This window comes from Rahnella bonaserana, assembly GCF_019049675.1.
GTDB classification, from domain to species: Bacteria; Pseudomonadota; Gammaproteobacteria; order Enterobacterales; family Enterobacteriaceae; genus Rahnella; species Rahnella bonaserana.
This window is the reverse complement of record NZ_JAFMOW010000068.1, coordinates 230686-288356: the sequence shown is the minus strand read 5'-3', so window position 1 is coordinate 288356 and position 57671 is coordinate 230686. Positions and strand designations below refer to the sequence as shown.

Genomic DNA, 57671 nt, shown 5'->3' with positions numbered 1-57671 from the left:
CATCGAGCCGATGGTTTCCGTACCCGGTGAAAGCAGATACACACCGGTGGAATATTCGCGCTCGAAAATCAGGAACATCAGCAGCCAGGAACCAATCAGACCGTAACGCGACAGCGGGATCGTAACGTGACGGGTGATCTGCCCGCGGGTCGCACCGGTACTGCGCGCCGCCTCTTCCAGCTCCGGCCCGACCTGCAACAACGTCGAGGATATCAGCCGCAGACCATACGCCATCCACACCACGGTATACGCCAGCCAGACGCTGAAAATCGTGCTGCGCAAGGAACGCAGCCAGACCACCAGGTTATCGCGCAGCCATTGCGACCAGGGCATGCCGGAAAGCCAGCCGGATTTGAGCGCGTTATCGAGCCACATCGGCAGGAAAAGGAATACCCACAGGAAGGCCAGACCGGCCAGCAGCCCCGGCACTGCGCGCGGCACCAGTACGCTGTAATCGAGGAATCGCGTCACGCCATCCGGTTTACGGTGCATCGCGATGCCGATAAACAGATAACAGGCCACCGCCAGTGCGCCGCCGATAACACCAATTGCCATGGAATTGACGATCGCGCGCAGCAGATTCGGCTGTTCCCAGATGGTGCGGAAGGTGTTGAGCGACAGCTCGTCCCAGATGGAGACACCGACGCCCCAGTTGGAGATAAATGCACGCAGCATCACGCCCACCAGCGGAACGCCGATAGTGACGGTCAGCCAGAATGCCACCACGGCCCCGGCCACCCAGCGCCATTTGCCGAGCGGTAAGGCACGTGCCTGTGACGCTTTACCTTTGACCGTCACGAAACGGTTGGCGGTACGCATCAGGCGGCGCTGCAACATGACCAGCGGAATAGTGATACAAATCAGCACCACAGCGACAGCGGCCATCAGATGATAAGACGGCGTGCCGAGTTTATTGGTCAGCTGATACAGATAGGTCGCCAGCACCATGTTGCCTTCCGGATCACCCAGCACCAGCATCAGGCCAAAGACTTCCAGTCCGAGGAAGAACAGCAAAACGGTGGCGTAAAGAATCGACGGACGCACCATCGGCAAACTGACCGCAGTCATCACCTGCAACGGTGAGGCACCGGCGGTTCGCGCGGCTTCTTCGACGTCCGACCCGACGCTGCGCAGCGCCGATGAGATATACAGATACGCGTGCGGAACATGTGTCAGACCGGCGATCACCACGATGCTCGACATGTCGTAGATATTCCACGGCACGAAACCAAGAATAGCCTGCGCCCACAGCGAGAAGAATCCGACCGGCCCGGCAGCCACCACATAGCCGAACCCTAATACCATCGGCGAGACGAAAATCGGCACCAGGATCAGCGGCTCAATCACGCGTCTGCCCGGTAAGTCCGTACGCACCATCAGGAACGCCAGGATCCCGCCGAGCGGAATAGCGATAACCACCAGCCCGAAGGCCAGAATAAAGCCGCTTCTCAGCGCCTTGTAGAAATCCGGATCTGTGAAGATGAATCCAAAGGATTCGAGGCTCCATTCTTTTGACGGGGAAAAGAACGGCGCGGAGAGGAAACTTTGTATCACGATGAACGACAATGGAATGTAGATAACCAGCGCCGTTATCAACACCACAATGCCGCGCGGCAGGCTCTGCCACTTTCTGCGCAATGCATTCATGTTACTTCCCTTTGGTTAGAAACAAGGAGAGCGAAATCAGGCAGGAAAAAGGAAGCGCGACGGAAAGTGACGCGCTTCGATATGTCACTACTTGGCAGCAGCGTTACGCCATTGTTTGATGTAATCCAGGCGTTTTTTCTGTTGCAGGTATTCCAGCAGGGTTTCATCGACCGGGATTGGCTTGAGCGCATTGCCTAACATTTTGGTCATGCCGTCGATGTCGTTTTTGCCTTCGATATCGTTGCGGATGGACGGAATGTCAGCCTGGTTGGCCAGAATGCTCTGCCCTTTCTCTGACAAGATGTAGTCCAGCCACAGTTTGGCGGCGTTGCTATTTTTCGATTCCTGACTGATGAAAGAAACGCGGGAAAGCACCAGGGTGTAATCCTTCGGATAGGAAATCCCCAGCGACGGATCCGTTTTGGCGCGGGCTTCGGCGTACGAACCGAGAATGTTGAAACCGATCAGGTTTTCGCCGGAAGAAACGCGTTCCATCATAGTGCCGGTGGAGGACTGCACCGCCAGGCCGCCTTTGGCGATGTCAGCCAGCGTTTTGAAATAATTCGGATCGGCTTTGAAATCTTGCACGGACAACATAAAGCCGAGCCCTGATTTCTCGATATCGTAAGTGGTGACTTTTTTATTGAATTTTTCGGTCTGGCTGGCGATCAGTTTTGCCAGTGCGACATGCGAATCCGGCACGTCACCGGCAGGGATCAGTCGCTTGTTGTAGATAAACACCACTGGCTCATAGGTCGTGCCGTAGGCTTTGTCTTTCCACACCGCCCATTTTGGTAACTGCCCCTGTTCAGGCGATTTATATTCCTGCGCGTAGTCGGTCGCCAGTTTCAGCGCGGTATCCATGGAGGAACTCCAGACCACGTCGCCGCTGGTTCCGCCCGCCGCCTGTTCGCTGATATAACGGTTGTACAGTTCGGTGCTGTTCATGTCGTTATATTCGACTTTGATACCGGGATAAGTCGCCTCGAAGCCCTGAATCAGCGGGCCTGCAGCTTTGGTGTCGGTGGTGGAATACACCACGACTTTGCCTTCTTTGGTCGCCGCATCAACGATTTTTTGATAGTCGGCCGGATAGCCCTGAGGTAATGCAGACATTGCAGAAGAAGACATCAGCACAGCAACAGCAATCAGAGAGATACGTAATTTATTCGACATTATTGTTAACCTCTAGTTACATTTGAGAAACTAAAAATCAACATAACGCATAACATCGGACAGGCAATAGGGTTACGTTTTTATCTTCCCGATTTGTGATTCGGGGCGTTTTTTAGGCAATTAACACCATTAAAACCACGGCGAAAAACGTAAAACAGGCCACCTGAATGACCTGTTTTAATCTCAGAAAAAAGAATTTATTTGAAATATCCGGCGGTATCAATGTCGGTCAGTAAATCCTGATGCACCGGTTTCCAGGCTAAAATATCGCGGGTGATCTGACTGGACGTCGGGTTATTCAGCGAGGCGAAATGCGTAAACCAGCCAAAATGTGCCGCCAGATCCTGTCCGTTTTTGCTCACCACCGGCAGGTTCAGGTGCCTGCCAATCAGCTCGGCAATTTTGCGAAATGGCACGCCTTCTTCTGCGTTTGCATGATATATCGCGTTCTTTGCGCCCTTTTCCAGCGCCAGCACAAATAGCCGCGCGGCATCAAAACGGTTCACTGCCGGCCAGAGGTTTTCGCCATCGCCCGGATAAGCCGATTCACCCTTTTCGCGTGCCAGTGCAATAATCATCGGCACAAATCCGTGATCATCTTCGCCGTGAACCGACGGCGGCAAACGCACCAAAGAAACACGCACGCCCTGCTCTGCCAGATTAGCGACGGCGAGTTCAGATGCCACGCGCGGATTCTGCCCCTGCGGATCAGGTAAATCATTTTCCGTCGCCAGACGTCCGGTGTTCACCAGCGCCGTGCCGGAGGTCACGATCAGTGGTTTTTTTGTGCCCTTCAGCGCAGCGCCTAAAGTACCAATCGCCAGCCGGTCTTTTTCACAATTTTCCAGAAACTTCGAAAAGTCATGAATAAACGCAGTATGGATCACGCCGTCGGCCTGCGCAGCGCCGGACGTCAGACTGTGCAGATCTTCAATACTGCCGCGATGCACGTCCGCACCGGCATCGGTCAGCGCCTGCGCCGAAGCATCAGAACGCGCTAAACCCAGCACCTGATGACCTGCGCGCAGTAATTCCTGCACCACCGCAGAACCGACAAAACCTGTTGCCCCTGTCACGAATACACGCATTGCGAATTCCTCTGTTGTTGGCTCAATCTGCTGCTTTCGTAACAGAATATAGGCGCTGGAGAAAAGACGATCTATGCGCTAATGTCCGTAATATCTTTGCAATCGTCCGGAGTTCCTGATGGATCCCCTTTCAGATGTGTTGTCACTGCTGAAGCCGCGCAGTTATATGTCCAAAGGTTTTGAAGCCGGCGGCGAATGGTCGGTGCAATTTCCTGACCACTATCAGTCGATTAAATGTAACGCGATCATTACCGGTGAATGCTGGCTGGCGGTTGATGGCGTGCCCGCCGCAGTCCATCTCAAAGCCGGTGATTGTTTTGTTTTACCGGCCGGACGCCCGTTCCGTCTCGCCAGTGACCTGAATCTTCCGCCTGTCGATGCCGGGCCGATTTTCCAGCAGGCGCAGGATGGCGGCACGGTTTCCTGCAATGGTGGCAAAGATTTTTTTCTCACCGGCAGCCGGTTTGTAGTCAGTGGCGTAAACGCCTCAACCTTGCTGGCGATGCTGCCGCCCGTGGTGCATATTTCGAAAGAATCCGACAGGCAAAGTTTGCGCTGGGCTGTGGAATGTATGATGCAGGAATTGCGCGATGAACGGCCTGGCGGATTACTGATCGCGCAACATATGGCGCACATGATGCTGGTGCAGGCGCTGCGGATGCACGTCGATAATTCGCCGGAAGGAGAAGATAGCGGCTGGTTTGCTGCGCTGGCGGATAAGCAACTTTCCAGAGCGCTGAATGCAATGCATGAAAACCCGGCATACCGCTGGACGGTGCAGGCGCTGGCTGAACGGGCGGGTATGTCGCGTTCGGTATTCTCGCAGAAGTTTAAGCAGGCCGTCGGCAGTGCACCGCTGGAATACCTGACGCGCTGGCGGATGTTGCTGGCCGGAGACCGGCTGGCGAACAGTAAAGAACCGGTATCGGCTGTGGCGTTGTCGCTCGGGTACGAATCAGAGAGCGCGTTCAGTACGGCGTTCAAGCGCACACTCGGGTGTTCGCCAAGGCAGTATGCCCGGCAGCGGGCGGGTTGAGAATATGCAGCCATTGGGAGAGAAGCGAATTTCAGGCACAAAAAAAGCCGCTAATTACTTAGCAGCTTTAATGTGTTGTTTATGGCGGAGGAGGAGAGATTCGAACTCTCGAATGGTTTCCCATCGCCGGTTTTCAAGACCGGTGCCTTCAGCCGCTCGGCCACCCCTCCGTAAACAACAAGCACTTCGCGACATCAGTCGTTCAGTACGGGGCGTAGTATACAAGACCGAAGAAAAGATGCAAACATTATTTTCAGTCTAGTTTGTTGATTTTATGAGCATTTAAATTGCATTCACAAAGTCGCGCATAAATGACAGATACAAAAAAAGCCGCTAATTGCTTAGCAGCTTTCTTGTGTTGTTTATGGCGGAGGAGGAGAGATTCGAACTCTCGAATGGTTTCCCATCGCCGGTTTTCAAGACCGGTGCCTTCAGCCGCTCGGCCACCCCTCCGCAACGAAGCGAACTATAAACAGTGCCGATCCTCTTGTAAAGTCTGATTCTGTTCGTTTGCCTGAAAAACAGGCATTCGGCTTGCAAGCGGCGATTTAAACATCATTTCGGCGATTTTGAAGCCAGGAAACCGCGCCCTGCCCGCCCTGAGCAGGTAAAGAAGGGTAAAACGTCTTTAATGACGCCCCGCAACTACTTACACTGCAACCTGTTTGTATTTTCACCGACTCCAATTAGATACCCAAAATAATTTGGGTCGCAGGAAGGCGGCAAGAGAGGGAGTCCGGATGAGCTTACACAGGTAAGTGATTCGGGTGACCGGGCGTAGCCAACGCATCTGCGACACAAAGTATGAAGGGCTTAAGTGAGAATTTTATTATGAACCGTATGGATCGTATCGTTGCCTCTTCTTCATCACGCGCTGGCTCGTTGCTAAGCACGCACCGGGTGCTGCGTAATACTTATTTCCTGCTGGCGCTGACTTTAGGCGTTTCCGCGATTACTGCGACGGCAAGTACGGTTCTGAGATTGCCGTCCCCCGGTTTTCTTCTGACCATCGTTGGCTTCTATGGCCTGATGTTCCTGACTTACCGCACGGCGAACAGCCCGGCGGGTATTTTGTCTGCCTTTGCGCTGACCGGCTTTATGGGTTACACGCTCGGGCCATTATTGAGCTCACTGCTTTCCGTTGGTGCCGGTGACATTATTATGCTGGCACTGGGCGGTACCGCACTGGTGTTCTTCTGCTGTTCAGCCTACGTGCTGACCACGCGCAAAGACATGTCGTTCCTTTCCGGCATGATGATGGCAGGTTTTGTGGTGCTGCTGGTGGCGGTGATCGCTAACCTGTTCCTGCAAATTCCGGCGCTGTCACTGGCGATCAGTTGCCTGTTTATTCTGTTCTCTGCAGGCGCAATTATGTGGGAAACCAGCAACATCATTCATGGCGGCGAAACCAATTATATTCGCGCGACCGTGAGCCTTTATGTCTCGCTGTACAACATCTTTGTCAGCCTGCTGAGCATTCTGGGTATGTCATCACGTAACTGATGATGCCTGATGACCCTCTAAGCCCCGCCTACGCGCGGGGCTTTTTATTTTGTCTGACCGGCGTTTTTGATAAACTGACCACCGCATTTTTACGGGTTTGAGGTTATATGCTGCAGTTTGAAGGTCAGATTATTGAAACCGACGCTCAGGGTTACCTGAAAAACAGTCAGGACTGGCAGGAAGGTATGGTGCCTCTGCTGGCTGAAGAAGAAGGGATTGAGCTTACCGACGCCCACTGGGAAGTCGTGCGTTTCGTGCGCGAGTTTTATCTCGAATTCAATACGTCGCCTGCCGTACGCATGCTGGTAAAAGCGATGGCGCAGAAATATGGCGAAGAGAAAGGCAACAGCCGCTATTTGTTCCGGCTGTTCCCGAAAGGCCCGGCCAAACAGGCAACCAAAATTGCCGGTTTGCCAAAGCCGGTGAAGTGCCTCTGAAAGACTTCAGTATTTGATTTTAAAATCGCTGTAATGGCCGGGTGCGGTCGGCTCACTGAGCACACGATCCACCCGTGCATGCTTTGGCCCTCCCTGCTTTAACCAGGCCAGCAGTTGATCCACCTTTTCCTGCTCGCCACACGCCACCACTTCGACGCTGCCATCCTCAAGATTTCTTGCGTACCCGGTCAGACCTAAACCGGTAGCCTGATGTTGGGTCGCAAAACGAAAACCGACGCCCTGCACCATGCCGTACACATAGGCGGCTATACTGACTGTTGCCATGATTTTCTCTCCGTTAGCGGTATGGTTCGTTGCAATTTCACCTGCATGACCGGACAATGTCGCTCTTTTTTGTCTCCAAACCGACAGAACCTAATTTTATGACTGCACGTTTAATTCTGGCCAAAGGCCGTGAAAAATCACTTCTCCGCCGCCACCCGTGGGTATTTTCCGGCGCGGTACACCGTATCGAAGGCAAAGCCAATTCCGGCGAGACTATAGATATTGTAGACAGTCAGGGAAAATGGCTGGCACGCGGTGCCTATTCACCGTCTTCTCAGATCCGTGCGCGTGTCTGGACGTTTAAGCAAGACGAAGATATCGACATTGAATTCTTTATCCGTCGTCTGCAACAAGCACAAAACTGGCGCAATTATATCGCTAAGCGCGACGGGCTTGACGGTTACCGTCTGATTGCCGGTGAATCCGACTGTCTGCCGGGCATCACCATCGACCGCTTCCAGAATTTCCTGGTGCTGCAATTGCTTTCTGCCGGTGCCGAATATCAGCGTGCGCCGCTGATTGCTGCCCTGCAACATTGCTATCCGGAGTGCGCCATCTGGGACCGCTCCGACGTGGCTGTGCGTAAAAAAGAAGGCCTGGAACTGACTCAGGGACATGTGGTTGGCGATGAGCCGCCTGCACTGTTGCCGATTCAGGAACACGGCATGAGCCTGCTGGTGGATATCAAAGAAGGCCACAAAACCGGCTTCTATCTTGATCAGCGCGACAGCCGCCTTGCCGCACGTAATTATGCTGCCGGCCGCAACGTTCTGAACTGCTTCTCTTATACCGGCGCTTTCGCGGTATCTGCGCTGATGGGTGGCTGTACCAAAGTCACCAACGTCGATACTTCACAAGCCGCACTGGACGTGGCACGTCAAAACGTTGAACTGAACAAGCTGGATCTGACGAAAGCGGAATTCGTGCGTGAAGACGTTTTCCAGCTGCTGCGTAAATACCGCACCGAAGGCCAGCAGTTCGACATGATCGTAATGGATCCGCCGAAATTCGTTGAGAACAAAAATCAGCTGGCGAGCGCCTGCCGCGGCTATAAAGATATCAATATGCTGGCGCTGCAGCTACTGCGTCCGGGCGGTATCCTGCTGAGCTTCTCCTGTTCCGGCTTGCTGCCAACGGATCTGTTCCAGAAAATTCTGGCCGATGCCGCGCTGGATGCGGGTCGCGAAATCCAGTTCGTCGAGCAGTTCCGTCAGGCTGCTGATCATCCGGTGACCGGCGCATACCCGGAAGGTCTATACCTGAAAGGTTTCGCCTGCCTGGTGATGAACTGAAAAAGGGTCTGACAGATTAAGCACGGCGTGCTGTACTGACACACACCGCTGAATTTTTAGCAGGATGAGCGGTCAAAACTTGAAATAGCGCGTTTTATCTCCATATAGAGATCAATGAATTATTTTGGGAGGTGACTATGATTGCCAGTAAATTCGGTATCGGCCAGCAGGTTCGCCACAGACTGTTAGGTTACTTAGGTGTGGTGATTGATGTCGATGCAGAGTATTCGCTCGAAAAGCCCGGTGTCGACGATGTCGCCGCTGATGACTCCATGCGCACCGCTCCCTGGTATCACGTGGTGATGGAAGATGAAGAAGGCCAGCCGGTTCATACCTATCTGGCGGAGATTCAGATTGATCATGAAGCCGCGCGTTCTCATCCGGAGCAAACGTCTCTGGATGACCTGGCTGAATCAGTTCGCAGACAGCTGATGGCGCCACGCCTGCGTAACTGAGTCTACTCCTGCGGCACGCTTTTAAAATTAAAAACCGGCTTCGATGGCCGGTTTTTTTATTGCTAAATTTCTATGCTGATTAGAGATGGCGGTTACTTTTCCATCCCCAGACGCGGGATTTCGATTTTCGGACAACGGTCCATCACCACTTTTAATCCAGCCTCTTTCGCCAGCACGGCAGCCTGTTCATTGATAATGTCTAACTGCAGCCACAACACTTTGGCTCTTATGGCAATCGCCTCCTGCGCCACGCCATACGCGGCATCGACATTACGAAATACATCGACCATATCTACCGGATGCGGAATTTCTGCCAGTGAGCCGTAAGCTTTCTGGCCCAGTAATTCCTTGCCTGCCAGTTTCGGGCTGACCGGGATCACCTCATAGCCCTGGGAAAGCAGATACGCCATAACCCCGTAGCTTGGACGCCCCGGATTGTCACTGGCACCTACCAGCGCGATAGTTTTCACTTCCTCAAGAATCTTGCGAATATCATTATCTTGCACGGGATTATCTCCTTTTACCTGTATTCGTTAAGTGTAACGCAGGCTGGCTATTCCGACAGCCTGTGGATCAAAAAGGAGACCTGTCTCACCCTGCTCGTGTTAATTAAAAACATTTTGTAAAACTTTGACACATTATCGTCATTGTTGAATAATAGACGATGAGCAATTTGGTATTTGGGGAGAGAAGAATGAAAGTCTGTCATGCGCTGGTCGCATTAGCGAGTCTCAGCCTGATGGCGTCAGCTTCGGCGACCTCACTCAAATTGTCCCCGGATGTTGACGTTCTGGTGATCGACGGCAAACAAATGTCCGGCGCAATACTTAAAGGCGCGGACAGTCTGGAACTCGACGGCGGTCAGCATCAGATCCTGTTTCAGGTCAGCAAAAATCTTCGCGCCGGCCTGATACCGATGTATCACTCCCCTGCGCTTATCGTGACGTTTAACGCCAAAAATAGTCGTTCCGTTTCCTTCGTGTTGCCAAAACTGAACAACGAAACTGAGGCGGCCCAATTTAACAAGCAAATGAACTATTTGCTGGTTGATGACCAGGGCCGGCAAATACCGACACAGCGTGATGTTCTGAATGTGTTTAATCCCGGCCACACCGCGGACGCTGAAAAATTGATGGTCACGTACAATTTGTCCGGCGCACGTGCGGCCGTTCCGTCGTTCGCCAAAGGATTAACGGATAAAAAAGCGGCACTGGCTCAGGAAACACCTTCTCAAATTTCAATCAGTTATCTGCATCCGTTCTGGACGAGACTGGCAGCTAACGTCAGCTTCGAACAATTTCTGCTCTTGTTTAAACTGCCAGGAAAACAGGAACGGACGTCGTAACTTAACCTGCATCACGCAATCTCTCTCTAAACACTGAATAATCGCCCCCGCCCTTTGCAGTAAAACGGACTTTCAGTATTCTGTGATCCACTGTTACTTTCGCGCTGAAGGGAATTTGATGGAATACACGACCCGTACGATCGCAAAACAAAAACATATTGCTCTGGTCGCGCATGACCACTGTAAAAACACCCTGATGAAATGGGTGGACAAAAACGTCGCCGAACTTTCCAGGCATGTTCTCTATGCCACCGGTACCACCGGTAATCTGGTACAGCGTAATACCGGCATCAATGTAAAAAGTATGCTGAGCGGCCCGATGGGTGGCGATCAACAGGTTGGCGCGATGATTGCCGAAGGCAAAATCGATTTGTTGATTTTTCTGTGGGACCCGCTGAATGCGGTTCCGCATGACCCCGATGTGAAAGCCCTGCTGCGTCTGGCAACCGTGTGGAATATTCCGGTAGCGACTAACGTGGCGACAGCGGATTTCCTGATCAACTCACCGCTGTTCCAGTCTGAAGTCGATATCGTCATTCCCGACTATCAGCGCTATTTATGGTCACGCCTGAAAGAGTGATTTAAAGGCTCTGCTGACAGAAATAAGACGTATAACAAAAAAACAAACCCGGCCATGGCCGGGTTTCTCATTTAGGGTTTGCGCTGAACCGGAACGCCGATGTCTTCCAGCTGTTCCACAAATACCGACGGACGCTCTTTATCCTGCATCAGCCAGACCTGATGTTTTGCCCGCGTCATGGCCACATACAATAAACGCCGCTCCTCGGCATCCATGAAATCCTCCGGCTCCGGAAGCAGAACTTCTTCCAGAAGAGACTCCCGCGCCGCAGCAGGGAAACCATCGTTCCCCTCATGCAGTCCGACGATAATCACATATTCTGCCTGTTGCCCTTTGCTGGCGTGAATGGTCATGAATTCAAGATTGAGTTTTGGCCAGCGTGTTGCGGCCTTCTCCAGAATTTGCGGACGCAGATGGTGATAACGCGCCAGTACCAGAATCCGCTCGTCGGCAGTGACATACCCGCTGAGCTTATCCAGCAATTTTTCCATCTGTTCGTCGGGCAGGATGACGACATTCTTTTTATTACCTTTAGTCAGACTGTTCAGCGGTTTTTTCAACTGATGCGGGTTTTGCTGGACAAATTTATTGGCAATTTCACCGATACGATCATTGAAGCGGTATGTCGTATCCAGCGCGCATTGTGCCCCTTCACCAAAGTTTGTGGCAAAGGCGGTCGTGAGCGAAAGTTCGGCACCACTGAAACGGTAAATCGCCTGCCAGTCATCCCCGACCGCAAATAAACTGGTGTGTTTGTTGAGCTTGCGTAATGCCGAAAGCAGCAACGCGCGCTGTGGCGAAATATCCTGAAATTCATCGACCAGAATATGTTTCCAGGGACTGACGAAACGGCCTTTTTCCAGAATGTTAACCGCCTGATGGATGAGCCCAGAGAAATCTACCGCGCCCTCATCTTTGAGCGCAGTTTTCCAGGCTTTCATCAGCGGCGCCATCAGACGAATGCGTTTCGTGAACAGGTCTTTCACTTCTTCCGGCGCGCTTTCAATCATTTCTGCCTGACTGCCACCGTGCATACGCATCAGACTAAGCCAGCGTTCGAGGCGGCTACCCAGTCGTTCTGCCAGCGATTTATTTTTCCAGTAATCACCGTCAGGAACCGTCCATTCCAGCTCGTCGGTCATCCACTGCCGCCAGCCGCTGGCCTGTACTTTTTTCTCAGCACACTGTTGCTGCCAGGTTTTAATCAGCAGTGAGCGACGTGCTTTAGCATCGGTTTCGAGTTTGCTTATCTTCGGCGCTTTTTTGCTCCCTTCCTGAATAATTTGTAACGCCAGCGCATGGAAGGTTTTGGCTTTGATTCCGTCAGTGTGCAGCCGTTCTTTGATACGGGTATTCATTTCATCCGCAGCCTGACGCCCGAAGGCCAGCAGGAGAATTTGTTCAGGAAGCGCCTCCTGGCGCCTTAACAACCAGCCAGCACGGGCCACCAGCACCGATGTTTTACCGCTACCGGCACCGGCCAGAACCAGAACGGAATCCTCACCATTGACCACGGCACGACACTGACTTTCGTTGAGCGGCGAAACCTCAACGGTATCGAAAAAATCGCGATTGTCCGCAATAACCCTTTCGGTCCAGGCCAGATTACGTTGCGTCACGCTGCGCTTCCCCTGCTCCAGCCAGCGCAGGCAGGTCTGGTAATCATCACGGCAATTGTCAAAATCATTAAGGCGTTCGACGGGCACCGGCACCGCAGAAAAGGCTTCCTGAATATCTTTTTGTACATCGGCTAAATCAGCCCGTTTGAACCATTTATCCTGCTGCTCAATCTGAGTGATTTTTTCGATTTGCCCGTGCAATACCCCCGCGCTAACCCCGCTCATTTCCTGACTCCAGGTCTGCCAGATATTGAGGAGGTACTGATAAAACCGCTGAGTTTCCTGCCATTCGGTGCCATGCAGGCGCACGACTTTTTGTTCTGGTAATTCAAACTCCAGCTCACCCCATACGATGCCGCGCTTACAGCGGATCTGGATAAGCTGATTAAAAGGGATCAGGTAGTGATGTTTATCGCCACTGACTTCAACGCCCGCATTAAGCAGACGCACCCGGTTGTATGGATGCTGCGCCAGATGTTTCCCGAATGAGGTCGATTTCAATTCCATATCATCACACCGTATCTTCTCTAAAATTCCTGACGGAAAGGTAATGTTTATAATTTTACATGCAAGAGTATTTAAGAGTTTACCTTTGATAAGCGCAGGCGATCCAGGTTCCAAAACAGGGTAGAATATGAAGTATGTTTCTTTTTGGGAAACATGATTTCTTCTAACTTTTAATATTTTCGGGAAGAGCAGACATGCGCACAGTTCTCAATATTCTTAACTTTGTTTTAGGTGGTTTCTTTACCACTCTCGCCTGGCTGTTTGCCACGCTGGTGAGCATCGTACTGATCTTTACCCTGCCCCTGACCCGCTCTTGCTGGGAGATCACCCGTCTGTCTTTGATGCCATTTGGCAACGAAGCCGTACATGTTGATGAATTGTATCCTGAAAAACGCAATGCACTGATGTCCGGCGGTGGTACTCTGTTGAATATATTCTGGTTTATTTTCTTCGGCTGGTGGTTATGCTTGTCCCACATCATGGCGGGCATCGCTCAATGTATCAGTATTATCGGCATTCCGGTGGGCATCGCGAATTTTAAAATCGCCGTCATCGCACTCTGGCCCGTCGGACGCCGGGTGGTTTCCGTTGAGCTCGCCAGACAAGTTCGTGAAGCAAATGCCAGCCGTCTGATGAAAGACGGACGCATTCGCTGATTTTCATCATTTTTGATTTTTAAGGTGGGGTTTTTTAGTGCTTTCGATTGCACCGGGCTTAAGGCGTTATGCCTATAACAGCAATGTTCTTTATCACATCAGAATTTTCATTGCTCTGACAGGTGCGGCCGCCGTCCCGTGGTGGCTGGGTGAGATTACAATGACCATACCCCTGACGCTCGGTGTCGTCGCTGCCGCACTGGCTGATCTGGATGATCGTCTGGCAGGCAGACTGCGTAATTTGCTGATTACGCTGGTGTGCTTTTTCATCGCTTCAGCGTCAATTGAATTACTTTTCCCCTACCCCTGGCTGTTTGCGCCAGGTCTGATGCTTTCAACCTGCGGCTTCATCCTGCTTGGCGCACTCGGTCAGCGTTATGCCACCATTGCTTTCGGCGCACTGCTGATCGCCATCTACACCATGCTCGGCACCAGCATGTATCACATCTGGTATCAGCAACCACTGATCCTGCTGGCCGGCGCCATCTGGTATAACCTGCTGACGCTGGCCGGGCATATTATCTTCCCCATCCGACCTTTGCAGGATCAAATTTCACGCTGCTTTACAGAACTCGCTGCGTATCTGGAAGCCAAAGCAACCTTATTCGACCCCGATCAGGAAGACAATAATCAGCAACTGGTCGAGCTGGCGATGGCCAACGGACAGCTGGTTTCCACGCTTAATCAGACTAAAAATACGCTGCAAACCCGTCTGAAAGGTGACCGCGGTCAGAAAGGAACGCGCAGAACTTTGCATTATTATTTCGTGGTGCAGGATATTCACGAACGCGCGAGTTCGTCGCATGTGAAGTACCTCAAGCTGAGTGAACAATTCCATCACAGCGACATCTTGTTCCGTTTCCAGCGGTTGATGAGTATGCAAGCCCGGGCCTGTTTGCAGCTGTCACAATGCATTCTGTATCGTCAGAAATATCAGCATAACAGCCAGTTTGAGCGTGCGTTTTCCCGGCTGGAAGAAGCACTCAAACGCCTGGAATCTCAGGGCGAGCATCGTGAAATGTTGCAGGCGTTGCGCCATCTTTTACGCAATCTGCACGCCATTGATGCGCAGCTGGCCAATCTCGAATCCGAGCAGTCGCTGCCTGAGAATAATGAAACCGGGAAAAACACGTTTGCCGAAGATCGCCTGACAGGGCTTGATGATATCTGGCTGCGTATATCGCGGCACTTTACGCCGCAATCAGTATTATTTCGGCATGCAGTGCGTATGTCAGTCGTTCTGTTTGTCGGCTACGTGTTTATTCAGGTCAGTGGTTTGAATCACGGTTACTGGATATTGCTTACCAGTTTGTTTGTCTGTCAGCCGAACTACAGCGCCACCCGCCGCAGGCTGGCGTTAAGGATTATTGGCACTCTTGCCGGTATCGCGCTGGGTATTCCGATACTGTACTTCGTGCCTTCGATTGACGGACAAATGATCCTGATCGTTATCAGCGGTTTATTATTCTTCGCCTTTCGCACGGTGCAATATGCACAAGCGACGATGTTTATCACGCTGCTGGTGCTGTTGTGTTTCAACTTGCTGGGAGAAGGTTTTGAAATCGCCATTCCCCGCATCATCGATACGCTGATTGGCTGCGGTATTGCCTGGGCGGCGGTGACCTTTATCTGGCCGGACTGGAAATTCAGACAAATTGACCGCGTTGTCAGCAAAACTTTCGATGCCAACTGCCGCTACCTTGACGCAATTTTGGTGCAATACCATCAGGGAAAAGACAACAGTCTCGATTATCGTCTGGCACGCCGTGATGCGCATAACTGTGATGCAGAGCTGGCGTCGGTTGTGTCGAATATGAGTTCGGAGAAGAATAACGATACAACGACCCTGGACGCCGCATTCCGTCTGCTGTGCCTCAACCATACGATGCTGAGTTATATTTCTGCACTGGGCGCACACCGTGAAAAGCTTGAAGATGCCGAAACCCTGAGCTTGCTGGATGATGCGGTGTGCTGCGTCGACGGGGCTTTGCACCATCTGCCCTCTGAATCCGGGCGTGTTCAGCAGGCTCTGGAGAATCTGACTGCCCGGATCCAGATGAGAACCACGGATTCGGACAGTAAAGAGCAACTGGTGTTGCAACAAATTGGATTACTGGTGGCTCATTTACCTGAACTCACCAGTCTTAACAGTAAAATCTTGCCTGCTCAGAATCCACTCTGATAATCCGCAGACGCCATGCCTTGCGGATTAGTGCTTCGTCACAGGATACTTTTCTTGCTGATGGTTGAACCATTGAGTTAAAAACTCTCTGGACGCCATCGGCAAGGCAGCTTCATGAAAACCTAAAATCGCGCCTTCCAGTGCCATCAGTAAATTAATGCCCAAATTCTTTTTTTTTATTGCACACAATTTCAGATATGCCTCGCACGCACCTTGCATCCGGAGGTCACCGGAATTTTCAATACCCACTTGCCACAGCATCCGCTCAAGAGCCAGCGAGAGATTGGGTAAGTCTTTCAAACGTGATGCTTCACTGTTTTTCTTTGCTTCGATTTCACGACGCATACCTTTGAGAGAAACTCTCGCCAGTCTCAGTAAAACATGGGGGTCACTCCACTGCTCATGACTGACTTTGAAATAGCGTAAATGCACATCCATCCCGCGCTTGCGGTAGATCAGACGTTCCATTTTTTTTCGGCAAAAGTGACCTTCCGTATCATCAGTCGCCCTGAGGAATAATTCCCCGTCAGACACCAGCCCAAACATGGCACGATCGGCCGATAAACTGAATCCGCCAAACTGCGTACGCGAGCGTATATTGCCCAGTGGGGCAAAGAGTTCCAGACATTCAAGCACCCTTTTTTTTGATTTATTTATCATCGCGTTATCCTTTTCATATTCATTCCTGACTACCAATTTGAATTACCAGAACCGCTAAATGCAAAATACGCAATGTCGTGAGTAGCAACAAACATAAAATGCAGTTGCAGGGTGTTGCCTTCAAAATTTGCGAGATGTCTTGGAAAAATTGGGTTGATCTTTGCTCATCGCCAGAGTACTGTACATTCATACAGTAACTCACTGGGGTACATCTCTATGCGAACTCAAAATCATACAAATCATCATTTTAGTCAGCTTGGTTTGCCGGTTTCCCGTGCACAGGTAAATACGTCTGCATCCTTGAATAATGGTCTGATCACTGAGTTCGTCTATAGTGCGAGCCAACCCGCTTTTGCCCAGTTACTGCTGCCTCTGCTGCAACATCTCGGCATGCAATCACGCTGGTTGTTGTGGCTAACACCACAACAAAAATTGAGCCGCCACTGGTTATCACAATCCGGTTTACCGGTGGATAAAATGGTTCAGGTGAATCAGATAACTGCGATGTCGACAGTCGATGCCATGGAAAAAGCATTGCAGACGGGTAACTACAGTGTAGTGCTCGGATGGTTGCCAGATTTGAATGATGCAGAGAGGGAAAGATTGCAAATTGCTGCCCGTCAGGGGGGAGCTTACGGCTTCATTATGAAGCCAACAAATGAACAGAATTCAGCTAGTGGACATCACTCAACAGTAAAAATTCACTCTTCTGTATACCATTAGTTCAAAATAGGAATGTTCCTACGAAAATAATGGGGAACTTAGTGATTTGTGCTGAGAAAGCTCCGGAACCCAGTAAAAATGGGCTTTCTGAATGTAGATTTGCTTCACAAGTTGTCAGGAAATAGTCAAAGTCGTGAAGAAATGTGTACGTTTTTCCCTTTTTTTCAACGGTGTTAACACATCAAGCTTGTAAGTTTCGCGCCACGTTGTAGACTTTACAACGCCAAGGTTGCTCAATAATGCCAACGTAAAGTGGCAAGTTCTGAAATGAAGCAATAATCTTGGCGTAAGGATTTTAACCAAGGGCTTAAAAAGCTTAAAGCTCAATTGCCTATTTGGATGATAACGAGGCGCAAAATGAAAAAGACAGCTATCGCATTAGCAGTGGCACTGGCAGGTTTCGCTACCGTAGCGCAAGCCGCCCCTAAAGATAACACCTGGTATACCGGTGGTAAATTGGGCTGGTCCCAATACCATGACACTGGTTTCGCAAATGCTTACGACGGTATCGGCAACGGCCCTACCCACGAGAGCCAACTGGGTGCAGGTGCGTTCTTGGGTTACCAAGCGAACCAATACCTGGGCTTTGAAATGGGATATGACTGGCTTGGCCGTATGCCTTACAAAGGCAGCGTAAACAATGGCGCATTCAAAGCACAAGGCGTTCAGCTGGCTGCTAAACTGAGCTACCCACTGGCTGACGATCTGGACATTTATACCCGTCTGGGTGGTATGGTCTGGCGTGCAGACGCTAAAGGTAACTTCGACAATGGCGCTGCTGGCCGCGTAAGCGATCACGACACCGGTGTTTCTCCACTGGCAGCCGTTGGTCTTGAATACGCTGTAACCAAAAACTGGGCTACCCGTCTGGATTACCAGTGGGTTAACAACATCGGTGACGCAGCTACTGTTGGCGCACGTCCTGATAACGCAATGCTGTCTGTAGGTGTTTCTTACCGTTTCGGTCAAGAAGAAGCTGCTCCAGTTGTTGCTCCAGCACCAGCTCCAGCTCCAGTTGTTGAGACTAAGAAATTCACTCTGAAATCTGACGTCCTCTTCAACTTCAACAAAGCTACTCTGAAACCAGAAGGCCAACAGGCTCTGGATCAGCTGTACAGCCAGTTGAGCTCAATCGATCCTAAAGACGGTTCTGTTATCGTTCTGGGTTACACCGACCGTATCGGTTCAGAACAATACAACCAGAAACTGTCTGAGCAACGTGCTCAGAGCGTAGTAGATTACCTGGTATCTAAAGGTATCCCTGCTAACAAGATCTCTGCACAAGGCCAGGGTAAATCTAACCCAGTTACTGGTTCTACCTGTGACTCCGTTAAAGGCCGTGCTGCTCTGATCGACTGCCTGGCACCAGACCGTCGTGTAGAAATCGAAGTTAAAGGCTACAAAGATACTGTTACTCAGCCACAGGCTTAATAACACTCTTTAGCTTTTGCTACAGATATCAAAAACCCCGCCTCGGCGGGGTTTTTTTATATCTTCTGATGAGAGAGTCAGTGAATAAGCCGGGTTAGGATTAGGAAGAAGAGAGATTCAGCTCTCTTTTTTGCCGAGGATTTGTTCAAGATCTTCTTTAAGTGAAGACATCTGAGTAGCGTACTTCTCTTTACGTTCCGCATCTTCAAGCAACTGAATGATCGTATCAGACAATGTTGCTCCGCGCCTTTGTGCCAGTCCAGCCAGTCGCTGCCAGACAAGAAATTCCAAATCGATAGACTTCTTACGCGTATGCTGATGTTCAGCGTTGAAGTGACGCTTACGACGGGCACGGATGGTTTGTTTTAGCCGATTTTCCAGCGACGGATTCATATTATTAACGATCCAATCCGTCACCTTAACAGGCTCATTTTCCAGCCTGAGAAGTTGATTCACGGACTCTTCAGCAGCGCTGTTTTCTAAATGGCGAGTGATCCGCTCACCTTCCCGGTGTTTTTTCACCAGATACTTCCATTTCCAACCGCTTTCAAGATTTTCCAGTTGCTGATATTTCATCGTGAACTCTTCGGTGACCACGTAACTTTACTAAGCATAACAGCTTTAATTCAATTTTCACCCCTAATAAACCCGCTTATTTTGCCTGTTTTTTAAGCACCCGTTCAGCAATGTGCACTAAGACCAATTGTGCTGCGACTCTGATTGTATGCAGCCGGATTTATTCTTGTATAATCGCTCTTTCCCTTTTTATAGAAAACAGCTAACACATTGACCAATAACCGACTTGACTGGCAGCTTTTACTGCCCGATACCGCGCCTTACGAGGCAATTTTTGCAACGGCTGCCCAGTTAGCCCCTGTCGATTTCGCAGGCACTCAGCCCCGGCTGGAAAATGGTTTAACGCTGTTTTGTCATCCCCGTTCCCGTGCGCGTTTTATGACGCTCAAAGCGCAGGAAAATCGCGAGTACTTGTCACGCATCGCTGATGTCGTCAGCAGCCTGCTGCCGGAACAGACAGAAGTCATTGGCAACCGCTACCATATTGACGGTAATAAGGTGACGCTGCTGGCTGCCAAGTCTGCCGAAGATGCCTTCGCTGCAAGCTTTACCTGCCAGTACCGTGAATGGATTGAGCCGGAACAATTGTTTGGCTGTGTTCGCCTGTTTAAAGATCAGATCCAACTCGAGCCGGGTCTGGTACATCAGGTCAATGGCGGTGTTTTAGTGCTGTCGATCCGCACACTCATTGCTCAGCCACTGATGTGGTTGCGACTTAAGCAGATGATCACTGAAGGCCAGTATCACTGGGTATCTCCGGATGAAACAAAACCGTTGCCGGTGACCGTTCCGCCGATGCCGCTTGATCTGCGGCTGATCCTGGTAGGCGATCGTTTGTCGCTGGGCGACCTCAGCGATATGGAACCGGAGCTGATGGATTCTGCCATCTATGGCGAATTTGAAGCCGACCTGCCACTGACCGAAGAAAGTGACATGGAAACCTGGTGTGGTTACGTTAACACGCTGGCTGATGAGCTTGAGATCCCGCGTCTGGCCGCCGATGCCTGGCCGGAGTTTCTGAAAATTGCCATCCGCCACAGCACCGATCAGGGAAGCCTGACTCTCGATCCAGTCTGGCTAAATACGCAGCTTAGCGAAGCCGCACTCTACAATGAAGATGAATTGCTCAGCGCAAAATCTCTTGAAGCTGCCGCGAATGCGCGTGCATGGCGCGAAAGCTACCTGCAGGAACGTATGCAGGATGAAATTGAGCTTGGGCAAATCCGTATTGAAACCGAAGGTGAAGTTGTTGGGCAGATTAACGGCCTTTCCGTTCTGGAATATCCGGGTCATCCGCGCGCTTTAGGTGAACCTTCGCGTATTAGTTGTGTCGTACACACCGGCGATGGTGAATTTACCGACGTTGAACGCAAAGCTGAATTAGGCGGTAATCTGCATGCCAAAGGCATGATGATTATGCAGGCCTTTTTGATTTCCGAGTTAGAACTCGACCAGCCTCTGCCCTTCTCCGCTTCGATTGTGTTTGAACAGTCTTACGGAGAAGTGGACGGCGACAGCGCATCTCTCGCTGAACTCTGCGCACTCATCAGTGCGTTGTCGATGCAGCCGATTAACCAGCAAATTGCGGTCACCGGCTCTGTCGATCAGTTTGGGAATGTGCAACCCATTGGTGGCGTGAATGAGAAAATCGAAGGTTTCTTCGAGGTTTGTCAGCGTCGCGGTTTGACCGGTAAGCAAGGGGTCATTCTGCCAACCAGCAACGTGCGTAATCTTTGCCTGCATCCGCAGGTTCTGGACGCCGTTCGCGAAGGCCAGTTTCACTTATGGGCAGTTGATAACGCAGCCGAAGCGCTGCCTATCCTGACCGGACTGATTTACACAAACGAAGAAGAAGCTGAAGAAGAGCGTCCGAGCCTGCTGGGATTAATTCAGCAGCGTATTGCGCTGGTCACATCGCAAGGTAGCCCGCGCTACCCGTGGCCTCTTCGCTGGCTGAACTGGTTCAGCCGCAGCTGATCGGAGTTGTTCAGCTTACAGCTGTAAGCTAAGCTTCGCCCTTCATTAAAATAAGGCTTACATAGAACATGGTAGATAAACGCGATTCCTATACGAAAGAAGACCTCGTAGCTTCTGGCCGCAGTGAACTGTTTGGCGCTGGCGGTCCTCCATTACCATCAGGCAATATGCTGATGATGGATCGCATCGTTAAGATGCAAGAAGATGGCGGCACCCATGGCAAAGGTTATGTTGAAGCTGAGTTAGATATCAATCCTGACCTGTGGTTCTTCGGCTGTCACTTCATTGGTGATCCGGTGATGCCTGGCTGTCTGGGCCTGGATGCAATGTGGCAGTTGGTCGGTTTTTATCTGGGCTGGCTCGGTGGCGAAGGCAAAGGCCGCGCACTGGGTGTGGGTGAAGTTAAATTCACTGGTCAGGTACTGCCAACCGCGAAACTGGTCACCTACCGCCTGAATTTCAAACGTGTTATCAACCGTAAACTGATCATGGGCGTAGCTGATGGTGAAGTGCTGGTTGATGGTGTGGTGATTTATACCGCAACTGACCTGAAAGTCGGTCTGTTCAAAGACGCCGCTGCTTTCTAAAAAATCACATTGCTAAGTCTGATAAAACGGTGAGTCTGATGGCTCGCCGTTTTTTATGCGTGTTTTTTGTGCAACATCATGATATTAGCCACAAACAAAAACCTCCGCGCGCAGCGGAGGTTATTCCTTATTCTGACAGGGGAGCCGCTTAAGCGGTAACGGCCCTGTCCTCCATGGCTTGTCGCCAACCCCCGAGCCAGTGTGATCGGGCATCTAATGATTGGTACGGACAAATCTCTTTTGAGCGTCCGCCAATACCTGCTTGATATCCACGTGATTGTGCCCGTTCCAGGCGATCGCGTTTTTGTCTCTTCATGCCTTATATCCCTCATTATTCAGGTCAGGTGGAAAGAAAACAGTGGCCCGCTTCTGCGTCCACACCTAACAAATAGCTGCAATCGGCAGAGAGGTCAATGCGCAAAATTCACGCCAATGTCATATTTGTGAGCTATATTATTAGATTGCGCGCGAGACAATCGTGCTAATAAAAGATTCATCTGGCTGATCGCCATAAAAAAATCCCGGCGTCTGAAAATTCAGAAACCGGGATTTTTTACGTTTTACTTAAAAAATATTAAGCTTAAAAAAACGTCATCTTATTTGCGAGGCGATCTGGCCCGCTTCTTGCTGCCAGCCGGCAGCCAGCGTTTTCACCAGCGCATCATAACCATCTTCGTTCTGTTTCAGGTTCAGCGTAAAGTCACGCTGGATCATCTGCCCGCTGCGGCTCAGCGTCCAGCTTCCGCTGATAACCACAGTGCCATCATAACGACCGTGGAATGCGGTCACATTCACGTTCAGCACGTCCTGCTCATCGGAACTGACAGCCTGTGTAGAAACCAGATAACCCGGCAAGTCACGGCGCAGATAGGTCACCAGTGATTGCTGAAGTTGCTGATCCAGCGGACTGGCCCAAAGATTATTCTGGGTCAGAGTGTACTGCACGTCATTGGTCTGATAAACCAGCCCGTTACCTGACAAGTAATCAGCCACACTGACCCTTTCAACCCACAGGTGACGTTGGGTAGCCATGCCTGATGACATTGCACTGCCCGTTGCCGGGGCGCTGTTGAGCACCGGCAACTGGTAGTAGGTTTTCTGATCACTGCTGCTACAGGCAGTCAGGAATAATGCTAAGACGACAGGTATCCATTTCATCATTATTTGGCCTTCTTCGGCTGAGGATCATCTTGCCCTGGGGCGGCGAAAATCAGTGCATTACTTTTCTGGTTCAGCGTTTTCAATACCGGTTGCAGTTCACGCAGGGTCTTATCCAGACTTTGCATGTCATTCACCATATGTCCGTACGCCGGAGAACCAGGCTGGAAGCCTTTCAGACTGCGGTTAAGCTGAATCAATGTCTGCTGCATATCTTGTGGCAGATTTTTCATTTCCTTGCTGCTGACAATTGCATTCAGGGACTCTATGGTCCTCTGCGTCGCTTTCATCGTCCTCTGACTTTCCGCCAGCGTGCTGGTGGCTTCACGCATCATCGGTTCGATCGGCAGATTGTTGATCTTATCGAGCGTAGTCATCAGTTTCTGTTGGATCTGCGCAAACCCGCCGCTCACTGTCGGCAACAGTTTTTGACCGTCTATTTCCAGCGGCCCTTTCCACGGTTTCTCATTCTGATAGAAATCCAGATCGATATACATCGCGCCCGTTAACAGGTTGGCAGATTTCATCGAAGCGCGCAGGCCATGAGCGATACCGTCACGGATATGCTCTTCAATGTTAAAGTTACTGCCCAGCAACTGCGCGAAGCGGTCAGGTTCAATGCGGATCAGGACCGGAATACGATAATCATCCGACATCTGCTGTTTCACCACATTCATCGGATAAGGCACTTCGGCCACAGTACCCAGACGGATACCACGGAATTCAACAGGCGCGCCAGGTTGCAGACCGCGAATAGAATCCGAGAAGAACATCACGTAATCCATGTGACGGGTATACAGCGACTCCTGAATGCTTTTCTGGTCGTCAAAGAGCTTATAACTGTCACCCTCTTTGGCTTCGTTGCCCTGCGTCCAGCCATTCGGAATATCAAAGCTGACACCACCGCTAAACAACGTGGTCAGTGAACCCATTTCCACACGCATACCGGCGGCAGACATATCGAAGTTCACGCCGCTGTCTTTCCAGAAACGCACGTTGTCAGTAACCAGCGTGTCGTAAGGTGCCCGGATAAACAGCTGATATTTGATGTTGCGCGCTTTCGGATCAAAGTGACTGGTTTCCACTGTGCCGACCTGGAAACCTCTGAACAGAACCGGATCCCCCGGATTCAGCTGGCCCGAACGTTCGCTATCCAGACTCACGCGGATACCTTTGGCATCTGGGGAAGCCAGCGGGGGTGAATCATCCAGTTTATATTCTGATTTTTCAGCGCCTTTATTGCCCGGCTGCAACTGAATATAGGCACCCGACAATAATGTGCCCAAACCGGAAATACCTTCACGTCCGATTTGCGGTTTTACCACCCAGAATACAGAGTCTTCACGGAGCATTTTTTCCATGCCGGTATTCAGGCGTGCTTTGATAATGACCTGTTGCAGATCTTCACTCAGTGTCACGCTTTCCACTTTACCGACATCAACGTTACGGCTTTTGATGGTGGTCTTGCCGCCCTCAATGCCTTCGGCCGTGGTGGTGATTAACGTCACCTCCGGGCCCTGATGGCTGTAGTGGTAAAATAGTATCCAGGCGCCGATCAGTGCCGTAACAATCGGCACAATCCACACCGGCGACCAGCGTTTAATCTTCTCTACTTTGGCAGTTCCGTCTTGCTCTGCCATATTATTTCCCGCCATCTTGTGGCTCCTTTGCAGACTTCATTACAGCGCGATCCCAAATGAGCCTTGGGTCAAACGTCATTGCAGCGAACATAGTGAGAATGACAACACTGGCAAAAAGCAGTGCGCCAATGTCCGGATAAATACTCATCAGTTGTCCCATCCTTACCAGAGCCGAAAGCACTGCAATAACGAACACGTCAATCATTGACCAGCGGCCAACAAATTCCACGACTTCATAAATCACGTGCAATCTTTCCCTGTCGATTTCCTTATTACTGTTTGCATCCCAGCATAACCAGCCAATCGCAATCATTTTCAGCGTCGGCACCATGATACTGGCAATCAAAATCACCATTGCCACAGGATAAGAACCTTCACTCCACAGCAACACCACGCCAGCCATAATGGTGGATGGCATCGGTGTGCCGAGCACCTGGGTTATCATGATCGGCAAAAGATTGGCGGGGATATACAAAAAAATAGACGTTATGAGAAGCGCCATCGTCCATTGCAAGCTATTTTTGCGGCGCGCATGGCCGGATGTTTCACAACGCCCGCACTTTTTCTGATCGACTGGCAAAATAGCCATACAACAATGGCATGAACGTAATCCCTGTGACAGTCCACTCTCGCCCACCCGAAGCGGCATTTCCAGCTTCGGTGCGGACGCAACCTGCTGCCAGATCCAGTAACGGTCAGTACACTGAAAGGCCCTGAGCTGCAAAATACAAAACAGCACAAAGGGATAGAAACTGGTGCCGACGCCGACATCACCATAAGCCATCAGCTTCACGAAGCTGACCAGGACACCCGCCAGGAAAATCTCAACCATGCACCAGGCCTTCAGGCGGAAATAGTTGCGGGCAATGCTGATCTGCCAGTGACTGGGGATCGATGTCCCCTGGCAAAGAATGATGATGAAAATCATGCCTAACGCAGGCATCAGTTGAACCAGAATCATAAACAGCGACGCCATGCTGGCGTAGTCGTCAGAAACTAAAACCTGAGGAATTTGAATCAGTGTAACTTCGCTTCCCAGACCGGCAACTTTCATGTTTACGAAAGGGAAAAGGTTAGACAACAGCAGCATGAATAATGCGCTGACAGCATAGGCAATAGGACGTCGACGCGGCTCTTTCCAGCGCGACGTCAGCGTCGTATGGCAACGCGGGCATTTAGCTTTTTGCCCGACAGCAATCTCAGGGATTGCCACCAGCAAATCGCATTGGGGGCATAAAATGTGCGGATCGTGGACATGAGAACACACAAGCCAACTCCTCAATTGCGGAACGTGCAATAGCATGTGCCGCTGGAACAATCCTTCATTCCGCGGCACATGACGGGGCAGTGTTAGCCGTTTTTCTGCGCTTCCAGCGCTTCCCAACGTTCAAACGCCTGCTCTAACTCCTGCTCTGCGGCGGCTAAAGCGGTGATAACCTGCTGAGTTTCTTCATGAGGAAGTGTGAAGAAATTCGCATCACTCATTTGCTGTTGCAGCGCTTCAATTCTTTCTTCCAGCGTGCTGATTTGCGCAGGCAATTGTTCCAGCTCGCGTTGTTGATTATAGCTGAGCTTATTGGCCGTGCGTTTTGCAGGTTCTGCTTTAGGTTGAGCAGCCGGTTTATTTTCGGTGACTACCGCCTGACGGATTGGCTTTTGGTTACGGCGCTGATGCTGTGCGTCATGGTAACCGCCGACATAGCTGTTGATCACGCCGTTGCCTTCATAAATCCAGCATTCGGTTGCTGAGTTATCAACAAATTCACGGTCATGGCTCACCAGCATTACGGTGCCCTGATAGCTATCGATCATCTCTTCCAGCAGTTCGAGGGTTTCCACATCCAGGTCGTTGGTCGGTTCATCGAGGATCAACAGGTTGCTTGGACGCAGGAACAGTTTTGCCAGCAGCAGACGATTACGTTCACCGCCTGACAGAGCTTTCACCGGTGTCATTGCACGTTTTGGATGGAACAGGAAGTCCTGCAGGTAACCCAGCACGTGACGGGCACGGCCATTAACCATCACTTCCTGCTTACCTTCTGCCAGGTTATCCATCACGGTACGTTCAGGATCCAGCTCAGCACGGTGCTGGTCGAAGTACGCGACTTCCAGCTTGGTACCACAGTGAACACGACCGCTGTCGGCCTTAATCTGACTTAACATCAGTTTCAGCAACGTCGTTTTACCGCAGCCGTTCGGGCCAATCAGTGCAATTTTGTCGCCACGCATAACCTGCGAAGAGAAATTACTGACCAGCTGTTTACCGGCGATGCTGTAGTTAACGTCTTCCATTTCAAAGACGATCTTGCCGGAGCTTGCCGCTTCAACCACCTGCATTTTGGCGGTGCCCATCACTTCACGGCGATCGGAACGTTCTTTACGCAGGGCTTTCAGGGCGCGTACGCGGCCTTCGTTACGGGTACGGCGGGCTTTGATACCCTGACGGATCCACACTTCTTCCTGCGCCAGTTTTTTATCGAACTCAGCGTTCTGCAGCTCTTCAACGCGCAACGCTTCTTCTTTCGCCAGCAGATACGCTTCGTAATTACCCGGATAGGAAACCAGTTTACCGCGATCAAGGTCGACAATACGGGTCGCCATATTGCGGATGAAAGAACGGTCATGGGAAATGAAGATAATGCTGCCCTGGAATTCTTTCAGGAAATCTTCCAGCCATGCGATACTTTCGATATCCAGATGGTTCGTCGGTTCGTCGAGCAGCAGAATGTGTGGCGCGCTGACCAGAGCACGACCCAGCGCCGCTTTACGCAGCCAGCCACCGGACAGGGATTTCAGCTCAGTATCGGCGTCCAGACCCAGTTTCAGCAACACTTCGTTGATGCGGCTGTCGAGCTGCCACAGGCCCTGATGATCGAGAATTTCCATCACCTGAGCCAGTTTATTCATGTTCTTTTCGCTAGGATCGGTTTCGACCAGATGCGAAATCGCGTGATACGCCTTCAGGTGTTCAGCCTGCTCGAACACGCCTTCGGAGACGAAATCAAACACAGTGCCTTCAACATTACGCGGCGGATCTTGTTGCAGACGCGCGACAATCAAATCCTGCTCATACACGATGCGGCCGTCATCAAGCGGCACTTCACGATTCAGGATTTTCATCAGCGTCGATTTACCGGCACCGTTACGGCCAACCAGACAGACGCGCTCATTCGGCTCGATGTGTAATTCGGTGTTATCCAACAGCGGCGAGTCACTGAATGACAGCCAGGCACCTGACATACTAATTAACGACATAAACTTTATTTTTCCTCGCCGGCATGAGAGAGCAGCCAGCAGTTATGAATCTGACGATTACGGGCGAAATCCTGTGACAGGGTTTGGCTGGTGATTTCTTTCGCGCTCAGCCCCAGCTTGCTCAATCCTTCGAGATCCATCTGGAAACCGCGCTTGTTGTTGGAGAACATAATGGTGCCGTTACGACGTAAAATGCGTTTCAGATCTTTCATCAGAGCCAGATGATCACGCTGTACGTCAAAACTTTCGGCCATACGTTTAGAGTTGGAGAACGTCGGCGGATCGATAAAGATCACATCGAACTGTTCGTCGCACATCCCCAGATAAGACAGGCAATCTGCCTGGATCAGACGATGCTGACGGCCGGTCAGACCGTTGGCGCGCAGGTTTTTTTCCGCCCATTCCAGATATGTACGGGACATATCTACCGTAGTGGTGCTGCGCGCGCCGCCCAGACCTGCATGAACACTGGCGGTGCCGGTGTAAGCAAACAGGTTGAGGAAGTCTTTACCCTTGCTCATTTCACCGAGCATTTTACGGGCGATACGGTGGTCAAGGAACAAACCGGTATCGAGATAATCCGTCAGGTTGACCCACAGCTTCGCGTTGAATTCTTCAACCAGCAGGAACTCGCCTTTTTGCGCCAGTTTCTCATACTGACTGGTGCCCTTCTGGCGTTCACGGGTTTTGAGGATCAATTGGCTGGATGAAATATCCAGCACTGACAGGGTGGCATTGATCACGTCAAACAAGCGCTGACGGGCTTTTTGTGCATCCACGGTTTTTGGCGGCGCATATTCCTGCACCACCACTTTGCTGCCGTAGCGGTCAACCGCCACGTTGTAATCCGGCAAGTCGGCGTCATACAGACGGTAGCATTCAATGCCCTGCTGTTTAGCCCATTTCTCCAGTTTTTTGACGTTCTTACGCAGGCGGTTTGCATAATCTTCCGCCATTTGCGTGCCGGCAGCACCGGTCGGGTTTTCTGCCAGCTGATAGTTTTTCTGCACACATTCCAGCGGACCATTCTTGGCTTTGAACTGGCGTTCAGCACGCAATTGCAGGCAGCTCAGCAATTCCGGCGAAGCACTGAACAGCGACAACTGCCAGCCACCGAATTTGGTCTTCATGATACGGCCAAGCATGTTGTGCAGCGCAATCAGCGCCGGTTCGCTTTCCAGACGCTCACCGTATGGCGGGTTACTGATAACTGTCCCCACCGGGCCTTCCGGCAGCGGATTCACCAGTTTACCGACTTCAGCGGCTTCAAAGCTAATCAGCTCCGCCACACCGGCGCGACGGGCGTTGGCGCGCGCCATCTCAATTACACGACGATCGATATCAGAACCGAAGAAACGGGAAGTGGTTTCCTGCACCGCACGACGGGTACGAACCTGTGCTTCCGCGGTCAGTTCGCGCCAAAGTTCAGCGTCAAATTTGTTCCAGCCGGTAAAGCCCCAGTGCTGGCGATGTAAGCCCGGCGCGCGATCGGCGGCGATCATTGCCGCTTCAATCAGCAAGGTACCGGAACCACACATCGGATCGACCATCGGCGTGCCCGCCTGCCAGCCGGAACGCATCACGATAGCCGCAGCCAGGTTTTCTTTCAGCGGCGCCTGACCGGTCAGATCACGATAGCCACGCTGATGCAGGCCTTCGCCGCTGAGATCCAGCGCCACGCTGGCGGTATCACGTTGCAGGAAGACATTGACACGAATATCGGGCTGCTGCTTCGCCACATTCGGACGCTCATCCATTTTGCGGGTAAAGCTGTCGACGATGGCATCTTTCACTTTCAGCGCACCGTACTGGCTGTTACGGATTTCGTCATTCAGGCCGCTGAAATGCACGGCGAAGGTTTTTTCCACGCCAAAAACGGACGGCCAGTCAATCGCCATCACGCCGAGATAAAGATCCAGATCGCTGTGAACTTTGAATTCGTTCAGCGGCAACAGGATGCGTGAAGCCAGACGGCTCCACAATAAGCTACGGTACAGCAGGCGATCGTCACCTTCAAAATGCACCCCTCCCTGCACAACTTTGCAGGCTTGCGCACCCAGCGTTTCCAGTTCGCTTTTTAACAGTTCTTCCAGTCCACGCGCCGTGCTGGCAAACAAAGAGTTCATATCGACATATCACCAAAAATAAAATTGTTGCGCATTATAGCTAATCCCCGCCGCTTGTCATAAAGTCTCTGGTTCTTCTTAAGACTTTATACTCTGAGAGGCAGTGTTCAGTGCCCATTCTTTCACGTTTATTTGTTCATCCGGTTAAATCCATGCGCGGCCTGCAAGTTTCACACTCGCTGGTCACACCAACAGGACTGGCTTTCGACCGTCAGTTCATGATAACCGACCCGCAAGGCATGTTCATTACTGCCCGCCAGTATCCGAACCTCGTCCTGTTCACCCCGGTTTTATTACCTGATGGCCTGATGCTGAGTGCCCCCGAAGGCGACAGTATCAGCGTCAAATTTCGTGATTTTGCAGGCGTTAACTCACCGACGGAAGTCTGGGGCAATCAGTTTACCTCACTCATCGCACCGGAACCGGTAAATCGCTGGTTAAGTGGTTATTTAAAACGTGATGTCCAGTTGCGCTGGGTCGGCGAAGAGCCAACACGCCGGGTGAAGAAGCATCCCGAAGTCCCGCTGTCGTTCGCCGACGGGTTCCCGTATCTGCTGATTAACGAAGCGTCAATGCAGGATTTGCAGCGCCGCTGTCCGGGCGGTGTCAGGGTTGAACAGTTCCGGCCTAATATTGTGGTCAGCGGTGCAGAGGCTTACGCAGAAGACAGCTGGCAGACTATCCGCATCGGGGAAGTCATTTTCGATCTGGTGAAACCGTGCAGTCGCTGCATTTTTACTACGGTCAGCATCGAAAAAGGTCGCAAGCATCCGCGTGGCGAACCGCTAAAAACGCTGCAGGGTTACCGTACTGCCAGCGACGGCGACGTCGATTTCGGTCAGAACATGATTGCCCGTAACATCGGCGTTATCCGCGCCGGTGACCATGTTCAGGTGCTGACGAGCAAACCGCCCCGCCCTTACAGCGCAGGCGAAGTCGTCGAAAATGTCGACGCACCAATAAGTACCGCTCAGGAAGTCCGCATTAATTATCAGGGCACGGAGTTTACCGGCAACAATCAGCAGATTTTGCTTGAACAACTGGAGTTGCAGGGATTACGCATCCCCTATTCCTGCCGCGCCGGAATTTGCGGTGCCTGCAGAATGACATTAAAAGAAGGGAACGTTGCGCCACTGAAGGAAAGTGCTGTGGGGAAAGACGGAACGATTCTGTCGTGCAGTTGTATACCGGCAACAGATATCGTGCTCGGCTAAAAATTTTCCGCAGTTACCCAAAATAGTTCCGGTTGCAAGATGGTGGCAAGAGAAGGGATCCCGATGAGCTTACACAGGTAAGTGATTCGGGTGACTGAGCGCAGCCAACGCATATGCAACTTGAAATATGAAGGGTAATTTACACTGCCTGGTCGTAGACATCGCTGTCGACTCTAAATGCCGCTGGCATTAACCGGTCGTGCATCACTTTAATGGCGTCGCCGAGCACCATTCCACGCCCTGCCACCGCCAGCCGTTCCTGCGCCAGCAGGCACAAGCTGGCGTTATCTCCGGATTCAACCACCAGCAATGTTGCCTGTTCGCCGCTGTCCATCACCTGCACCTGAGCAAGCTGACCATTCTCTGGCTGGAAAGGACGCATTTGCTGACTGAAATGCCAGCTCTTTGGCATCAGCGGTTTTAAAAAGCGGAAAGCGACTAAGGCATTTAAAACTAATTCAGCGCGTTGTTCAGCGGCCAGACGAATATGTTTGCACTGTTCTTCATAATCGAAATACAAGGCTGCATCATCGACACAAAATGACATATTTCCGAATGCATCAGGGGTTAACATTTTAGCCGGGAAACGGGAACGGAAAATCATGCCATTGGCGAGATCTAACATAAGCCGATCATGCTCTGCATCGAAGTACCAACGCCAATTATCATCTGGTTTGATTTTCATTTCGTCATCCTGTTTGCCCTCATGCCCTCTGCCTGACTTCATTACCGGCTAATCTGTAAGAATAGATTTTTTTGCGATGAAGTGATATCAGACAAATCCTGAGCCTGAATTACGGTCAGTGGACAAAATATAGACGAGCCGGGTTAATAAATAAACCCCTGACTCGCCTAAAGGATGAAAAATATCAGATGTGGGTAACAATATCTTTGATTAAACCGGGACCTTTGAAGATAAAGCCGGAATAGATTTGAATTAATGACGCGCCCGCTGCCATTTTTTCACGCGCCGCGGTTAATGAATCAATGCCGCCGACACCAATAATAGGCAGACGTCCCTGTAATTCATTTGACAGCATGCGGATAATTTCTGTGCTGCGCAGTTGAACCGGACGCCCGCTCAGGCCACCCACCTGCTCACAATAATTCAGCCCCTGAACCAGTTTACGATCGAGTGTGGTATTGGTGGCGATAACGCCATCCATATTATGACGTACCAGACTGTCCGCTATTTGGATCAATTCTTCTTCAGAAAGATCCGGCGCGATCTTCACGGCAACCGGCACATATTTCTGGTGACGTTGCTGAAGCTCGAGTTGCTTATTCTTAATCGCCGCCAGTAAATCATCCAGCGCTTCACCGTATTGCAGTGAACGTAAGCCCGGGGTATTTGGCGATGAAATATTCACCGCGATATAACCGGCATACGGATATACCTTTTCCATACAGGTCAGATAATCGTCTGCGCCGTGCTCAACAGGCGTGTCTTTATTCTTGCCAATATTAATCCCCAGAATGCCGCCAAAATGTGATTTTTTGACATTATTCACCAGATTATCCACACCATGGTTATTAAAACCCATACGGTTAATCAGGCCTTCAGCTTCAACGATGCGGAATAAACGCGGCTTATCATTACCGTCCTGCGCACGCGGTGTCACCGTGCCGACTTCAATAAATCCGAAGCCCATTGCGCCGAGTGCATCAATACATTCGCCGTCTTTATCCAGGCCTGCGGCAAGTCCCAAAGGGTTTTTAAAGGATAATCCCATGCAGTTAACCGGTTTGGTTGGCACTGACTGGCGGATCAAAAATTCAAAAGGAGTGCCGGAAATGCGGCTCAACTGACGAAAGGTAAACTCGTGGGCGCGCTCTGGATCGAGCTGAAACAGTGCTTTCCTGACAAGAGGATAAAACATGGAGACTCCTGGATTCCCGGTGGCTAGACGGGGCGGTATTATTGACTAAGCGAGGGACAATTGGAAATGATAACCGGCATATTGCCCAAATAATTGCTTCGCTGCGCAAACGATTACTTTTTAGTTACCTTTAATTCACTTTTCCTTCTTAACCCGTCCGTGCCTCAACCCGCCGTTAAAAGCGCTTTATCTGATTTGGAACTTTTCATAGCCAAAATTGAGATTTCCGCTGTGCCGCCTTCCCCTGCTAGGTTTACTTCACTTCGTTAATAAAAATGATGGTTCTATAACAGATTGTTATAAGGAATAAGTGAATGCGCGTAATCACACTGGCCGGCAGCCCCCGACAACCTTCCCGCTCCTCTTCCCTGCTGGCACTCAGCCACCAGTGGCTGGCAAGCCGGGGTGTAGAAGTCTTTACCTACAATATTCAGGATTTTTCAGCTGATGATTTGTTATTTGCCAATTTTGCCAGCCCGCAGTTAAAGCAACTGAACGCTGAACTGGCGAGTGCAGATGGCCTGATTGTCGCCACGCCGGTGTATAAGGCGTCTTTTTCAGGTGCGCTGAAAACGTTGCTGGATTTACTGCCCGAGCGCGCGCTCGACCACAAAGTCGTCTTGCCCCTGGCGACGGCCGGATCGATCGGGCACATGCTGGCCGTCGATTATGCGCTGAAACCGGTGCTGGCCTCGCTGAAGGCGCAGGAAGTTTTACAGGGCGTTTTCGCTGATGACAGTCTGATCACTGATTATCAGACATTCCCGGCGAAGCTGGATCCGGCACTGGAAGAACGTCTGACTGAATCACTGGAAAACTTCTATCTGGCGCTGAGCCGCCGCCGTCCGCAAATTCCGTCGGTCGCTTCCCTTTCTGCGCAAGCATTACGTGTCTGAACCTAAAAGGAATTAGCCATGTCAGCCTCTTTCTCTTTATTACGCCAGTTGCCCGTGATCGCCGGTCTGGTCACCAGCCTGATATTCAGCGCCACAGCATCAGCCCAGGAAAAAGATCCTGCGCAATTACGCATCGCTTATCAGAAAGGATCCGTCGGACTGGTGCTGGCGAAATCTCATCAGTTGCTGGAAAAACGTTTCCCGGACACCAAAATCAGCTGGGTGGAATTTCCCGCAGGCCCGCAAATCCTTGAAGCCCTGAACGTCGGCAGCATTGATTTAGGCGGTACCGGCGATTTGCCGCCACTGTTTGCCCAGGCGGCCGGTGCGGATCTTCTTTATATCGGCTCAGAACCGCCGAAACCAAAAGCAGAAGTTATTCTGGTCGACAGCAACAGCCCGATTAAAACCGTCGCCGATCTCAAAGGCCATAAAGTCGCGTTCCAGAAAGGCTCCAGTTCGCACAACTTATTGCTTCGTGCCCTGCAACAGGCAGGTCTTAAATTCAGTGATATCCAGCCGGTCTATCTGACGCCTGCCGACGCGCGCGCCGCCTTTCAGCAGCATGACGTCGATGCCTGGGCTATCTGGGATCCGTACTACTCTGCCGCAGAAGTTCAGGGAGATGTTCGCGTGCTGACCGACGGTTCGACGCTGCATCAGACCGGTTCCTTCTATCTTGCGCCGAAGAAATATACCGAGGCTAATCCTCAGTTCATCAGTCAGGTACTGGAAGTGTTAACGCAGGCGAATGCGCTGACCAAAACGGATCGTGAACAAAGTATCAAACTGCTTTCCCAGTCGATGGGATTGCCGGAAAAAGTGGTCGCCTCCTATCTGGATCATCTGCCGGATATGCCAATCACGCCAGTCAATGCCGAGACGGAAAAGCGCCAGCAGCAAACCGCCGATTTGTTTTATCAGAACCACATTTTGCCAAAGCCGGTTGAAATCAAAGACCGCATCTGGAAACCGTCTGTACAAGCCAACTGAACCCTAATTTAGCCGCCGCTGAGTGGTCATGAATCAAAAAACTTTGAGAGGAACATATTATGAGTCTGAACGTATTCTGGTTTTTACCCACCCATGGCGATGGGCGTTATTTAGGAACTGAAGAAGGTGCCCGTGTGGTAGACCACGGTTATCTCCAGCAGATTGCTCAGGCCGCAGACCGTTTAGGTTTCGGCGGTGTATTGCTGCCAACCGGCCGTTCATGCGAAGACTCATGGCTGGTCGCGGCTTCTCTGATTTCTGTCACGCAACGCCTGAAATTCCTGGTGGCGCTGCGCCCTGGGATTATCTCCCCGACACTGGCCGCCCGTCAGGCGGCAACACTCGACCGGCTCTCCGGCGGCCGCGCACTGTTTAATCTGGTCACGGGCGGTGATCCGTCTGAACTGGCGGCGGAAGGTTTACATCTCAACCATAAAGAACGTTACGAAGCCTCAGCAGAATTTACCCGTATCTGGCGCCGCGTACTTGAAGGCGAAACGGTCGATTACGAAGGCAAACATATTCAGGTAAAAGGCGCCAGCCTGATGCATCCACCGGTTCAGTATCCTCGCCCGCCGCTGTATTTCGGCGGTTCATCCGACGAAGCGCAGGATCTGGCCGCCGAACAGGTTGAACTGTATCTGACCTGGGGCGAACCTCCGGCGTTAGTGAAAGAGAAAATTGAACAAGTGCGTGCCAAAGCGGCCGCGAAAGGCCGCACCGTGCGTTTCGGTATTCGTCTGCATGTGATTGTGCGTGAAACCAACGAAGAAGCCTGGCGTGCGGCTGACAAACTGATCGCCAACGTCGATGACGAAACTATTCAGCGCGCGCAGGCGGCTTTCGCTAAAACCGATTCCGTCGGTCAGCACCGCATGGCTGCATTACACGGCGGTGACCGCAACAAGCTGGAAATCTACCCGAATCTCTGGGCCGGTATCGGTCTTGTGCGCACCGGCGCAGGAACAGCGCTGGTGGGTGATGGCCCGACAGTTGCGGCACGTATGCAGGAATATGCCGATCTGGGCATCGACACCTTTATCTTCTCCGGTTATCCGCATCTGGAAGAAGCATACCGCGTCAGCGAATTACTGTTCCCGCATCTGGATCTGGCCAAACCGGAAGATGACAACACTGTGAAGAAAGCCATTTTGCCGCGCGGTGAACTGGTCGCTCATCACTTTGCGAACAAACGCACCGCCAGCCAGCATTAAGGAGAAGGCAGATGACAACGACACAACGCTGGCTGAACCGCATTGCCCCGTGGGTTGTGCCGGTGGTTCTCATCGGCGGCTGGCAGCTGGCGGTGGAAGCCGGCTGGTTATCCAACCGTATTCTGCCGGCACCGAGCGCCGTGGTGGAAGCCTTCTGGACACTGGCGAAAAGCGGTGACCTGTGGCAAAACCTGAAAATCAGCACCTTCCGCGCGCTGATTGGTTTCGCCATCGGCGGCAGCCTCGGGTTACTGCTCGGTTTTATTACCGGACTTTCCCGCTGGGGCGAGCGTCTGCTGGACAGTTCGCTGCAAATGCTGCGCAACATTCCGCATCTGGCGCTGATCCCGCTGGTGATTCTGTGGTTCGGCATTGATGAATCTGCCAAAATTTTCCTGGTGGCGCTGGGAACGTTGTTCCCGATTTATCTCAATACCTATCACGGTATCCGCAATATCGACCGCGGACTGCTGGAGATGTCGCGCAGCTACGGACTTTCCGGTTTCCCGCTGTTTATTCAGGTGGTGTTACCAGGCGCGCTGCCGTCGATTATGGTCGGCGTACGCTTTGCGCTGGGGTTCATGTGGCTGACGCTGATTGTGGCGGAAACCATTTCGGCTAACTCCGGTATTGGTTATCTGGCGATGAACGCCCGCGAGTTTTTACAAACTGATGTCGTGGTGGTTGCCATCGTGCTGTACGCCATTCTCGGCAAACTGGCCGATGTTCTCGCCCGCCTGCTGGAAAGTGTCTGGCTGCGCTGGCACCCTGCTTATCAGAAAAAACAAGGAGATGCCGCATGAGCGCACCCGCACGCATTCCGCAAGGCACGCCGGTGACACTCTCCGGCATTACTAAAAAATACGGCAACCGCGCCGTGCTGAACGACATTAATCTGCGCATTCCTCCAGGCCAGTTTGTGGCGGTCGTCGGTCGCAGCGGTTGTGGCAAAAGTACCCTGCTGCGTTTACTGGCCGGACTGGAGAAAACCACACAAGGCGAACTGCTCAGTGCCAGCGCGCCGCTGAGTCAGGTACGCGACGACACCCGCCTGATGTTTCAGGATGACCGTCTTCTGCCCTGGAAAAAGGTGATTGATAATGTGGGTCTGGGCCTGAAAGGAAAGTGGCGTGAAGCCGCGCTTGCCGCGCTCGAAGAAGTCGGGCTGGCCGATCGTGCCGACGACTGGCCTTCAGCGTTATCCGGCGGACAAAAACAGCGAGTGGCACTGGCACGTGCATTAATACATCGCCCGCGTCTGTTATTGCTCGATGAACCGCTGGGCGCGCTGGATGCCCTGACGCGTATTGAGATGCAAAGCCTGATCGAGCGCCTGTGGCAGCAGCATGATTTCACGGTTCTGCTGGTGACGCACGATGTCAGCGAAGCCGTAACCGTCGCTGACCGGGTGATCCTTATCGATCAGGGGCAGATTGGCATGGATTTGACGGTTGACCTGCCGCGTCCGCGCCGTAAAGGTTCAGCGCGACTGGCTGAACTGGAAGCTGAAGTGCTGGAACGTGTACTGACGCCGCAGCCGTTGCAAAATGTGGCTCAGGAAGCGAAGCGCGCACAGAACTGATCCCCACTTTCAGTGAATTCAAAACGTAAAAAGGGCGATGTTTCCATCGCCCTTTTGCTTTGCCGCTCTTTGCCGTTAAAGGCAATTACGCATCTAACGCTTTGGTAATTTTCTCGAACAAATCACCGGACAGATTTTCCAGCCCTTTCAGCTGTTCCAGAGCCTGACGCATCAGCGCCTGACGGTTCTGGTCATAGCGTTTCAGACGGATCAGCGGCTCAATCATACGCGCCGCAACCTGCGGGTTACGGGTGTTAAGATCAGTGAGCATTTCAGTGAGGAACTGATAACCGCTGCCGTCTGCGGCGTGGAATGCAGAAGGATTGGCTGATGCAAACGCACCGACTAATGAACGGACACGGTTCGGGTTACCCATGCTGAACGAACGGTGGTTCAGCAGTGAACGGACTTTCTGTAACACATCGGCGGCCGGGCTGGTCGCCTGCTGGATAAACCATTTATCCATGACCAGACCGTCGTGATGCCAGCGTTCATCGTAAGCCGCCATCAGCGATTCACGACAAGGTAACTGCGCGGAGACTGCTGCAGACATCGCTGCCAGAGAATCCGTCATATTATCTGCCTGTTCGAACTGCGCTTTCACCAGCTGATCGGCCAGTGTGACATCGGCAAAGGCCAGATAATGCAGACAGGTATTACGCAGTGAACGTTTGCCGATATCTTCATGCACCACACGGTACGCTGGCAGACGATTGGCGTTGTAAACCGCCAGGAACTCATCGGCCATTTCCGTTGCCAGACAACGGGTAATCGCGTCGTGAACGGCACTGATCGCTTCAGGGTCGATCGTTTCGAACAGTTCCGCGATTTCGTTTTCTGAAGGCAGGGTCAGGATCTGCGCCGCCAGGGCCGGATCGATATTCTCATCCAGCAACACCGCACGGAACGCATCAGCCACATGCAGCGGCAGAGACAACGGTTGTTTCTGCTGATGACGCGCCACGTTGAGTTTGATGTAAATTGCCAGCAGGCTCTGTGCCGCATCCCAGCGGGCGAAATCGTTACGTGCGTATTTCATCAGGAAAGTCAGCTGATGATCGCCCCATTTGTAATCGAGTTTCACTGGTGCTGAGAATTCACGTAATAAAGAAGGCACCGGCTGATATTCCACGTCGTCAAACACAAACGTCTGTTCAGCTTCCGTCACGTTCAGCACGTTGCTGACTGTCTGGCCATTTTGTTTCAGTGCAATCACGTTGCCCTGTGGATCGTACAGTTCGATATCCAGCGGAATATGCAGTGGCAGCTTTTCAGTCTGATCAGGCGTCGGCGGGGTCTTCTGGCTGACGGTCAGAGTGTATTGCTGTTTTTCCACATCATAATCGTCACGCACGGTCAGCACCGGTGTACCGGACTGGCTGTACCAGCGGCGGAACAGTGACAGGTCCACGTTGGACGCATCTTCCATCGCCTGCACAAAATCGTCACAGGTAGCGGCGCTGCCGTCATGACGCTCGAAGTACAGCTGCATCCCGGCCTGGAATTTCTCTTCGCCGAGCAAAGTGTGCAGCATACGGATGACTTCTGAACCTTTTTCATACACCGTCAGGGTGTAGAAGTTGTTCATTTCGATGACTTTTTCCGGACGGATCGGGTGCGCCATCGGGCTGGCATCTTCAGAGAACTGCGCGCCACGCATCACACGGACGTTATCGATACGGTTGACTGAGCGCGATCCCAGATCAGAACTGAATTCCTGATCACGGAATACGGTCAGGCCTTCTTTCAGGCTCAGCTGGAACCAGTCGCGGCAGGTGACGCGGTTACCAGTCCAGTTATGGAAGTATTCGTGGCCGATCACCGCTTCGATACCGAGGTAATCTTTGTCGGTAGCGGTTTCGGCTTTCGCCAGCACGTATTTGGAGTTAAAGACGTTGAGGCCTTTGTTTTCCATCGCGCCCATATTGAAGAAATCAACGGCAACGATCATGAAGATGTCGAGATCATATTCCAGATTGAAACGGGTTTCGTCCCATTTCATGGATTGCTTGAGAGATTCCATCGCCCAGCCGGCGCGGTCCAGATTGCCGCGGTCGACGAACAGTTCCAGCGCCACATCACGACCCGAGCGGGTTTTGAAGGAATCACGCAGGACATCGAAATCACCAGCGACCAGCGCAAACAGGTAGCAAGGTTTCGGGAAAGGGTCTTCCCATTTGATCCAGTGCTTACCGCCTTCCAGTTCACCCTGATCTATACGGTTACCATTGGACAGCAAATAAGGATAACGAGCTTTATCCGCCACGATGCGGGTGGTGAAACGCGCCAGAACGTCCGGGCGATCCAGGTAATAGGTAATATGGCGGAAACCTTCGGCTTCACACTGGGTACACAGCGCTTCACCGGAGAGATACAGCCCTTCCAGCGCGGTGTTTTTCGCAGGGTGAATTTCGTTAACAATCGCCAGTTCAAACGCTTCCGGCAGGCCGGTAATTTCCAGCACGCCTTCTTTTAACTGATATTTCGGCCAGTCCTGACCGTTAATTTTCAGGCTGATCAGGGTCAGATCTTCACCATTGAGCACCAGCGGCGCGCCTTCTGTGCCCAGGCGTTTGATCTGACTGACAGCAGTCACAATGGTTTTCTGTGCATCAAGCTCAAAATTAAGGTCGATATCCGTGATGGTATAGTCCGGCGCACGATAGTCATGGCGGAACTTGGCTTGTGGCAGTTGAGTCATAAAAAACCTTTTGGTGTTTTCATTGTTTATGGTGATGACGATTCATGGCATCAAAGCGGGCGCTTTTCATCAGCAAATCGCTGCGCAGAGCCCTGCCGGCCTTCATACTTTTCTCTCTAAACTCTAACACAGGCATCAGAAAATCCCAGATTGTTGCCAGTTTGTGAGTGCGTATGCGCACCTTTCAACCAAAACACAGAAATTTGTCTTAAAGGGCTTTTCTGGTGCTAAAAATGGAAGTCAGATCCGCGTCACATTCTGAACTGATAAAACTGTACTTTTCACAATGCGTTTTTGCGCAGTTTTTTATGCTCTATTTTCTTATTCGTTACATAAATTCAATATTTAAATCCGATGGGGAGTCATTAGCATGATCATGAATACGATGAATCACTGAGGCTAATAATAAAATGAGTGACACCTGCGCCCCCGACATGGGAATACCAAAACAAAAAACATTAAATAACAAGACATTATCAGCCCGCATTGATGCGCTTCCTGCCTCCGCCGGACTCTGGCGCTTCATCATATTGTTGTCGCTGGGTGGATTCTTCGAACTCTATGACCTTTTCGAAACCGGATACATTAGTTCAGGTTTACTGGCAGAGAACATATTTCATATCGGTACTGCGGGTGTATTTGGCATATCCGATCAGGCTGCCTTTGCTTCATCCACATTTTTAGGTCTTTTTTTTGGTGCGAGTCTTCTGGCGCCGAATGCCGACCGCTTCGGCCGACGCATGACATTTATGTTTGCGCTGGCGTGGTACGGCTGTTTTTCGTTGCTGATGTCGTTCCAGAACAGCGCAGAAGGCATCATTCTGTGTCGTTTTCTGGTCGGTGTTGGTCTGGGCCTTGAGCTGGTGACGATCGATACGTATCTCACGGAATGGGTGCCGAGCCATATGCGCAGCCGCGCTTTTGCGTTCGCCTTCTTTATTCAGTTTCTCTCAGTACCGGCGGTCGCGCTGATGTCCTGGTGGCTGGTACCGCAAACCTTTTTAGGGCTGACCGGCTGGCGTTACGTGGTGATTGCGGGTGCGCTGTGTTCGCTGGTTGTGTGGATTGTGCGTAAAAACCTGCCAGAATCCGCCCGCTGGCTGGCGCAACAGGGACGTCATGAAGACGCGCATAATGTGGTGAGCGCGATGGAAAAACGCTGCGGCGTAAGCAGCAGTCCGGCCTATATTGCTGAAGAAAGTCCCGCAGAATTACCGCGAAAAGGGTCGTTCAGGGAAATCTGGTCACCTGAATACCGCAAACGGACACTGATGCTGACCGTCATGAACTTTTTCCAGGCCATTGGTTTCTTCGGTTTTGGCAACTGGCTGCCCGCCCTGCTGTCCGGAAAAGGCACGACCGTCACCCACAGCTTGCTGTACGCTTTCTTTATCACGCTGGCGTATCCTCTCGGGTCGCTAATTTGCAGCCGTTATGCGGATAAAATTGAAAACAAATGGCAGATTGTTTTCTCGTCATTAATGACAGTGGTTTTCGGCACCTTGTTCGCCCTGCAGACCCATCCGGTGATGCTGGTGATTTGCGGCTTTCTGATCACTTATTCCAACGCCTGGCTGACATTCAGCTATCACGCCTATCAGACGGAAGTGTTCCCGACGCATATCCGCGCCCGTGCCGTTGGCTTTTGTTATTCATTCAGCCGCCTGTCGACCGTCTTCAGCAGCATTTTGATCGGCCTGATCCTGCAATATGCAGGAACGCAGGGGGTGATTGCGTTCATCGTCGTCAGCATGATCATCGTGATGCTGGTCATCGGCATTTTCGGGCCTAAAACGCGGGGCATTAATCTGGAAAACATCTGATCGTTTACTATCGTGAACAAACGAAGCGTAATGAACACACAAAAATCGGGGTAAAAACGCCCCGATTTTTCTTTTATGAATGTCAGGTTGATTAAATTTATGTAATCAATTTGTGCTTTTTTTAAACCGCAAAAACGCCTGTTTGCCCATATTCCCTGTGTTTAAGCACAATTAAGCCTCGACCACTCGCAGACAATTATGATGTGATGAGGGTTCTTTGACAGGATAATACGGTATACTTCACAGACTTTGCTGTTTTATCCAGAACGTTTTTTTTACGGAACGGTTGTTTGTGTTCAAACACTCAGTTTCTGACGAGGATGCTGTAAGCGCGCTATGACTCCATACGCCTCCCCGATTTTGACTTCGCTGTTAGATACCGATGCCTACAAGCTTCACATGCAGCAAGCGGTCTACCATCGCTATCGCCATATCCACGTGGTAGCCGAGTTCCGTTGCCGCGGCGATGAACTGCTGGGCGAATATGCCAGCGAAATTCGCGAGCAAATTCAGATAATGAGCCAGCTGGCACTCACGGAGGATGAGTTCGCTTATCTTTCGGGTCTGCCCTTCTTCACGCAAGACTATCTGAACTGGCTGAAAGCGTTTCACTATAATCCTGAACACGTCACCGTTTCCGATCGCAACGGGCATTTGCACGTGCGCATTGAAGGTCCGTGGCGTGAAGTGATTATGTGGGAAGTGCCGCTGCTGGCTGTGATCAGCGAAGTGGTACATCACCATCGTTCGCCGCAAATCACCGCGCAAATGGCCGTTGATCAGCTGCGTAAAAATCTTGCCAGCTTTAAAGAGCAGGCCGCAGATATCGATCTCTCTGCTTTCCGTCTGATGGATTTCGGCACACGTCGTCGTTTCTCGGGCGAAGTTCAGGAAGCCATTGTCAGTACGCTGAAAAACGAATTCCCTTATCTGGTCGGCACCAGCAATTACGATTTAGCCCATAAATTGCAGCTGACACCGGTCGGGACTCAGGCTCATGAATGGTTCCAGGCGCATCAGCAGATCAGTCCGGTTCTGGCAAACAGCCAGCGTGCTGCGTTACAGGCCTGGCTGGATGAATATCCGGACCAGCTCGGAATTGCCTTGACCGACTGTATTACGATGGATGCTTTCCTGCGTGATTTCGGCAGCAATTTCGCCAATGCCTATCAGGGGCTGCGTCATGACTCCGGCGATCCGTTTGAATGGGGTGAAAAAGCCATTGCGCATTATCAGGCACTGGGGATCGATCCGATGACCAAAACGCTGGTATTTTCCGATAACCTGGATCTGGATAAAGCGCTGCATCTTTATCGCCATTTCCATCAGCGCGTCAATCTGGTGTTTGGGATTGGTACCCGTCTGACCTGTAATATTCCCGGCGTTAAGCCTCTGAACATTGTGATTAAATTGGTTCAGTGTAACGGCAAACCGGTGGCCAAGTTGTCTGACAGTCCGGGCAAAACCATCTGTCAGGACAAAGCCTTTGTGAAAGCGCTGCGAAAAGCGTTTGATTTACCGCTGGTTAAAAAAGCGTCCTGAGTGTCCATTAAGCGCCGGAAGTTACTCCGGCGCTTATCGGAATTTTCTTTCCTTTATATACATGCAATTTCATTCCGCTCGGCTTTTATTCGTTATATCAATATTTCCTGATATTCCTCCCATTTGCCCCATAATTCTTCTTCGACAACGTTGATTTCTGCTTGTGTCCTGAGAAAGGCTAAGTAACATAGCAAAATCCCTATTTACAGGGTGTCCAATATTTCTTAGCCAACATATATAAAGAAAGAGAGAAATCTATGAGCGTTGTGCCTGTAGTCGACGTACTGCAAGGCCGTGCTGCGGTTGACAGTGAAGTCACCGTACGCGGTTGGGTACGTACCCGGAGAGATTCTAAAGCTGGTATCTCATTCGTCGCCGTTTATGACGGCTCCTGCTTTAATCCTTTACAGGCCGTCATCAATAATTCTCTGCCCAATTATCAGGAAGACGTTCTGCGTCTGACGACGGGTTGTTCAGTAGAAGTGACCGGTACTGTTGTCGCATCTCCCGGCGAAGGCCAGAGTTTCGAACTGCAGGCAACCGTCGTTAAAGTTGTTGGCTGGGTGGATGATCCTGATACCTACCCGATGGCGGCAAAACGCCACAGTATCGAATATCTGCGTGAAGTGGCTCACCTTCGCCCGCGTACCAACCTGATTGGCGCCGTTGCCCGTGTGCGCAACACCCTGTCGCAGGCGATTCACCGTTTCTATCACGAAAACGGCTACTTCTGGGTGTCCACTCCGCTGATCACCGCGTCTGATACTGAAGGAGCTGGTGAAATGTTCCGCGTGTCAACGCTGGACCTGCAAAATCTGCCGCGTACTGACAAAGGTGAAATCGACTTCAGCGAAGACTTCTTCGGCAAAGAAGCGTTTCTTACCGTTTCCGGTCAGCTCAACGGCGAAACCTATGCGTGTGCGCTGTCCAAGGTTTACACCTTCGGCCCGACCTTCCGCGCAGAAAACTCAAACACCAGCCGTCACCTTGCTGAGTTCTGGATGGTTGAACCGGAAGTAGCATTTGCTACGCTGGATGACATCGCATCGCTGGCTGAAAACATGCTTAAATATGTTTTCAAAGCCGTTTTAGACGAACGTGCAGACGATATGGCCTTTTTTGCCGATCGCGTAGACAAAGATGCTGTTGCGCGCCTTGAGCGATTTGTAACATCCGATTTCGCGCAGGTGGATTACACCGATGCTGTAGAAATCCTGATGAATTGTGGTCAGAAATTTGAAAACCCGGTTTCCTGGGGTGTTGATCTATCTTCTGAACACGAACGTTACCTGGCTGAGCAGCATTTCAAAGCCCCGGTTGTGGTCAAAAACTACCCGAGAGATATCAAAGCTTTCTATATGCGTATGAACGATGATGGCAAAACAGTTGCCGCAATGGACGTTCTTGCGCCAGGCATTGGTGAGATTATCGGGGGCTCTCAGCGTGAAGAACGTCTGGATGTATTGGACGCGCGAATGGCTGAAATGGGTCTGAATAAAGAAGATTATTGGTGGTATCGCGATCTTCGCCGTTACGGCACTGTTCCGCATTCCGGCTTCGGGTTAGGTTTTGAGCGTTTAGTTGCTTATGTGACCGGTGTTCAAAACGTTCGTGACGTGATCCCGTTCCCACGTACACCACGTAGTGCAACCTTCTAATTAATTAAACTTTTTCTAATTAACAAAATAGTTACAAAACTAAGGCCAGCAATGCTGGCCTTAGTCATTTTGAAAGATAGATCCCTGTCACAAAGTTCCGTAAAATACACATTTTGTAATACATTTTTTCCCCCTGAAACATATTTAGTAATTTAGTAGCATTTTCGCTATGGATTAAGCTTACTACGGATGGAATAGTGCGTTCAGACACAGGAGACACCAAACTTTCACGAATAGTTCCGTAAAGAATTATTTAAGGCAGTGGCAGGTGTCCAAATAAAACCAATGAGGGTAATAATAATGATGAAGCGCAATATTCTTGCAGTGGTAATCCCTGCTCTGTTAGTTGCTGGTGCAGCTAACGCAGCTGAGATCTATAACAAAGACGGCAACAAACTGGATCTGTACGGTAAAGTTGACGCGCGTCACACCTTCTCTGACAACGCTGGCGACGATGGCGACCAGACCTATGTCCGTTTCGGCTTCAAAGGCGAAACTCAAATTACTGACCAACTGACCGGTTACGGCCAGTGGGAATACAACGTTCAGGCTAACCACGCAGAAAGCGCTGGCGACGAAGGTAACAAAACTCGTCTGGGCTTCGCAGGTCTGAAATTTGGTGATGCAGGTTCTTTCGACTACGGTCGTAACTACGGCGTAATCTACGACGTAATGTCCTACACCGACCAATTGCCAATCTTTGGCGATGACACCATGTACCAGAACAACGACAACTTCATGATTGGTCGTGGTAATGGCATGGCAACTTACCGTAACAGCAACTTCTTCGGTCTGGTTGACGGCCTGAGCTTCGCTGTACAGTACCAGGGCAAAAACGACGAAGGTCGTGACGACCGTGGCGCAGTTGATTCCAATGGCGACGGCTGGGGTACTTCTGCCGCTTACGCTATCGGCAACTCCGGTGTTAGCCTGACTGGTGCTTACTTCTCTTCTAACCGTACCTCTCTGCAGAAGCAAGATGGTGCTGGCGACAAAGCTGACGCATACGCATTCGGTGCGAAATACGACGCTAACAACCTGTACCTGGCGACCTTCTACGGTGAATCACGTAACACCACTGATTACGGCAACCCAGATTCTATCGCTAACAAAACTCAGAACTTCGAAGTTGTAGCACAGTACCAGTTCGATTTCGGTCTGCGCCCATCTATCGCATACCTGCAGTCTAAAGGTAAGGAACTGAACGGCTTCACCAAAAACGGCGCTACCTACGGCGGCGGCGATGCTGACCTGGTTAAATACGTAGAAGTGGGTACTTATTACTACTTCAACAAAAACATGTCTACCTATGTTGATTACAAAATCAACCTGCTGGACGACAACAGCTACACCAAAGCATCTGGTCGTAGCACAGACGACATCGTTGGTGTTGGTCTGCAATACCAGTTCTAATATCGCTTAACGATGCGCTTTCGGGCACATCAAAGTGGATATCAAGGCAGAGCTTCGGCTCTGCCTTTTGCATTTAAGCAATTCAAAAAACAAACTTTGCTACCCTCTTCCATTAAAAATTTTAATCTCTCATGCCTTCTCACAACTCTGCTTTCTTTTTGCCGCAAACGGTTGGCAAACGGTAGCGCTGGCGGTACCCTGATTCCCTCTTTCGTCATATCAGGCTATGGAATTTTCCGACATGTTTGAAAAAATCACTGCAGCACCTGCTGACCCTATTCTGGGTCTTACCGATCTTTTCCGCGCTGATGATCGCTCGAATAAAATCAATCTCGGGATTGGTGTTTATAAAGATGAAACAGGTAAAACGCCGGTTTTAGCCAGCGTGAAGAAAGCCGAACAGTTCCTGTTGGAAAATGAAACCACGAAAACCTATCTCAGTATCGACGGGCTGCCTGATTTTGCACATTGCACGCAGGAGCTGTTGTTCGGGAAAGGCAGCGCTGTGATTGCAGACAAGCGCGCACGCACGGCGCAAACGCCTGGCGGTACCGGTGCCCTGCGCATTGCTGCAGATTTTATCGCGACACAAACCAGCGCCACGCGCGTGTGGGTCAGCAATCCAAGCTGGCCAAACCATAAAGGCGTATTTTCCGCATCGGGCCTTAAAGTTGCAGAGTACAACTATTACGACGCAACCAATCACAGCCTTGATTTCGACGGCATGCTGAAAAGCCTGAGCGAAGCGAAAGCCGGTGACGTGGTGTTGTTCCACGGCTGTTGCCATAACCCGACGGGTATTGACCCGACCGAAGAACAATGGGCGAAGCTGGCTGAGCTGTCTGTGGCAAACGGCTGGTTACCGCTGTTCGATTTCGCTTATCAGGGTTTTGCTAAAGGTCTGGAAGAAGATGCCGCGGGCCTGCGCCTGTTCGTCGCCAGCCATAAAGAATTACTGGTCGCCAGTTCTTACTCGAAAAACTTCGGCTTATATAATGAACGTGTTGGCGCCTGTACTTTAGTTGCCGCTGACGCTGAAACCGCCGATCGCGCGTTCAGCCAGATGAAATCAGTCATCCGTGCGAACTACTCTAACCCGCCAGCACACGGCGCAGCAGTTGTTGCCACCATTCTGGGTAACGAAGCGTTGCGCACGCTGTGGGAGCAGGAACTGAGCGATATGCGTCAGCGTATCCACCGCATGCGTCAGTTGTTTGTCAGCACCTTGCAGGAAAAAGGGACGCAGCAGGATTTCAGCTTCATTATCAATCAGAACGGCATGTTCTCTTTCAGCGGCCTGACCAAAGATCAGGTGCTGCGTCTGCGTGATGAATTCGGCGTTTACGCGGTGAATTCTGGCCGTATTAACGTCGCGGGTATTACTCTCGAAAACATGGCTCCGCTGTGTGAAGCGATTGTCGCGGTGCTGTAAAAAGCCAGCGCTGTTGTAGCATTAAAAAAGCCCGTCAGGAAACTGACGGGCTTTTTGTATTCAGGCATTCAACCCTTACCAGACCGGCATTTCGTCCTGCAGGAAGGGATTGGTTTTACGCTCGTAACCAAAGTCAGACATCGGGCCGTGACCCGGAATAAAGACCATGTCATCACCCAGTGGCAATAGCTTGGTTTTAATTGAGTGGATCAGCGCCTGATGGTCGCCGCGCGGGAAATCACTTCGCCCTACGCCGCCTTTGAAAATCACATCTCCTGAAACAGCAATACGCGCTTTTTCATTGATGAAAACAATATGCCCCGGCGTATGGCCCGGGCAATGTAATACGGATAAGGTTTCTTCGCCTACGCTCACGGTGTCACCTTCTTCCAGCCAGGTATCAGGTGTCAGCGGGTCACAATGCTCAAGGCCAAACATCTGACTCTGAGTCGGCAAAGCATCAAGCAGGAATTGATCTTCCTTCTGCGGGCCGATAACAGGCACCTGATAATGTGCAGCCAGTTCGGCGGCGGCCCCCACGTGATCAAGATGACCGTGGGTAAGCAAAATTTGAGTAACCAGAACGCCTTTGGCAGACACTTCCTGAATGATACGCGCGGCTTCACCACCGGGATCGACAATGGCGGCCTGATTCGTCTTTGTACACCAAATCAGAGAGCAGTTCTGGCTGAAAGCCGTGACGGTAATAAGATGGATTTTCATAGGGCTCCACAAAATGGCCTGCACATCGGCAGGCCATTAATTACACACATCACCAGGTCCGTGCAGGCCCGGTATCGATGTGCACAAAGTTACTTCGTGGATAATATCCTACACCACCCATCCGCATTTTTAACGCGGCTTTGCGGATATTGCTCAATTCAATTCCCTGAATGTGGAAATCCATCGCCTGTCCGAGCGTGTGATAACTGTGTTTTGCTACACCGCTTCCCGGTTCACGCATACTGTTATTGGTTGCCAGTGAGCGGTAGCCGGAAATCAGCTGAACAGGTTTATTGGTGCCGCCGAGCATGACTTGCAGACGATAAAGGTGATCGAACAAGGCGGGATCGATAGATTTAACCTTTTCCGCCCGATAGTCTCTGAACAGATGATTCAACCGAGCCAACTCATCCTTGTTGTAACGCTTTCCATCAAAAAACTCAGTTTTGAGGGTTTCGCCGGTATTTAAGTTATTAACGACTAAAACACGCGGACGAGGAGTGGAAAGAGTGGCGAATGCACGACCCGGAAGTAATGCAATCCCCATAGCGGCACTGCCCAGTGCCAGCCATTTACGGCGATGTTTGTCGATTTCATTCATGAACAGTTTACTATCCGATAAGAGAGTCAAAAAGAAGTGCGATTTTTGCACCGTTTCGAACCTTAACCGCCAAATATCAGCGAGTCAAGCGACCCTGAAACGCAAAACGAGCGTGCCAATGGCTCACGCTCGTTGTATGGCCAAATACTCTGACCCTTATCAGATTAGTTTTACTGCATTTATTGAAGCAAAATTTCTGCCTGAGGCAAAATTTGTGCGCCGGATCTCACTGTTGAATCGTAATTGTAAATATCTGTGCGGAACTGCGGCTTACCATCATCCGCAACCCACGCTGTCAGATAAAACAGTTTTACCGGTATATGATGGCGTATTGCCACATAAGTGGTGTTGCCGCCCTGCAACGCAGAAGAGATACGGGTGTCATTCCAGCCGGCATCCTGTAACAGCATATTTGCCAGTTCAGACGCTTTATTAACCCTCACGCACCCTGAACTCAGCGCACGAATGTCTTTGCTGAACAGGTTATGGTTTGGCGTGTCATGCAGATAAATCGCATCAGAACTCGGCATATTAAATTTATACCGGCCCAGCGAGTTGCTGACCCCCGGAGCCTGACGGATACGGTACGGGAAATGGTTTGGTGAAACCATTGCCCAGTCGATCATGGAAGGATCGATGACTTCCGCGTCATTGCTCCAGCCTGACAATACCTGATAGCCATGCTGCTGGAAGTAGCCCGGATTGTTCATGGCTTTCGGCACAATATCTTCTCGTACTAATGTTGTCGGCACATTCCACGGTGGATTGACGACAACATTATTGAGCGCACTGCTCATCAGAGGCGTTTTCCGGCTTGGACGCCCGACAATGACCCGCGACGACAGCACCTCGCTGCCATTGAGGTAATAGGTGAGCTGATAGTTTGGAATGTTCACCATAATTCCGGTATTCACATTCCCCGGCAGAATTCGTAAACGCTGAATATTCAGCGCCAGCAGCGTTGCGCGCAGTTGTGGCGAAGCATTCAGCCACTGGCGCGTACGTCCGCCAATAATCCCATCCGCTTCAAGCCCCTGCCATTTCTGAAAACGTTTTACCGCTTCCACTAAGTCAGGTGTGTACTGGTTATTCGCAACAGCCACAGAAGCAGCCGGTGCCGGCGTTTCTGTGGACTGAACAGAAGGCAGAACATCCTGGACCGACGTTGCAGAAGGACTGACTGCTGGCGTGGCTGGCTGCGCTTTATCTGCGGTTTCATCCACAGACAAATCATCATTCGCCGCGCTCCCCGGCGTATTCGGGGCGATGGTTTCATCTGTCGGTTTAGGCGCACTGGTTTCCTGCGGCGAGGCAACCATCATGCCCGTTCGGCTGAGGATCTCACGCAGCGCCGGCACATCATCACTGATTTGATCAGGTCGCAGACTGGCTGAGCCGCGCATCGCGGGCCACGGACGGTTGTCCGCCAGCATCGTTTTCAACGCGTCATGCATTTTGGCGTAATAAGGGTGCTGTGGCGTCAGGGTCGACATATAGTGCGCGGTATTACCCTGGCGCACCGCCAGCTGCCACTGATTAATCACGGTCAGCGAAGGTGTGGTCATCTTGTACGGCGTCGTGCCGTAAAGCCATTTGTCCCCGTTGGCTTCAACACTGCTGGTAAACTGCAGATATCCCAGCATTGCATCCGATAATACGACGTCGCGCGCCATGCCTGTCACTTCAGGATCAGTCAGCCACTTCACCCATTGGGTAAACTGCGGCTGAATACCTGAAATGGCCAGCTCAGCTAACTGCTGCTGGAATATTTGTACCGTTTCCCGATCTTTCCACATCGGCTGCATATGGTTAGCGGCGTAAAGTGACGAAAGAGATGACAGATAAAGCGGGCGGATGCCTCTTGGCATTAATTCTGCCTGCAACTGGCTCATGCTTTGCACGCTGGATAACGTGGTCTTCCCGACAGGCATGGCAGGCATCGCCGCCCAGGCAGCAAACCACGGAGAAAGACCGCTCGCCAGCAAACAGCTGGCGACTAAAAACTTGAGAGACCTTTGATTCATTAACATCTTCCCTTGCCTCCCGGTAAAGTGCCCAATTCATTCCCCAAAATTAAGCCAGCAACGTCTGGTTTAAGTATATAAACAGAATTCTTTTTTTGCGCGGTAGCTCAATGAAATGCAGTCCGCGTCTACCTGAAGACTCTAAGCCAGCCGTCTGACGAAATAAAGGTTTCATTGGGTACTTTCCATTCAATGACAATCTGTCAGCTTAGTTTTCATCCAGCCATTAGGAGAATCTTTATTTTCTAATTAATGAATGAAGAAATTTTCAGAGAAATATCCGATGAATGAACCGATTAACGTGAAATCTTAAGATGCTTTAAGACAGAGTCATGACAGACATAACGAGGAAAAAGCCAATAAAAAGCCCCGACATAAGCCGGGGCAGGATCATATTCTGAAGGTAATCAGGAAACGTCAGCTTCCGAATTGGCCAGTGCAGGAAGTTCTGCGGCAAAACCACGTAACCCCACCACATGCACATGTTCATTATTGCCAAACACTTTACGCACCAGTTTGTACGTCGTCCCTTTTTCCGGGCTGATGTTTTCTGGCGCAGCGATAATCAGCTGCATTTCCAGACGGTCGCACAGCTCGAACAGCGTGGCGATGGATTTCGCATCCAGACGCGCAGCTTCATCAAGGAACAGCAGACGACATGGCGAAATATCTTTGCCACGCATACGGCTCGACTCATCTTCCCAGCTCTGAACAACCATCACCAGAATCGACATACCGGTACCGATCGCTTCACCAGTCGACAGCGCGCCACTTTCCGCACGCAGCCAGCCGTCTGAACCACGGTTTACTTCTACTTCCATTTCCAGGTAGTTGCGGTAATCCAGCAGTTCTTCACCGATAGTTTGTGGCGTACGCTGACCCATATCAATCTGCGGATTCAGACGCTGATACAGTTTGGCCAGCGCTTCCGAGAAGGTCAGACGGTTACTGCTGAACAGGTCCTGATGCTGTTCCTGCTGTTCAGAAAGAACATCCAGCAGGCCCGCATGTGCTTCACGCACATTCACGTTCAGACGCACACTTTTCACCTGACCAAACGCCACGGCCTGCAGCCCCTGGTTCAGCTGACGGATACGGTTCTGCTCGCGCTGTATGGTTTTGCGGATGATGTTCGCTACACTTTTAGAACTGATGGCCAGTTGCTGTTCGCGGGCGGTCAGTTCTTCAGTCAGTCGGCCCAGCTCGATTTCCATCTGTTCGATGGCTTCGACCGGATCGTCGGTGCGGATAATATCCTGACGAATACGTTCACGCAGATGCTGATACACGGCAATATAGAACTGGATTTTGCGCTCCGGACGTTTCGGATCTTCTGAAAGACGCAGCACGTCGCGCAGGTGTTCATTATCAGACACCGCCAGACGCAGCGCACCCAACGCTTTATCCGACATCGAACGCAGTTCGTCACCATCCATATAAGCCAGCTCACGGCGGTGAAGACGACGCTCAACGCCGTTATCTTTCACCAGACGCATGACCGCACACCAGCCCGCTTTCGAGGACACCACCTGCTCACGGCTCTGGTGGTAATCGCGCTCAAGCTTACGCAGCTTTTTCTGCAGATTATCCATTTCTGCTTCGCAGAAGGTGATCTGTTTTTCCAGCTGGTTGCAACGGGCGCGGTTAGTGCTCAATGCAGTATGCAGTTCATCACGACGAGTTTTGGCACGCGCTTCGGCATTCGCATCGGCCTGAACGCCGATATCCTGCAATTCCTGGCTCAGCTCTTTGAGCATGTCGCGTTTGGCATCGAACGAACTTTTCAGCGAGGCCAGAACCTGACTGTACTGAGTCAGCTGAGTCTGATGCTGACGCATCTGCTCGCGGGCACGCGTACGTTCTGCTTCCGCATGTTCCAGACGCTGACGCAGTTTGTCGTTCAGGTCGCTGTTTTCATTCAGCATGCCGGCAGAGTCGGTATAGCTAAAGTGCGCGCGGCGCTGCACCACTTCGGTCAGGGCAAATGCCTGCTGCTTCGCCAGACGCTGCGAATGCTGCGCCTGTGCATAATCTTCTTTCAGCTGCTCGTGCTGTTCCGGGTCACTTTGCAGCACTGAAACCAGCGGTTCCAGCTTAGCCAGCGACACACCGTGTTGCTGAATGAAACGGGCAGCATCCTGCGCCTCTTCCATTTCTTCGCGGATTTCTTCCACACGGTCGATCAGCGTTTCGTCGCACAGCAAACCTACGCGCGGCTGCAATTTATTGAGCATGCCGATAGCGTCTTTCGCCTGCTCGTATTGCTGACGCTGTTGCTGATTCTGGCCTTCATGTGCATTGATGGCACGTTCCAGTTCGCCACGACGTCCGCTCAGGGTGCGGATTTCCGCTTCCGGATCGGCATCAAACGCTACAGCCAGATGGCTGCCGATGAAGCGACTGAATGCCTGATGCGCACGCTGAATTTTCTGAACATCAAACGACAGCGTCGCGTAGCGCTCAGAAAGGTTTTCGCGTTCTTTATGCAGCGTTTCAAGCCGGTTTTCACGCGCCGCACGACCGAACAAAGGTACCTGCGGGAAGTGAGAATAGCGCCACTGGCGGTCACCGGTTTTCACCAGGACTGCGCCCTGCATTTCTTCCACTTCAAACACGTTGTCATCGAATGATTGCGGATCCCCTTCGATCAGATAGAGATCTTCAGGACAATCATCCAGCCCGTCGAGCTGATCGCGGATCAGGGACAAATCTGGTACGACAATCGCGTGGCGTGACGGACCATACAACGCGGAGAAGTAAGGCGCATCATCGATGGTTACGTCATCATAAATTTCAGATAACAGTACGCCACCAAAGCGTTCTGCCAGCGCGATCATGCGGGAATCTTCTGCACCGCTTGGCTGACTGAGGCGGGTTATCTGGCCTTCAATGCGACGTTTACGGGCAGATACTTCGTCACGCTCAACCGTGGTTTCGCGTTCCGTTTCCAGCAACTGCTGCATGTATTCGGTAACCTGCTGGCTGCTTTCCAGCGGTTCTTTACTTTGCTCGCTTAGCTGGCTGAGCGCCTCCTGCGCAGCTAACCAGACCGGCGCACGGGCGGTCAGTTCGCGAATACGCGACTGAACCTGCTCGAGTTCCTGACGCATTTCCATGCGACGTTCACCTGCCTGCGACACAACACCCTGCAATTCTTCGATCTGCACTTCCAGCTCGCGCTGCATTTCGTCCAGATCTTCCGGATGCACATCCTGTCCGGTACGTTTGCAGAATTCCTGCAACTGACGTTCTGCATCCTGCTGTTCACGCAGACGGCCTTCCAGCTCAGACAAACGCATGCGCAACGGTTCAACGCGCTCTGCCTGATGCTGCTGAGAAGACCAGTCACGCAGTAATTCACGTGCAGTCTGCCAGGCATCACTGCGGCTCACTTCACCGGCGATTTTCACCACCAGCTGATAGGCGTTTTCGAACTGATTATGAGCGGCAGACGCCACGCTCATTTTCTGTTCCAGCATCAGCAGGATTTCAGTGGCTTCCTGTTCTTTAATCTGGAATGTTTCAAGCCATTCTTCACTGTTCTGAATACTCAGATCAGGGATCTGACACAGCTCTCGCGCACGTTCAATGGCCTGTAAGGCTTGTTGATACTGGATCGCACGGGTTTGCTGAACATCCAGCGCCTGCTGGTAATCAGCCAGCTGGCTTTTCAGTTCGTCCACTTCGAGTTCAGCCGCTTCAGCACGCGCTTCATGTTCTGCGTGCTGCTCGCTGGCTTCGGCCACGACTTCGTTCTGTTCTTCCAGACGGTACGTCAGCTCTTCAAGGTCACTTTCGTAACGCTCGATTTTTTCCTGCTGACGCATCGCGGTCTGAACCAGACTCAGATGGTCACTGGCCGCCTGATAATCGGTTTCCAGGTCACTTTGCGCACCGCTTTGCTCGGCCAGTTCACGCGCCATTTCAACATGACGATATTGTTCGCTGGACAATTGTTTGCGGCTGGTCAGCAATTCGTTACGCAGCACCAGCGCGCCATCGAGATGAATGCGGCGTTCATTGGCGTGACGCATATAGTCAGCGGCCACGTAGGACGTTGCTTCAGAAATCAGATGCTTAAACAGGTCACGGTCAGATTGCGTTACGCGGATCGCTTCGAGCGTCATACGGTTTTCACGCAGCGCGGCTTCCATATCCTGGAAGGCTTTACGCACACCGCTGTTTTCCGGCAACAGGTAGTCGCGCAGAGAGCGGGTGATGGCGCTGGAAATACCGCCGTACAAAGAGGCTTCGATCAGACGATAGAATTTACTGCGATCAGACGCTGAACGCAGACGACGCGGGATCACACCCAGATCAAACATCAGCGCATGGTAATCAGTAATCGAGTTGAACTGCTTGAACTGAACGCCTTCCATTGCTTCAACGCGGTCTTTCAGTTCCTGCAAAGGCAGCACGCGCGCCTGACGCTCGCCAACTGTTTCCGTCAACATCTCTGTCGGGTTCACCGCAACCGGCAAGCCCTGAATAGTGAAAGGTTTGATATCGACTTTACGGTCACGACCCGCAACCTGCTGTAGACGAACACCCACAACGATGCGCTGATGACGGGAGTTCACCACATCAAGAACGGAATAACAGACACCGGCGCGCAGTTTACCGTGCAGACCTTTGTCGCGTGAGCCGGAGGTCGCCCCCGCCTCGGTGGTATTACGAAAATGCAGCAACGTCAGATCAGGGATCAGCGCCGTGACAAAAGCGGCCATGGTGGTGGATTTACCCGCCCCGTTACCGCCGGACAGCGTGGTGACCAGTGAATCGAGGTCAAATGTACGGGCAAAGAACCCGTTCCAGTTAACCAGCGTCAGTGAGCGAAATTTACCGCGTTCAATCATTCCTGTTCATCCTCTGCGCTTTCATGCCCTTGCTGCCCTGCCAGCGGTTCGCCGTCTTCATTTTCGTCGTTCAAGGACAACGCGTTGTCGACTGGCATCGCTTCGCCATCGCGGATCATCCGCAACTGAGCTTCACGCGCGTCATCGCCGCTGCGGACATCCGCGCCAAAACGAAATACCGCTTCGGTGATACGGAATTTGCTGCTGTCGACGCCCATGAAATACACCATGCCCAGACGGCGCAGGCGGTTCAGTGACGTGCGGACTTTATCCTGCAACTTCTGGCGATCCAAATCGGAGCCGGTTGAGCGCTGGTTGACGTATTTCAGTAATTTACTTTCGTCTGCCAGGCTCAGTAATTCGTCATAAAGTTCCTGCTGGGTAAAAATCCCCTCATGCGCCAGACGTTCCGGGCTGAGATACAAATAGCAGAGAATTTTCCCGACCATCATGTCCAGTTCAGAGAGCACGGAACGCGGGATAAGCGTGGTGGAACGCGGGCGAAGATAGAAGAAGCCTTCCGGTGCCCGGATTAATTCCACGTTGTAGCGGCTGTAAAACAGTTCCATTTCTTCCTGATAGTCCATCAGGAAAGCGTGGTTATCCAGTTCATCAATGCCGATATGACGGCCAGAACGCAGCTGGCTGTCGAGAGCAGGAAACACTGAATTCGCCAGTGCCTGCGCCAGCTTAGCTGGCATTATGTGTTCAATATTTGTCGATGACATGGGCCTGCACCTTGGCTCCGTAATCATTGATTGCCTGCCATTCGGCATGCAACCCTGAAAAATCTGCTTCAGCCACACCAAGGCGTACCGCCTGGTCGACCACAATTCGCGCGACATCAAAGTGTCGGGCACGCGGATACTGCTTAAGGTATTCGCGCATTACCATGCCCAGATTGAGCGGCGTTTTTTGTTGCTGATAAACCTGTAATGCCTGTTCAATCAATGCCGCAAGTTGTTCGCGGATTTCGTTAAATTCTTCAAACTCGAGATCTGGCGGAAGTTCACCGGTAACTTCTTCGCTGCGCAGTGCCAGCTCTTCGTCACGCATATCCAGCAGACGATCGGCATTAGCAAAGGTGAGCGTCCACGGCTGATCAAAGTAGTTTTGCACCGACTGACGCAGACGTTGTGCGAATACCCGGTTTTTATCCATATCAATCGCAGTACGGA

47 protein-coding genes and 2 tRNA genes (2 of these 49 only partly in view) are annotated in these 57671 nt (G+C 51.5%); 24 read left to right on the top strand and 25 right to left on the bottom strand.

The features are described 5' to 3' along the window. From J1778_RS22940 to J1778_RS22930, 3 genes are all read right to left on the bottom strand, one after another. Positions 1 to 1647, bottom strand: partial view of an ABC transporter permease gene (locus J1778_RS22940; protein WP_217175113.1) — the 5' portion only. The gene continues 123 nt to the left of window position 1, outside the view; the window shows 1647 of its 1770 coding nt (coding positions 1–1647); it begins with the start codon at positions 1645 to 1647; its stop codon lies beyond the left edge, outside the window. A gap of 87 nt (positions 1648 to 1734) precedes the next feature. Next, positions 1735 to 2823 carry an ABC transporter substrate-binding protein gene (locus J1778_RS22935; protein WP_217175112.1) on the bottom strand — a complete coding sequence of 363 codons (1089 nt, stop codon included), beginning with the start codon at positions 2821 to 2823 and terminating at the stop codon, positions 1735 to 1737. A gap of 197 nt (positions 2824 to 3020) precedes the next feature. Beyond that, entirely contained in the window at positions 3021 to 3911 is an 891-nt protein-coding gene (locus J1778_RS22930) for an SDR family oxidoreductase (protein ID WP_217175111.1), read from the bottom strand. 118 nt (positions 3912 to 4029) lie between these two features. Here J1778_RS22930 and J1778_RS22925 point away from each other — a divergent pair, with 118 nt between their 5' ends. Continuing rightward, a complete protein-coding gene (locus tag J1778_RS22925) occupies positions 4030 to 4947 on the top strand; it encodes an AraC family transcriptional regulator (RefSeq protein ID WP_217175110.1) in 918 nt (305 codons plus the stop codon). 82 nt (positions 4948 to 5029) lie between these two features. Here the strand turns inward: J1778_RS22925 and J1778_RS22920 are convergent. Then, positions 5030 to 5117 (bottom strand) — tRNA-Ser (locus tag J1778_RS22920). A gap of 195 nt (positions 5118 to 5312) precedes the next feature. After that, positions 5313 to 5400 (bottom strand) — tRNA-Ser (locus tag J1778_RS22915). Between the two features lie 387 nt (positions 5401 to 5787). On the opposite strand from J1778_RS22915, the gene yccA reads away from it, so the two are divergent. Both yccA and tusE read left to right on the top strand, forming a co-directional pair. Further along, entirely contained in the window at positions 5788 to 6450 is a 663-nt protein-coding gene (yccA, locus tag J1778_RS22910; protein ID WP_217175363.1) for an FtsH protease modulator YccA, read from the top strand. A gap of 107 nt (positions 6451 to 6557) precedes the next feature. Beyond that, entirely contained in the window at positions 6558 to 6887 is a 330-nt protein-coding gene (gene tusE / locus J1778_RS22905; protein ID WP_217175109.1) for a sulfurtransferase TusE, read from the top strand. A 6-nt stretch (positions 6888 to 6893) separates the two neighbouring features. Here the strand turns inward: tusE and yccX are convergent, their stop codons facing one another. Further along, positions 6894 to 7172, bottom strand: coding sequence for an acylphosphatase (yccX, locus tag J1778_RS22900; RefSeq protein WP_120506885.1), 279 nt, complete (start codon positions 7170 to 7172; stop codon positions 6894 to 6896). A gap of 98 nt (positions 7173 to 7270) precedes the next feature. Here yccX and rlmI point away from each other — a divergent pair, with 98 nt between their 5' ends. Then, on the top strand, positions 7271 to 8464 hold the full coding sequence (gene rlmI / locus J1778_RS22895) for a 23S rRNA (cytosine(1962)-C(5))-methyltransferase RlmI (protein WP_217175108.1): 1194 nt from the start codon (positions 7271 to 7273) through the stop codon (positions 8462 to 8464). Positions 8465 to 8601: 137 nt separating this feature from the next. Beyond that, positions 8602 to 8919, top strand: a complete 318-nt coding sequence (gene hspQ / locus J1778_RS22890) for a heat shock protein HspQ (RefSeq protein WP_112287392.1) — start codon at positions 8602 to 8604, stop codon at positions 8917 to 8919. Positions 8920 to 9011: 92 nt separating this feature from the next. On the opposite strand, the gene J1778_RS22885 is transcribed toward hspQ, so the two are convergent. Then, the gene (locus tag J1778_RS22885; protein WP_217175107.1) at positions 9012 to 9425 is read right to left on the bottom strand and encodes a CoA-binding protein; all 414 of its coding nucleotides are present in this window, start codon (positions 9423 to 9425) and stop codon (positions 9012 to 9014) included. Between the two features lie 188 nt (positions 9426 to 9613). Between J1778_RS22885 and J1778_RS22880 the strand changes: the two genes are divergently transcribed. Together J1778_RS22880 and mgsA are read left to right on the top strand one after the other, a co-directional pair. Next, positions 9614 to 10264, top strand: a complete 651-nt coding sequence (locus J1778_RS22880; protein ID WP_217175106.1) for a YccT family protein — start codon at positions 9614 to 9616, stop codon at positions 10262 to 10264. Between the two features lie 118 nt (positions 10265 to 10382). Further along, on the top strand, positions 10383 to 10844 hold the full coding sequence (gene mgsA, locus J1778_RS22875) for a methylglyoxal synthase (RefSeq protein WP_217175105.1): 462 nt from the start codon (positions 10383 to 10385) through the stop codon (positions 10842 to 10844). 71 nt (positions 10845 to 10915) lie between these two features. Here the strand turns inward: mgsA and helD are convergent, their stop codons facing one another. After that, positions 10916 to 12970: a DNA helicase IV gene (helD, locus tag J1778_RS22870; protein WP_217175104.1), complete on the bottom strand. Its 2055-nt coding sequence runs from the start codon at positions 12968 to 12970 to the stop codon at positions 10916 to 10918. Positions 12971 to 13164: 194 nt separating this feature from the next. On the opposite strand from helD, the gene J1778_RS22865 reads away from it, so the two are divergent. Then, positions 13165 to 13626: a YccF domain-containing protein gene (locus J1778_RS22865; protein WP_112287387.1), complete on the top strand. Its 462-nt coding sequence runs from the start codon at positions 13165 to 13167 to the stop codon at positions 13624 to 13626. Between the two features lie 37 nt (positions 13627 to 13663). Further along, positions 13664 to 15808, top strand: a complete 2145-nt coding sequence (gene yccS / locus J1778_RS22860; RefSeq protein WP_217175103.1) for a YccS family putative transporter — start codon at positions 13664 to 13666, stop codon at positions 15806 to 15808. A gap of 27 nt (positions 15809 to 15835) precedes the next feature. On the opposite strand, the gene J1778_RS22855 is transcribed toward yccS, so the two are convergent. Continuing rightward, the gene (locus tag J1778_RS22855; protein ID WP_217175102.1) at positions 15836 to 16468 is read right to left on the bottom strand and encodes a TfoX/Sxy family DNA transformation protein; all 633 of its coding nucleotides are present in this window, start codon (positions 16466 to 16468) and stop codon (positions 15836 to 15838) included. Positions 16469 to 16684: 216 nt separating this feature from the next. Between J1778_RS22855 and sulA the strand changes: the two genes are divergently transcribed. Both sulA and ompA read left to right on the top strand, forming a co-directional pair. Further along, positions 16685 to 17191, top strand: a complete 507-nt coding sequence (gene sulA / locus J1778_RS22850) for an SOS-induced cell division inhibitor SulA (RefSeq protein ID WP_217175101.1) — start codon at positions 16685 to 16687, stop codon at positions 17189 to 17191. Between the two features lie 357 nt (positions 17192 to 17548). Beyond that, positions 17549 to 18622 (top strand): porin OmpA, encoded by a 1074-nt coding sequence (gene ompA, locus J1778_RS22845; protein WP_217175100.1) that lies wholly within the window; start codon positions 17549 to 17551, stop codon positions 18620 to 18622. A gap of 117 nt (positions 18623 to 18739) precedes the next feature. Here the strand turns inward: ompA and matP are convergent, their stop codons facing one another. Further along, a complete protein-coding gene (matP, locus tag J1778_RS22840) occupies positions 18740 to 19198 on the bottom strand; it encodes a macrodomain Ter protein MatP (RefSeq protein WP_217175099.1) in 459 nt (152 codons plus the stop codon). Between the two features lie 210 nt (positions 19199 to 19408). On the opposite strand from matP, the gene J1778_RS22835 reads away from it, so the two are divergent. Both J1778_RS22835 and fabA read left to right on the top strand, forming a co-directional pair. Continuing rightward, positions 19409 to 21175 carry an AAA family ATPase gene (locus J1778_RS22835; protein ID WP_217175098.1) on the top strand — a complete coding sequence of 589 codons (1767 nt, stop codon included), beginning with the start codon at positions 19409 to 19411 and terminating at the stop codon, positions 21173 to 21175. Between the two features lie 68 nt (positions 21176 to 21243). After that, on the top strand, positions 21244 to 21762 hold the full coding sequence (fabA, locus tag J1778_RS22830) for a bifunctional 3-hydroxydecanoyl-ACP dehydratase/trans-2-decenoyl-ACP isomerase (protein WP_013574872.1): 519 nt from the start codon (positions 21244 to 21246) through the stop codon (positions 21760 to 21762). A gap of 148 nt (positions 21763 to 21910) precedes the next feature. Here fabA and rmf read toward each other — a convergent pair whose 3' ends face one another. From rmf to rlmKL, 6 genes are all read right to left on the bottom strand, one after another. Then, entirely contained in the window at positions 21911 to 22078 is a 168-nt protein-coding gene (rmf, locus tag J1778_RS22825) for a ribosome modulation factor (protein WP_013574871.1), read from the bottom strand. Between the two features lie 275 nt (positions 22079 to 22353). Next, complete coding sequence (gene pqiC / locus J1778_RS22820; RefSeq protein WP_217175097.1) at positions 22354 to 22923, bottom strand: membrane integrity-associated transporter subunit PqiC; 570 nt, start codon at positions 22921 to 22923, stop codon at positions 22354 to 22356. After that, positions 22923 to 24575 carry an intermembrane transport protein PqiB gene (pqiB, locus tag J1778_RS22815; RefSeq protein ID WP_238484857.1) on the bottom strand — a complete coding sequence of 551 codons (1653 nt, stop codon included), beginning with the start codon at positions 24573 to 24575 and terminating at the stop codon, positions 22923 to 22925. The genes pqiC and pqiB overlap by 1 nt, the downstream gene beginning before the upstream one ends. Next, positions 24562 to 25863 carry a membrane integrity-associated transporter subunit PqiA gene (gene pqiA, locus J1778_RS22810; protein ID WP_217175096.1) on the bottom strand — a complete coding sequence of 434 codons (1302 nt, stop codon included), beginning with the start codon at positions 25861 to 25863 and terminating at the stop codon, positions 24562 to 24564. The genes pqiB and pqiA overlap by 14 nt, the downstream gene beginning before the upstream one ends. Positions 25864 to 25910: 47 nt before the next feature. Further along, positions 25911 to 27815, bottom strand: coding sequence for an ABC transporter ATP-binding protein (locus J1778_RS22805; protein WP_217175095.1), 1905 nt, complete (start codon positions 27813 to 27815; stop codon positions 25911 to 25913). A gap of 5 nt (positions 27816 to 27820) precedes the next feature. After that, positions 27821 to 29941: a bifunctional 23S rRNA (guanine(2069)-N(7))-methyltransferase RlmK/23S rRNA (guanine(2445)-N(2))-methyltransferase RlmL gene (rlmKL, locus tag J1778_RS22800; protein WP_217175094.1), complete on the bottom strand. Its 2121-nt coding sequence runs from the start codon at positions 29939 to 29941 to the stop codon at positions 27821 to 27823. Between the two features lie 110 nt (positions 29942 to 30051). On the opposite strand from rlmKL, the gene J1778_RS22795 reads away from it, so the two are divergent. Next, positions 30052 to 31155, top strand: a complete 1104-nt coding sequence (locus J1778_RS22795; protein WP_217175093.1) for a YcbX family protein — start codon at positions 30052 to 30054, stop codon at positions 31153 to 31155. A 139-nt stretch (positions 31156 to 31294) separates the two neighbouring features. On the opposite strand, the gene J1778_RS22790 is transcribed toward J1778_RS22795, so the two are convergent. Then, a complete protein-coding gene (locus J1778_RS22790; RefSeq protein ID WP_217175092.1) occupies positions 31295 to 31840 on the bottom strand; it encodes a cell division protein ZapC in 546 nt (181 codons plus the stop codon). 184 nt (positions 31841 to 32024) lie between these two features. Then, complete coding sequence (gene pyrD, locus J1778_RS22785; RefSeq protein WP_217175091.1) at positions 32025 to 33035, bottom strand: quinone-dependent dihydroorotate dehydrogenase; 1011 nt, start codon at positions 33033 to 33035, stop codon at positions 32025 to 32027. A 314-nt stretch (positions 33036 to 33349) separates the two neighbouring features. Here pyrD and ssuE point away from each other — a divergent pair, with 314 nt between their 5' ends. Genes ssuE through ssuB form a run of 5 tightly spaced genes read left to right on the top strand, consistent with a single transcriptional unit; the run spans position 33350 to position 37720 of the window. Continuing rightward, entirely contained in the window at positions 33350 to 33931 is a 582-nt protein-coding gene (ssuE, locus tag J1778_RS22780; protein ID WP_217175090.1) for an NADPH-dependent FMN reductase, read from the top strand. An 18-nt stretch (positions 33932 to 33949) separates the two neighbouring features. Further along, positions 33950 to 34924: a sulfonate ABC transporter substrate-binding protein gene (locus J1778_RS22775; protein WP_217175089.1), complete on the top strand. Its 975-nt coding sequence runs from the start codon at positions 33950 to 33952 to the stop codon at positions 34922 to 34924. A 59-nt stretch (positions 34925 to 34983) separates the two neighbouring features. After that, positions 34984 to 36138, top strand: coding sequence for an FMNH2-dependent alkanesulfonate monooxygenase (ssuD, locus tag J1778_RS22770; protein WP_217175088.1), 1155 nt, complete (start codon positions 34984 to 34986; stop codon positions 36136 to 36138). An 11-nt stretch (positions 36139 to 36149) separates the two neighbouring features. Continuing rightward, entirely contained in the window at positions 36150 to 36941 is a 792-nt protein-coding gene (gene ssuC / locus J1778_RS22765; RefSeq protein WP_120506908.1) for an aliphatic sulfonate ABC transporter permease SsuC, read from the top strand. Further along, positions 36938 to 37720, top strand: a complete 783-nt coding sequence (gene ssuB / locus J1778_RS22760; protein WP_120161250.1) for an aliphatic sulfonates ABC transporter ATP-binding protein — start codon at positions 36938 to 36940, stop codon at positions 37718 to 37720. The genes ssuC and ssuB overlap by 4 nt, the downstream gene beginning before the upstream one ends. Before the next feature lie 85 nt (positions 37721 to 37805). Here the strand turns inward: ssuB and pepN are convergent, their stop codons facing one another. Beyond that, positions 37806 to 40421 carry an aminopeptidase N gene (gene pepN, locus J1778_RS22755; protein WP_217175087.1) on the bottom strand — a complete coding sequence of 872 codons (2616 nt, stop codon included), beginning with the start codon at positions 40419 to 40421 and terminating at the stop codon, positions 37806 to 37808. A gap of 434 nt (positions 40422 to 40855) precedes the next feature. On the opposite strand from pepN, the gene J1778_RS22750 reads away from it, so the two are divergent. From J1778_RS22750 to J1778_RS22730, 5 genes are all read left to right on the top strand, one after another. Beyond that, positions 40856 to 42244 carry an MFS transporter gene (locus J1778_RS22750; RefSeq protein ID WP_420804100.1) on the top strand — a complete coding sequence of 463 codons (1389 nt, stop codon included), beginning with the start codon at positions 40856 to 40858 and terminating at the stop codon, positions 42242 to 42244. A gap of 336 nt (positions 42245 to 42580) precedes the next feature. Continuing rightward, positions 42581 to 43786: a nicotinate phosphoribosyltransferase gene (gene pncB, locus J1778_RS22745; protein WP_217175085.1), complete on the top strand. Its 1206-nt coding sequence runs from the start codon at positions 42581 to 42583 to the stop codon at positions 43784 to 43786. Positions 43787 to 44043: 257 nt separating this feature from the next. Beyond that, positions 44044 to 45444, top strand: a complete 1401-nt coding sequence (asnS, locus tag J1778_RS22740) for an asparagine--tRNA ligase (RefSeq protein ID WP_217175084.1) — start codon at positions 44044 to 44046, stop codon at positions 45442 to 45444. 300 nt (positions 45445 to 45744) lie between these two features. Continuing rightward, on the top strand, positions 45745 to 46857 hold the full coding sequence (gene ompC, locus J1778_RS22735) for a porin OmpC (RefSeq protein ID WP_274388785.1): 1113 nt from the start codon (positions 45745 to 45747) through the stop codon (positions 46855 to 46857). A gap of 241 nt (positions 46858 to 47098) precedes the next feature. After that, complete coding sequence (locus J1778_RS22730; RefSeq protein ID WP_217175083.1) at positions 47099 to 48289, top strand: amino acid aminotransferase; 1191 nt, start codon at positions 47099 to 47101, stop codon at positions 48287 to 48289. 75 nt (positions 48290 to 48364) lie between these two features. Here the strand turns inward: J1778_RS22730 and J1778_RS22725 are convergent, their stop codons facing one another. From J1778_RS22725 to mukF, 6 genes are all read right to left on the bottom strand, one after another. Continuing rightward, complete coding sequence (locus J1778_RS22725; RefSeq protein ID WP_217175082.1) at positions 48365 to 49012, bottom strand: MBL fold metallo-hydrolase; 648 nt, start codon at positions 49010 to 49012, stop codon at positions 48365 to 48367. 49 nt (positions 49013 to 49061) lie between these two features. Beyond that, complete coding sequence (gene mepK, locus J1778_RS22720; RefSeq protein ID WP_217175360.1) at positions 49062 to 49613, bottom strand: peptidoglycan L,D-endopeptidase MepK; 552 nt, start codon at positions 49611 to 49613, stop codon at positions 49062 to 49064. Between the two features lie 179 nt (positions 49614 to 49792). Beyond that, positions 49793 to 51643 carry a L,D-transpeptidase gene (gene ldtD / locus J1778_RS22715; RefSeq protein ID WP_217175081.1) on the bottom strand — a complete coding sequence of 617 codons (1851 nt, stop codon included), beginning with the start codon at positions 51641 to 51643 and terminating at the stop codon, positions 49793 to 49795. A gap of 401 nt (positions 51644 to 52044) precedes the next feature. Further along, positions 52045 to 56493, bottom strand: a complete 4449-nt coding sequence (gene mukB / locus J1778_RS22710) for a chromosome partition protein MukB (protein WP_217175080.1) — start codon at positions 56491 to 56493, stop codon at positions 52045 to 52047. After that, the gene (gene mukE, locus J1778_RS22705) at positions 56490 to 57221 is read right to left on the bottom strand and encodes a chromosome partition protein MukE (RefSeq protein WP_217175079.1); all 732 of its coding nucleotides are present in this window, start codon (positions 57219 to 57221) and stop codon (positions 56490 to 56492) included. The genes mukB and mukE overlap by 4 nt, the downstream gene beginning before the upstream one ends. Next, positions 57202 to 57671: the 3' portion of a chromosome partition protein MukF gene (gene mukF, locus J1778_RS22700; protein WP_217175078.1), read on the bottom strand. It continues 853 nt past the right edge of the window; the window shows 470 of its 1323 coding nt (coding positions 854–1323); its start codon lies off the right edge, out of view; the stop codon is at positions 57202 to 57204. Before mukF ends, mukE begins: the two co-directional genes overlap by 20 nt.

Coding starts and splice junctions, on each gene's coding strand:
- hspQ (WP_112287392.1), top strand. CDS start 8,602: ATGATTGCCAGTAAATTCGGTATCGGCCAGCAGGTTCGCCACAGACTG.
- fabA (WP_013574872.1), top strand. CDS start 21,244: ATGGTAGATAAACGCGATTCCTATACGAAAGAAGACCTCGTAGCTTCT.
- pyrD (WP_217175091.1), bottom strand. CDS start 33,035: ATGTTTTATCCTCTTGTCAGGAAAGCACTGTTTCAGCTCGATCCAGAG.
- J1778_RS22935 (WP_217175112.1), bottom strand. CDS start 2,823: ATGTCGAATAAATTACGTATCTCTCTGATTGCTGTTGCTGTGCTGATG.
- mukB (WP_217175080.1), bottom strand. CDS start 56,493: ATGATTGAACGCGGTAAATTTCGCTCACTGACGCTGGTTAACTGGAAC.
- J1778_RS22775 (WP_217175089.1), top strand. CDS start 33,950: ATGTCAGCCTCTTTCTCTTTATTACGCCAGTTGCCCGTGATCGCCGGT.
- J1778_RS22925 (WP_217175110.1), top strand. CDS start 4,030: ATGGATCCCCTTTCAGATGTGTTGTCACTGCTGAAGCCGCGCAGTTAT.
- asnS (WP_217175084.1), top strand. CDS start 44,044: ATGAGCGTTGTGCCTGTAGTCGACGTACTGCAAGGCCGTGCTGCGGTT.
- J1778_RS22730 (WP_217175083.1), top strand. CDS start 47,099: ATGTTTGAAAAAATCACTGCAGCACCTGCTGACCCTATTCTGGGTCTT.
- ssuD (WP_217175088.1), top strand. CDS start 34,984: ATGAGTCTGAACGTATTCTGGTTTTTACCCACCCATGGCGATGGGCGT.
- matP (WP_217175099.1), bottom strand. CDS start 19,198: ATGAAATATCAGCAACTGGAAAATCTTGAAAGCGGTTGGAAATGGAAG.
- J1778_RS22855 (WP_217175102.1), bottom strand. CDS start 16,468: ATGATAAATAAATCAAAAAAAAGGGTGCTTGAATGTCTGGAACTCTTT.
- pqiC (WP_217175097.1), bottom strand. CDS start 22,923: ATGATGAAATGGATACCTGTCGTCTTAGCATTATTCCTGACTGCCTGT.
- sulA (WP_217175101.1), top strand. CDS start 16,685: ATGCGAACTCAAAATCATACAAATCATCATTTTAGTCAGCTTGGTTTG.
- J1778_RS22805 (WP_217175095.1), bottom strand. CDS start 27,815: ATGTCGTTAATTAGTATGTCAGGTGCCTGGCTGTCATTCAGTGACTCG.
- rmf (WP_013574871.1), bottom strand. CDS start 22,078: ATGAAGAGACAAAAACGCGATCGCCTGGAACGGGCACAATCACGTGGA.
- yccX (WP_120506885.1), bottom strand. CDS start 7,172: ATGGCAACAGTCAGTATAGCCGCCTATGTGTACGGCATGGTGCAGGGC.
- ssuE (WP_217175090.1), top strand. CDS start 33,350: ATGCGCGTAATCACACTGGCCGGCAGCCCCCGACAACCTTCCCGCTCC.
- J1778_RS22750 (WP_420804100.1), top strand. CDS start 40,856: ATGGGAATACCAAAACAAAAAACATTAAATAACAAGACATTATCAGCC.
- J1778_RS22790 (WP_217175092.1), bottom strand. CDS start 31,840: ATGAAAATCAAACCAGATGATAATTGGCGTTGGTACTTCGATGCAGAG.
- rlmI (WP_217175108.1), top strand. CDS start 7,271: ATGACTGCACGTTTAATTCTGGCCAAAGGCCGTGAAAAATCACTTCTC.
- ompA (WP_217175100.1), top strand. CDS start 17,549: ATGAAAAAGACAGCTATCGCATTAGCAGTGGCACTGGCAGGTTTCGCT.
- pncB (WP_217175085.1), top strand. CDS start 42,581: ATGACTCCATACGCCTCCCCGATTTTGACTTCGCTGTTAGATACCGAT.
- ldtD (WP_217175081.1), bottom strand. CDS start 51,643: ATGTTAATGAATCAAAGGTCTCTCAAGTTTTTAGTCGCCAGCTGTTTG.
- J1778_RS22880 (WP_217175106.1), top strand. CDS start 9,614: ATGAAAGTCTGTCATGCGCTGGTCGCATTAGCGAGTCTCAGCCTGATG.
- ompC (WP_274388785.1), top strand. CDS start 45,745: ATGATGAAGCGCAATATTCTTGCAGTGGTAATCCCTGCTCTGTTAGTT.
- mepK (WP_217175360.1), bottom strand. CDS start 49,613: ATGAATGAAATCGACAAACATCGCCGTAAATGGCTGGCACTGGGCAGT.
- tusE (WP_217175109.1), top strand. CDS start 6,558: ATGCTGCAGTTTGAAGGTCAGATTATTGAAACCGACGCTCAGGGTTAC.
- pqiB (WP_238484857.1), bottom strand. CDS start 24,575: ATGGCGGGAAATAATATGGCAGAGCAAGACGGAACTGCCAAAGTAGAG.
- ssuB (WP_120161250.1), top strand. CDS start 36,938: ATGAGCGCACCCGCACGCATTCCGCAAGGCACGCCGGTGACACTCTCC.
- pqiA (WP_217175096.1), bottom strand. CDS start 25,863: ATGCTATTGCACGTTCCGCAATTGAGGAGTTGGCTTGTGTGTTCTCAT.
- mukE (WP_217175079.1), bottom strand. CDS start 57,221: ATGTCATCGACAAATATTGAACACATAATGCCAGCTAAGCTGGCGCAG.
- yccA (WP_217175363.1), top strand. CDS start 5,788: ATGGATCGTATCGTTGCCTCTTCTTCATCACGCGCTGGCTCGTTGCTA.
- rlmKL (WP_217175094.1), bottom strand. CDS start 29,941: ATGAACTCTTTGTTTGCCAGCACGGCGCGTGGACTGGAAGAACTGTTA.
- pepN (WP_217175087.1), bottom strand. CDS start 40,421: ATGACTCAACTGCCACAAGCCAAGTTCCGCCATGACTATCGTGCGCCG.
- mgsA (WP_217175105.1), top strand. CDS start 10,383: ATGGAATACACGACCCGTACGATCGCAAAACAAAAACATATTGCTCTG.
- J1778_RS22865 (WP_112287387.1), top strand. CDS start 13,165: ATGCGCACAGTTCTCAATATTCTTAACTTTGTTTTAGGTGGTTTCTTT.
- J1778_RS22930 (WP_217175111.1), bottom strand. CDS start 3,911: ATGCGTGTATTCGTGACAGGGGCAACAGGTTTTGTCGGTTCTGCGGTG.
- J1778_RS22725 (WP_217175082.1), bottom strand. CDS start 49,012: ATGAAAATCCATCTTATTACCGTCACGGCTTTCAGCCAGAACTGCTCT.
- ssuC (WP_120506908.1), top strand. CDS start 36,150: ATGACAACGACACAACGCTGGCTGAACCGCATTGCCCCGTGGGTTGTG.
- helD (WP_217175104.1), bottom strand. CDS start 12,970: ATGGAATTGAAATCGACCTCATTCGGGAAACATCTGGCGCAGCATCCA.